The 55,984-nt window shown below is 64.7% G+C and carries 53 protein-coding genes, 1 tRNA gene and 1 other RNA gene (2 of these 55 cut by a window edge); 33 read left to right on the forward strand and 22 right to left on the reverse strand.

Annotation, left to right across the window (positions count from 1 at the left end; genetic code table 11):
• The 4 genes from astD (ACZ2HM_RS00790) to map form a co-directional block, all read right to left on the reverse strand.
• On the reverse strand, positions 1-127 hold the beginning of the coding sequence (gene astD / locus ACZ2HM_RS00790) for a succinylglutamate-semialdehyde dehydrogenase (RefSeq protein ID WP_470425953.1). The gene continues 1,307 nt to the left of window position 1, outside the view; 127 of the gene's 1,434 nt are visible here — the first part of the coding sequence; the start codon lies at positions 125-127; the stop codon falls past the left edge of the window.
• A 155-nt stretch (positions 128-282) separates the two neighbouring features.
• A complete protein-coding gene (gene glnA / locus ACZ2HM_RS00795) occupies positions 283-1,695 on the reverse strand; it encodes a type I glutamate--ammonia ligase (RefSeq protein ID WP_037476854.1) in 1,413 nt (470 codons plus the stop codon).
• Positions 1,696-1,824: 129 nt separating this feature from the next.
• Positions 1,825-2,163 (reverse strand): P-II family nitrogen regulator, encoded by a 339-nt coding sequence (locus tag ACZ2HM_RS00800; RefSeq protein ID WP_037476853.1) that lies wholly within the window; start codon positions 2,161-2,163, stop codon positions 1,825-1,827.
• Between the two features lie 243 nt (positions 2,164-2,406).
• The gene (gene map, locus ACZ2HM_RS00805) at positions 2,407-3,234 is read right to left on the reverse strand and encodes a type I methionyl aminopeptidase (protein ID WP_037476852.1); all 828 of its coding nucleotides are present in this window, start codon (positions 3,232-3,234) and stop codon (positions 2,407-2,409) included.
• 79 nt (positions 3,235-3,313) lie between these two features.
• Between map and ACZ2HM_RS00810 the strand changes: the two genes are divergently transcribed.
• The gene (locus ACZ2HM_RS00810) at positions 3,314-4,075 is read left to right on the forward strand and encodes a competence/damage-inducible protein A (protein WP_470426895.1); all 762 of its coding nucleotides are present in this window, start codon (positions 3,314-3,316) and stop codon (positions 4,073-4,075) included.
• Between the two features lie 16 nt (positions 4,076-4,091).
• On the opposite strand, the gene ACZ2HM_RS00815 is transcribed toward ACZ2HM_RS00810, so the two are convergent.
• The 4 genes from ACZ2HM_RS00815 to rpiB form a co-directional block, all read right to left on the reverse strand.
• Positions 4,092-5,180, reverse strand: coding sequence for a TrmH family RNA methyltransferase (locus ACZ2HM_RS00815; protein WP_470425954.1), 1,089 nt, complete (start codon positions 5,178-5,180; stop codon positions 4,092-4,094).
• Between the two features lie 73 nt (positions 5,181-5,253).
• A complete protein-coding gene (gene nrdR / locus ACZ2HM_RS00820; RefSeq protein WP_037477501.1) occupies positions 5,254-5,712 on the reverse strand; it encodes a transcriptional regulator NrdR in 459 nt (152 codons plus the stop codon).
• A gap of 93 nt (positions 5,713-5,805) precedes the next feature.
• Complete coding sequence (gene glyA / locus ACZ2HM_RS00825; protein WP_037477503.1) at positions 5,806-7,107, reverse strand: serine hydroxymethyltransferase; 1,302 nt, start codon at positions 7,105-7,107, stop codon at positions 5,806-5,808.
• Positions 7,108-7,119: 12 nt separating this feature from the next.
• A complete protein-coding gene (gene rpiB, locus ACZ2HM_RS00830) occupies positions 7,120-7,557 on the reverse strand; it encodes a ribose 5-phosphate isomerase B (RefSeq protein WP_037477504.1) in 438 nt (145 codons plus the stop codon).
• A gap of 102 nt (positions 7,558-7,659) precedes the next feature.
• On the opposite strand from rpiB, the gene ACZ2HM_RS00835 reads away from it, so the two are divergent.
• The gene (locus tag ACZ2HM_RS00835; RefSeq protein WP_037477506.1) at positions 7,660-7,851 is read left to right on the forward strand and encodes a hypothetical protein; all 192 of its coding nucleotides are present in this window, start codon (positions 7,660-7,662) and stop codon (positions 7,849-7,851) included.
• Here the strand turns inward: ACZ2HM_RS00835 and ACZ2HM_RS00840 are convergent.
• Positions 7,805-8,932, reverse strand: coding sequence for an HPP family protein (locus tag ACZ2HM_RS00840; RefSeq protein WP_037477508.1), 1,128 nt, complete (start codon positions 8,930-8,932; stop codon positions 7,805-7,807). The genes ACZ2HM_RS00835 and ACZ2HM_RS00840 overlap by 47 nt on opposite strands.
• A gap of 138 nt (positions 8,933-9,070) precedes the next feature.
• On the reverse strand, positions 9,071-9,727 hold the full coding sequence (locus tag ACZ2HM_RS00845; RefSeq protein WP_017184627.1) for an alpha/beta hydrolase: 657 nt from the start codon (positions 9,725-9,727) through the stop codon (positions 9,071-9,073).
• Positions 9,728-9,876: 149 nt separating this feature from the next.
• Between ACZ2HM_RS00845 and ACZ2HM_RS00850 the strand changes: the two genes are divergently transcribed.
• The 13 genes from ACZ2HM_RS00850 (at position 9,877) to ACZ2HM_RS00910 (ending at position 20,519) form a co-directional block, all read left to right on the forward strand.
• Complete coding sequence (locus tag ACZ2HM_RS00850) at positions 9,877-10,980, forward strand: cysteine desulfurase family protein (RefSeq protein WP_470425955.1); 1,104 nt, start codon at positions 9,877-9,879, stop codon at positions 10,978-10,980.
• Entirely contained in the window at positions 10,977-12,065 is a 1,089-nt protein-coding gene (locus ACZ2HM_RS00855; protein WP_470425956.1) for a cysteine desulfurase family protein, read from the forward strand. The genes ACZ2HM_RS00850 and ACZ2HM_RS00855 overlap by 4 nt, the downstream gene beginning before the upstream one ends.
• A 21-nt stretch (positions 12,066-12,086) precedes the next feature.
• Positions 12,087-12,422, forward strand: a complete 336-nt coding sequence (locus ACZ2HM_RS00860; protein ID WP_037477515.1) for a 2Fe-2S iron-sulfur cluster-binding protein — start codon at positions 12,087-12,089, stop codon at positions 12,420-12,422.
• Positions 12,423-12,427: 5 nt separating this feature from the next.
• Positions 12,428-13,390: an SGM family class A beta-lactamase gene (gene blaSGM, locus ACZ2HM_RS00865; RefSeq protein ID WP_470425957.1), complete on the forward strand. Its 963-nt coding sequence runs from the start codon at positions 12,428-12,430 to the stop codon at positions 13,388-13,390.
• A gap of 134 nt (positions 13,391-13,524) precedes the next feature.
• Positions 13,525-13,622: signal recognition particle sRNA small type (ffs, locus tag ACZ2HM_RS00870), an RNA gene on the forward strand.
• 51 nt (positions 13,623-13,673) lie between these two features.
• Complete coding sequence (locus ACZ2HM_RS00875) at positions 13,674-15,284, forward strand: DNA polymerase III subunit gamma/tau (protein ID WP_470425958.1); 1,611 nt, start codon at positions 13,674-13,676, stop codon at positions 15,282-15,284.
• Positions 15,281-15,604: a YbaB/EbfC family nucleoid-associated protein gene (locus ACZ2HM_RS00880; RefSeq protein ID WP_037477519.1), complete on the forward strand. Its 324-nt coding sequence runs from the start codon at positions 15,281-15,283 to the stop codon at positions 15,602-15,604. The genes ACZ2HM_RS00875 and ACZ2HM_RS00880 overlap by 4 nt, the downstream gene beginning before the upstream one ends.
• 141 nt (positions 15,605-15,745) lie before the next feature.
• The gene (gene lon, locus ACZ2HM_RS00885) at positions 15,746-18,142 is read left to right on the forward strand and encodes an endopeptidase La (protein WP_470425959.1); all 2,397 of its coding nucleotides are present in this window, start codon (positions 15,746-15,748) and stop codon (positions 18,140-18,142) included.
• Between the two features lie 180 nt (positions 18,143-18,322).
• A complete protein-coding gene (locus tag ACZ2HM_RS00890) occupies positions 18,323-18,595 on the forward strand; it encodes an HU family DNA-binding protein (RefSeq protein ID WP_037477523.1) in 273 nt (90 codons plus the stop codon).
• Positions 18,596-18,781: 186 nt separating this feature from the next.
• The gene (locus tag ACZ2HM_RS00895; protein ID WP_069065056.1) at positions 18,782-19,351 is read left to right on the forward strand and encodes a septal ring lytic transglycosylase RlpA family protein; all 570 of its coding nucleotides are present in this window, start codon (positions 18,782-18,784) and stop codon (positions 19,349-19,351) included.
• 93 nt (positions 19,352-19,444) lie between these two features.
• Positions 19,445-19,521, forward strand: a tRNA-His gene (locus ACZ2HM_RS00900).
• Positions 19,522-19,612: 91 nt separating this feature from the next.
• On the forward strand, positions 19,613-19,975 hold the full coding sequence (gene hisI / locus ACZ2HM_RS00905) for a phosphoribosyl-AMP cyclohydrolase (protein ID WP_037477527.1): 363 nt from the start codon (positions 19,613-19,615) through the stop codon (positions 19,973-19,975).
• A gap of 7 nt (positions 19,976-19,982) precedes the next feature.
• On the forward strand, positions 19,983-20,519 hold the full coding sequence (locus tag ACZ2HM_RS00910; RefSeq protein ID WP_037477529.1) for a hypothetical protein: 537 nt from the start codon (positions 19,983-19,985) through the stop codon (positions 20,517-20,519).
• A 10-nt stretch (positions 20,520-20,529) separates the two neighbouring features.
• On the opposite strand, the gene ACZ2HM_RS00915 is transcribed toward ACZ2HM_RS00910, so the two are convergent.
• The 6 genes from ACZ2HM_RS00915 to ACZ2HM_RS00940 form a co-directional block, all read right to left on the reverse strand.
• Positions 20,530-21,150: a YitT family protein gene (locus ACZ2HM_RS00915; RefSeq protein WP_037477531.1), complete on the reverse strand. Its 621-nt coding sequence runs from the start codon at positions 21,148-21,150 to the stop codon at positions 20,530-20,532.
• 88 nt (positions 21,151-21,238) lie between these two features.
• Positions 21,239-22,378 (reverse strand): aspartyl/asparaginyl beta-hydroxylase domain-containing protein, encoded by a 1,140-nt coding sequence (locus ACZ2HM_RS00920; protein ID WP_470425960.1) that lies wholly within the window; start codon positions 22,376-22,378, stop codon positions 21,239-21,241.
• 53 nt (positions 22,379-22,431) lie between these two features.
• Positions 22,432-23,628, reverse strand: a complete 1,197-nt coding sequence (locus ACZ2HM_RS00925; RefSeq protein ID WP_037477535.1) for an MFS transporter — start codon at positions 23,626-23,628, stop codon at positions 22,432-22,434.
• A gap of 153 nt (positions 23,629-23,781) precedes the next feature.
• A complete protein-coding gene (locus tag ACZ2HM_RS00930; protein ID WP_037477537.1) occupies positions 23,782-24,474 on the reverse strand; it encodes a L,D-transpeptidase family protein in 693 nt (230 codons plus the stop codon).
• 144 nt (positions 24,475-24,618) lie between these two features.
• Positions 24,619-26,886, reverse strand: coding sequence for an NADP-dependent malic enzyme (locus tag ACZ2HM_RS00935; RefSeq protein ID WP_037477539.1), 2,268 nt, complete (start codon positions 26,884-26,886; stop codon positions 24,619-24,621).
• 10 nt (positions 26,887-26,896) lie between these two features.
• On the reverse strand, positions 26,897-27,820 hold the full coding sequence (locus ACZ2HM_RS00940; RefSeq protein WP_470425961.1) for a LysR family transcriptional regulator: 924 nt from the start codon (positions 27,818-27,820) through the stop codon (positions 26,897-26,899).
• A 196-nt stretch (positions 27,821-28,016) separates the two neighbouring features.
• Between ACZ2HM_RS00940 and ACZ2HM_RS00945 the strand changes: the two genes are divergently transcribed.
• The 3 genes from ACZ2HM_RS00945 to ACZ2HM_RS00955 all read left to right on the forward strand — a co-directional run bounded on the left by ACZ2HM_RS00945 (position 28,017) and on the right by ACZ2HM_RS00955 (position 32,122).
• Entirely contained in the window at positions 28,017-30,131 is a 2,115-nt protein-coding gene (locus ACZ2HM_RS00945; RefSeq protein ID WP_470425962.1) for a malate synthase G, read from the forward strand.
• Positions 30,132-30,252: 121 nt separating this feature from the next.
• Positions 30,253-30,879 carry a glutathione S-transferase family protein gene (locus ACZ2HM_RS00950; protein ID WP_037476814.1) on the forward strand — a complete coding sequence of 209 codons (627 nt, stop codon included), beginning with the start codon at positions 30,253-30,255 and terminating at the stop codon, positions 30,877-30,879.
• Complete coding sequence (locus tag ACZ2HM_RS00955; RefSeq protein ID WP_470425963.1) at positions 30,866-32,122, forward strand: M24 family metallopeptidase; 1,257 nt, start codon at positions 30,866-30,868, stop codon at positions 32,120-32,122. Before ACZ2HM_RS00950 ends, ACZ2HM_RS00955 begins: the two co-directional genes overlap by 14 nt.
• On the opposite strand, the gene ACZ2HM_RS00960 is transcribed toward ACZ2HM_RS00955, so the two are convergent.
• Positions 32,119-33,516: a protein adenylyltransferase SelO family protein gene (locus ACZ2HM_RS00960; RefSeq protein WP_470425964.1), complete on the reverse strand. Its 1,398-nt coding sequence runs from the start codon at positions 33,514-33,516 to the stop codon at positions 32,119-32,121. The two genes, ACZ2HM_RS00955 and ACZ2HM_RS00960, sit on opposite strands and share 4 nt — an antisense overlap.
• Before the next feature lie 37 nt (positions 33,517-33,553).
• Between ACZ2HM_RS00960 and ACZ2HM_RS00965 the strand changes: the two genes are divergently transcribed.
• The 5 genes from ACZ2HM_RS00965 (at position 33,554) to ACZ2HM_RS00985 (ending at position 38,050) form a co-directional block, all read left to right on the forward strand.
• The gene (locus ACZ2HM_RS00965) at positions 33,554-34,423 is read left to right on the forward strand and encodes an alpha/beta fold hydrolase (protein ID WP_470425965.1); all 870 of its coding nucleotides are present in this window, start codon (positions 33,554-33,556) and stop codon (positions 34,421-34,423) included.
• Positions 34,416-35,546 carry a glycosyltransferase gene (locus tag ACZ2HM_RS00970; protein ID WP_470425966.1) on the forward strand — a complete coding sequence of 377 codons (1,131 nt, stop codon included), beginning with the start codon at positions 34,416-34,418 and terminating at the stop codon, positions 35,544-35,546. The genes ACZ2HM_RS00965 and ACZ2HM_RS00970 overlap by 8 nt, the downstream gene beginning before the upstream one ends.
• Positions 35,547-35,639: 93 nt before the next feature.
• Positions 35,640-37,043, forward strand: a complete 1,404-nt coding sequence (locus ACZ2HM_RS00975; protein WP_037477739.1) for an NAD(P)H-dependent flavin oxidoreductase — start codon at positions 35,640-35,642, stop codon at positions 37,041-37,043.
• Positions 37,043-37,255: a DUF2093 domain-containing protein gene (locus tag ACZ2HM_RS00980; RefSeq protein WP_037473334.1), complete on the forward strand. Its 213-nt coding sequence runs from the start codon at positions 37,043-37,045 to the stop codon at positions 37,253-37,255. The genes ACZ2HM_RS00975 and ACZ2HM_RS00980 overlap by 1 nt, the downstream gene beginning before the upstream one ends.
• Before the next feature lie 414 nt (positions 37,256-37,669).
• Positions 37,670-38,050 carry a VOC family protein gene (locus ACZ2HM_RS00985; protein ID WP_470425967.1) on the forward strand — a complete coding sequence of 127 codons (381 nt, stop codon included), beginning with the start codon at positions 37,670-37,672 and terminating at the stop codon, positions 38,048-38,050.
• A gap of 26 nt (positions 38,051-38,076) precedes the next feature.
• Here ACZ2HM_RS00985 and astD (ACZ2HM_RS00990) read toward each other — a convergent pair whose 3' ends face one another.
• The gene (gene astD / locus ACZ2HM_RS00990; protein ID WP_037479567.1) at positions 38,077-39,483 is read right to left on the reverse strand and encodes a succinylglutamate-semialdehyde dehydrogenase; all 1,407 of its coding nucleotides are present in this window, start codon (positions 39,481-39,483) and stop codon (positions 38,077-38,079) included.
• Positions 39,480-40,496, reverse strand: a complete 1,017-nt coding sequence (locus tag ACZ2HM_RS00995; protein WP_470425968.1) for a 2-oxoadipate dioxygenase/decarboxylase family protein — start codon at positions 40,494-40,496, stop codon at positions 39,480-39,482. The genes astD (ACZ2HM_RS00990) and ACZ2HM_RS00995 overlap by 4 nt, the downstream gene beginning before the upstream one ends.
• An 87-nt stretch (positions 40,497-40,583) precedes the next feature.
• Between ACZ2HM_RS00995 and gcvA the strand changes: the two genes are divergently transcribed.
• Positions 40,584-41,477: a transcriptional regulator GcvA gene (gcvA, locus tag ACZ2HM_RS01000; RefSeq protein ID WP_470425969.1), complete on the forward strand. Its 894-nt coding sequence runs from the start codon at positions 40,584-40,586 to the stop codon at positions 41,475-41,477.
• Between the two features lie 133 nt (positions 41,478-41,610).
• Here gcvA and ACZ2HM_RS01005 read toward each other — a convergent pair whose 3' ends face one another.
• Positions 41,611-42,633 carry an SPOR domain-containing protein gene (locus ACZ2HM_RS01005; protein ID WP_470425970.1) on the reverse strand — a complete coding sequence of 341 codons (1,023 nt, stop codon included), beginning with the start codon at positions 42,631-42,633 and terminating at the stop codon, positions 41,611-41,613.
• Between the two features lie 198 nt (positions 42,634-42,831).
• Between ACZ2HM_RS01005 and ACZ2HM_RS01010 the strand changes: the two genes are divergently transcribed.
• The 4 genes from ACZ2HM_RS01010 to ACZ2HM_RS01025 all read left to right on the forward strand — a co-directional run bounded on the left by ACZ2HM_RS01010 (position 42,832) and on the right by ACZ2HM_RS01025 (position 46,820).
• Complete coding sequence (locus ACZ2HM_RS01010; protein ID WP_096063526.1) at positions 42,832-43,551, forward strand: ParA family protein; 720 nt, start codon at positions 42,832-42,834, stop codon at positions 43,549-43,551.
• A 14-nt stretch (positions 43,552-43,565) separates the two neighbouring features.
• Complete coding sequence (locus ACZ2HM_RS01015; RefSeq protein WP_470425971.1) at positions 43,566-44,093, forward strand: hypothetical protein; 528 nt, start codon at positions 43,566-43,568, stop codon at positions 44,091-44,093.
• Between the two features lie 15 nt (positions 44,094-44,108).
• Positions 44,109-45,446 carry an SPOR domain-containing protein gene (locus tag ACZ2HM_RS01020; RefSeq protein ID WP_470425972.1) on the forward strand — a complete coding sequence of 446 codons (1,338 nt, stop codon included), beginning with the start codon at positions 44,109-44,111 and terminating at the stop codon, positions 45,444-45,446.
• A gap of 342 nt (positions 45,447-45,788) precedes the next feature.
• A complete protein-coding gene (locus tag ACZ2HM_RS01025) occupies positions 45,789-46,820 on the forward strand; it encodes an NADP-dependent oxidoreductase (RefSeq protein ID WP_470425973.1) in 1,032 nt (343 codons plus the stop codon).
• A 150-nt stretch (positions 46,821-46,970) separates the two neighbouring features.
• Here the strand turns inward: ACZ2HM_RS01025 and ACZ2HM_RS01030 are convergent, their stop codons facing one another.
• Positions 46,971-48,149, reverse strand: coding sequence for an aromatic ring-hydroxylating oxygenase subunit alpha (locus tag ACZ2HM_RS01030; RefSeq protein WP_470425974.1), 1,179 nt, complete (start codon positions 48,147-48,149; stop codon positions 46,971-46,973).
• 193 nt (positions 48,150-48,342) lie between these two features.
• On the opposite strand from ACZ2HM_RS01030, the gene ACZ2HM_RS01035 reads away from it, so the two are divergent.
• Both ACZ2HM_RS01035 and ACZ2HM_RS01040 read left to right on the forward strand, forming a co-directional pair.
• Positions 48,343-49,110: an SDR family NAD(P)-dependent oxidoreductase gene (locus tag ACZ2HM_RS01035; RefSeq protein ID WP_470425975.1), complete on the forward strand. Its 768-nt coding sequence runs from the start codon at positions 48,343-48,345 to the stop codon at positions 49,108-49,110.
• Between the two features lie 90 nt (positions 49,111-49,200).
• Positions 49,201-50,619 carry an aromatic ring-hydroxylating oxygenase subunit alpha gene (locus ACZ2HM_RS01040; protein WP_470425976.1) on the forward strand — a complete coding sequence of 473 codons (1,419 nt, stop codon included), beginning with the start codon at positions 49,201-49,203 and terminating at the stop codon, positions 50,617-50,619.
• A gap of 136 nt (positions 50,620-50,755) precedes the next feature.
• On the opposite strand, the gene ACZ2HM_RS01045 is transcribed toward ACZ2HM_RS01040, so the two are convergent.
• Positions 50,756-53,032 carry a TonB-dependent receptor gene (locus ACZ2HM_RS01045; RefSeq protein ID WP_470425977.1) on the reverse strand — a complete coding sequence of 759 codons (2,277 nt, stop codon included), beginning with the start codon at positions 53,030-53,032 and terminating at the stop codon, positions 50,756-50,758.
• 212 nt (positions 53,033-53,244) lie between these two features.
• Between ACZ2HM_RS01045 and ACZ2HM_RS01050 the strand changes: the two genes are divergently transcribed.
• The 3 genes in view from ACZ2HM_RS01050 to ACZ2HM_RS01060 are tightly spaced (at most 18 nt apart) and all read left to right on the forward strand, a layout consistent with a single transcriptional unit that may run on beyond the window.
• On the forward strand, positions 53,245-54,315 hold the full coding sequence (locus ACZ2HM_RS01050) for a phosphotransferase (protein ID WP_470425978.1): 1,071 nt from the start codon (positions 53,245-53,247) through the stop codon (positions 54,313-54,315).
• Positions 54,315-54,842 (forward strand): VOC family protein, encoded by a 528-nt coding sequence (locus ACZ2HM_RS01055; RefSeq protein WP_096063520.1) that lies wholly within the window; start codon positions 54,315-54,317, stop codon positions 54,840-54,842. Before ACZ2HM_RS01050 ends, ACZ2HM_RS01055 begins: the two co-directional genes overlap by 1 nt.
• 18 nt (positions 54,843-54,860) lie before the next feature.
• Positions 54,861-55,984, forward strand: the 5' portion of a protein-coding gene (locus ACZ2HM_RS01060) for an acyl-CoA dehydrogenase family protein (RefSeq protein WP_470425979.1). Its footprint extends 40 nt past the window's final position; only the first 1,124 of its 1,164 coding nucleotides appear in the window; its start codon is at positions 54,861-54,863; its stop codon lies beyond the right edge, outside the window.

Consider the following 55,984-nt stretch of genomic DNA (forward strand, 5'->3'; position numbering starts at 1 on the left):
TGGGCTGCGCCGCCCAGCGCGGCCAGGCGGCACGAGCACGCGCGACCTCCGCCTCCACGTCGCCCGCCTCACCCTGCCAAAGCAGGACGCCGGTGGCGGGTTCATAGGACGTCAGGGGGGTGGTCATATTGCGCTGATATGGGGGAAAAAGGTTAAGGAAGAAAGGGTGGTGGACGGGGGTTGCGATGGGTGGAGTGGCGCTGCCTGCCCTTTTCCACCAAAGCAAAAGGCCCGGCCGCGTGGGAGCGACCGGGCCTTTTGCGTGAGGCAGGACTGAAAGGATCAGCCGCTATAATACATGTCGAATTCGACCGGCGAGGGGGCCATTTCCCAGCGATATACTTCGGGCCACTTCAGTTCCATATAGGCGTCGATCTGGTCCTTGGTGAACACGCCGCCCTTGAGCAGGAAGTCCTGATCCTTTTCCAGGCTTTCGAGCGCTTCACGGAGCGAACCGCAGACGGTTGGCACCTTGGCCAGTTCGACCGGCGGCAGGTCATAGAGATTCTTGTCCATCGCTTCGCCGGGGTGGATCTTGTTCTCGATGCCGTCGATGCCCGCCATCAGCAAAGCGGCGGTGGCGAGGTAGGAGTTGGCGAGCGGATCGGGGAAGCGGAATTCGACGCGCTTCGCCTTGGTACCGGCACCATAAGGGATACGGCACGAGGCCGAGCGGTTGCGGGCCGAATAGGCGAGCAGCACGGGTGCCTCAAAGCCCGGCACCAGACGCTTGTAGCTGTTGGTGGTCGGGTTGGTGAAGGCGTTCAATGCCTTGGCATGCTTGATCACGCCGCCGATGAAGAACAGGCACGTTTCCGACAGGCCGGCATAGCCGTCACCGGCAAAGGTGTTCTGACCCTTGTTCCAGATCGAGATATGCGTGTGCATGCCCGACCCATTGTCCGCCTTGATCGGCTTGGGCATGAAGGTCGCGGTCTTGCCATAGGCCTGGGCGACCATCTTCACGACATATTTGTAGATCTGGATACGGTCGCAGGTTTCCACGAGCTTGCCGAAGGTCAGGCCCAGTTCGTGCTGGCTGCCCGCGACTTCATGATGATGCTTGTCCATGGGCAGGCCCATTTCCATCAGTGTGGTCACCATTTCGGCGCGGATGTCGGTGGTCACATCGACCGGGCCGACCGGGAAATAGCCGCCCTTGGCGCGCGGGCGGTGGCCCATATTGCCGCCATCATAGCTGGTGCCGGTGTTGGTCGGCAGTTCGACATCGTCCAGCTTGTAGAAGGACGAGGCATAGGTGTTGTCGAATTCGACGCTGTCGAACATGAAGAATTCGGGTTCCGGGCCGATATAGACCGTGTCGCCGAGGCCAGTCGACTGCAGGAACATTTCGGCGCGCTTGGCGGTCGAACGGGGGTCGCGCGAATAGAGCGAGCCGTCGAGCGGTTCGACGATGTCGCAGACCAGGATCATCATCGGCGTCGCGCTGAACGGATCGAAGAAGACCGCGTCCAGATCGGGCTTGAGGATCATGTCCGATTCGTTGATTTCCTTCCAGCCCTCGATCGAGGAGCCGTCGAACATCAGGCCGTCGGTCAGTTCATCTTCGCCAATGACGTTGGCGCACATGGTCAGGTGATGCCAGGTGCCCTTGGGATCGGTGAAGCGGACATCGACCCATTCGATCTCCTTTTCTGCGATCATCTTCAGGATGTCTTTTGGCGTATTGGCCATGTGCAGTTGCCCTTCTCTCAAGATACCCCCCCGAAGGGGTAAGGTGGATGCCCATCATGTTCCGGTCTGCGAAGAACCGGGCAGAAATTTACATAGTGCCAGCCTGCAAGTCCGGCTGGCGGAGAACCATCAGATCGCGTCGCTATCCCGCTCGCCGGTACGGATGCGGACGGCGCCCTCGATATTGGAGATGAAGATCTTGCCATCGCCGATGCGGCCGGTCTGCGCAGCGGCGCAGATCGCTTCGACCACACGGTCGGCCAGCGCGTCGTCGACGACGACCTCCAGCTTCACCTTCGGCAGGAAGTCGACGACATATTCAGCGCCGCGATAGAGTTCGGTATGGCCCTTCTGGCGGCCGAAACCCTTGGCTTCGGTCACGGTGATGCCGGACACGCCCACTTCGTGCAGCGCTTCCTTCACCTCGTCCAGCTTGAACGGCTTGATGATCGCTTCGATCTTTTTCATCACTCGTAATCCCAACCCATGACGCCCGACAGGATGCGGTCGATCCGCATCCCTCTCTCCCGTGCGAGAGACGAACATCATGCCCCCCTTGGCCTGCGTCGTCTCTCTTAATCTTCAATTACCGTGCCAATTGGCGAATCGCCTGGATATGCTTTCGGCGATGCCGCAATCTTTGTCCATATTGCCCGGATTCAGGGCAATTTCCTGTGGCTGTGCCCGTTTTTTAAGCAGTAATGTGAACCATCAAAGATAGGGCGGCGCGTCGAGACCGGCGGGGCTTTTGGTGAAAATCTCGCAGCCGGTTTCGGTGATGCCGATACTATGTTCGAACTGGGCCGACAGGGTGCGGTCGCGCGTTACCGCCGTCCAGCCATCGTCCAGCATCTTCACGCCCGCCTTGCCGATGTTGATCATCGGTTCGATGGTGAAGAACATGCCGGGCTTTAATTCGGGGCCAGTGCCGGGGCGACCGACATGGACCACCTCCGGGCTGTCATGAAAGACGCGGCCTAGGCCATGGCCGCAAAAGTCGCGGACCACGCCATAGCGGTGCTTTTCGGCATGGCGCTGGATCACCGCGCCGATGTCGCCGAGATGATTGCCGGGCTTGGCCTGTTCGATGCCCAGCATCAGACATTCATAGGTCACCTCGACCAGGCGGCGCGCCTTGATCGGCGCTTCGCCCGCGATGAACATGCGGCTGGTGTCGCCATGCCAGCCATCGACCAGGGGGGTGACGTCGATATTGACGATGTCACCATCTTTCAGCCGATAGTCGCCGGGGATGCCGTGGCAGATGACATTGTTGATCGATGTGCAGCAACTATGGGTATAGCCGCGATAGCCCAGCGTCGCGGGCACGCCGCCGCCGTCGAGCGTCATGCGCCGGACGATATCGTCCAGTTCGCCGGTCGTGACGCCCGGCACGACATGCGGCACCAGCGCGTCGAGTATCTCGGCGGCGAGCCGTCCGGCCTTGCGCATGCCAGCAAAACCGGCTGCGTCATAGAGTTTGATCGCAGTCGAGCGGGAGATCGGCGCGTCCGCCGTCATCGTCATATATTCGGTCATGGCATGACTATAGGGGCAGATGCGCGATAATGCGAGAGGGCGGCTAGGCAGCGCGACCAGCGCAGGCTATGCAGCCGCCATGGCCGATACCACCCGCATCTGGACCGCAGCGCTGATCGTGATCGGCGACGAGATATTGTCTGGCCGGACCCAGGACAAGAATGTGGCGCAGATCGCCCTGTGGCTCAATGTCCAGGGCATTCGCCTGCGTGAAGTGCGGGTCGTCGCCGACGATCAGGATGCGATCGTCGAGGCGGTCAACATATTGCGGGCACGCAACGACTATCTCTTCACGACCGGCGGCATCGGGCCTACTCATGATGACATCACCGTCGATGCGATCGCAGCGGCGCTGGGCGTGGCGGTGGAAATCCATCCGCAGGCGCGGGCGATGCTGGCGGGCTATTATGAAACGCGCGGCGGGCTGACCGATGCGCGGCTGCGCATGGCGCGGGTGCCCGCGGGTGCGAGCCTGATCGAAAATCGCATGTCCGGCGCGCCCGGCATCCGGCATGGCAATATCTTCATCATGGCGGGCGTCCCGCACATCACCGCCGGGATGCTCGATAAGCTGACGGGTACGCTGGAGGGTGGCGTGCCCGTCCAGTCCGCGACCGTCGGCTGCTGGGTCGCGGAAAGCGAGATTGCCGACCTGTTGGGTGCGACCGAGCGCGCGCATGAGGGCTGCCAGATCGGTAGCTACCCCTTCTTTCGTGAAGGCCGCACCGGCGCGAATTTCGTGGTGCGATCGACCGATAGCGACAAGCTCGACGCCTGCGTTACGGCATTGTCTCAAGGCCTTGAAGCGGGCGGTTGGCCCGTGACGGCCGGGGGCATCTGACACCCCCCGCCGCCGGTCAGCGTTCGCGCGGCCGGTTCAGGTGCGAGATCACCCCGCGCAGCGTCCGCACCTCCAGATGGTTCCAGCCCGGCTTGGTCAGCAGGTTGCGCAGCGTCAGCTTGGTCGCGGGCGCGCGGTCGGGCGGGAAGAAATAGCCGACCTTTTCCAGCAACGTGGTGAACTGGTCGATCATGCCCTCCAATTCCTCCTGCGGCGCGGGGACGCCAAGGTCGGTGATGGTGGGCTGGGCGAGGTTCGCCTGCTTCGACCATTCATAGGCGCACAGGATGACCGCTTGCGCGAGGTTCAGCGAGCCGAATTCGGGGTTGATGGGGACGGTCAGGATTTTGCGGGCTAGGGCGACATCCTCGGTTTCCAGGCCGGAGCGTTCTGGGCCGAAAATATAGGCACAGCGGCCCTGGGCGGCATGGATTTCCCGCGCGGCTTCTTCGGGCGTGACCACCGGCTTGGTGACGCCGCGCTTGCGGACCGTGGTGGCGTAGACATGGGCGCAGTCGGCGACGGCGTCGGCCAGCGTTTCATAGACTTGGGCCTGATCGAGGATGAAATCCGCGCCCGCGGCCGATGGGCCTGCGTCGGGATTGGGCCAGCCATCGCGCGGCGTGACCAGCCGCATCTCGGTCAGCCCGAAATTGAGCATCGCACGCGCGGCCTTGCCGATATTCTCGCCCAGTTGCGGGCGGACGAGGACGATGACGGGGGGTGGGGGTGTAGATTCTATCATGTTACCGTTCGTCCTGAGGTGGGGCTGAGCCTCTTCTAACGCCGTTCGGTTCGAGCCAGGGTCGAGCGTAGTCGAGAACCGTGGTCGAGAACGTGCAGCGTCTGAAACCGCTTCCCAATCCCCTCGAATCAAGGCTTCTTTCTTTTTGCGCGACCAATCCTTCACCTGGCGCTCGCGCTCCAGCGCGTCGATCCGGTCCGTGAAGGTTTCGCTGAACACCAGTTCTACCGGGCGTCGATCATGCGTGTAGCCCGGAATTTCCCCGGACTGATGTTGGCCGATACGCCGTTCCAGATCGTCGGTGTGGCCCGTATAATAGCTGCCATCGGCGCAGCGGAGGATGTAAATCCAGAAACTCATGTTGCGCGTTGTTCTCGACAAGCTCGAACCGAACGGAGGGTGGTGTTCGGGGCGAACGGAGGCAGGAGCGTGTTCACCCACCCACTTCCTTCACCGTGCCGGCGAAATCTTCGAAATCCTTGGCATCAGTGAAGTCCTTATAGACGCTGGCGAAGCGGATATAGGCGACGCTGTCGAGGCGTTTGAGGCCTTCCATCACCATTTCGCCGATGGCGCGGGCGGGGACTTCGGTGTCGCCGCTGGTTTCGAGCTGGCGCTGGATGCCGGAGATCAGCTTTTCGATCCGGCTGGGGTCGATCGGGCGCTTGCGGCAGGCGATGCCGATCGAGCGGGCGAGCTTGTCGCGTTCGAACGCTTCCTTGCGGCCCTCGCTTTTGACCACCCAGATGTCGCGGAGCTGGATGCGCTCGAAGGTGGTGAAGCGCGCGGCGCACGCTTCGCACTGGCGGCGGCGGCGGATGGCGGCACCATCTTCCGTCGGCCGGCTGTCCTTCACCTGGCTGTCTTCATGGGAACAGAAGGGGCAGCGCATGATCTAATCAATCTCCGTTCGTTTCGAGCGTGTCGAGAAACGTCTGTGCGAGCGTGTCTCGACTGCGCTCGACACGAACGGCCTGTTTTGTCCTCAGTAGATCGGGAACCGCCCGGTCAGCGCCAGCACCTTCTCGCGCACATGCGCTTCGACCTGGCCGTCGCCGTCATCGCCATTGCGCTTGAGGCCTTCGACGACCTGCGCGATCAACTCGCCGATCTCGCGGAATTCCGCTTCGCCGAAACCGCGCGTGGTGCCGGCCGGGGTGCCGAGGCGCACGCCCGACGTCACGAACGGGCTGGCGGTGTCGAACGGCACATTATTCTTGTTGCAGGTGATGTAGGCGCGGTCGAGCGCCTTTTCCGCAGCCTTGCCGGTGGTGTTCTTCGCGCGCAGATCGACCAGCATCAGGTGATTGTCGGTGCCGCCCGACACGATCGACAGGCCAGCATCCGCCAGCGTTGCGGCCAGCGTCTTGGCATTGGCGACGATCTGGTGGGCGTAGGCCTTGAACTCAGGCGTCAGTGCTTCCTTGAACGCTACCGCCTTGGCGGCGATGATGTGCATCAGCGGGCCACCCTGCAGGCCGGGGAAGATGGCGCTGTTGAACTTCTTGGCCAGTGCCTCGTCATTGCACAGGATGATGCCCGAACGGGGACCACGCAGCGACTTGTGGGTCGTGGTGGTGGTGACATGGGCGTGAGGGACGGGCGAGGGATGCGCGCCGCCCGCGACCAGGCCGGAGAAATGCGACATGTCGGCGAGCAGATAGGCACCCACTTCGTCGGCGATTTCGCGGAAGCGTTCGAAATCCCAGTGGCGCGAATAGGCGGTGCCGCCGCAGATGATGAGCTTGGGCTTGCTCTCGCGCGCGATGCGGGCGACCTCGTCCATGTCGATCATATGATCGTCAGCACGCACGCCATAGGCGATGGGGTTGAACCACTTGCCCGACATGTTGACCGGCGATCCATGGGTCAGATGGCCGCCCGACGACAGGTCAAGGCCCATGAAGGTGTCGCCCGGCTGGAGCAGGGCGAGGAACACGGCCTGGTTCATCTGGCTGCCGCTATTGGGCTGGACGTTGGCGAATTTCGCGCCGAACAGCTCTTTCGCCCGTTCGATCGCCAGCGTTTCGACGACGTCGGCATATTCGCAGCCGCCATAATAGCGCTTGCCCGGATAGCCTTCGGCATATTTGTTGGTGAAGATCGAGCCTGCGGCCTCCAGCACGGCTTTCGATGCGATATTTTCGGACGCGATCAGTTCGATCTTGTCCTGCTGGCGCTTCAATTCATGTTCGATCGCGCCGAAGATTTCGGGGTCCGCGCTGCTAAGCGATTCGCTGAAAAAGCCGTCCTGACGGATGGCCGGGCTGAGGGTGTCGATGCTCATCGAAATATCCTTTCAGAGCGCGGGCTGGGATAGTTTGTCGACGCGGCCGGCATGGCGGCCTCCGCCAAATTCAGTGGTAAGGAAGGCGATGACGCACGCCTTGGCCATGTCCACGCCAGTCAGGCGCGCGCCCATGGCCAGCACATTGGCGTCATTATGTTCGCGCGAGAGCGCCGCCGACAGCGGCTCGCCGACCAGCGCGCAGCGGCAGGCCGGGTTGCGATTGACCGCGATCGAAATGCCGATGCCCGACCCGCAGAGCGCAATGCCGCGATCCGCCGCGCCGGATGCCACCGCTGTCGCGAGTTTGTAACCATAATCGGGATAATCGACGCGGTCGGCGGTCGCCGGGCCAAGGTCGTTTACCTCATGCCCTTCGTCGCGCAGCCATTGCGCCAGTTCCGCCTTCAATTCGATGGCGGCATGGTCGGATGCGATGGCGATCTTCATCTGCGGTGCGTCCCTTCACCGATGGGGTGATTCGTTCCCGCGCCTCTTAGGGGCAGAAGCGGTAGATTGCCACCTTGGTCCGCCGCCCTTATGGGCAGAGGCATGACAGGCACGATCCTCTCCATCCTTATGCTGGCCGGGCTGCTGCTGACCGGCGGCGGGCTATATGTGATGTTCCGCTTGCGCGACCGCAAGCGCGGCGCGCTGATGATCATCGCGGGGCTGGTGATGTTCGGCAATGTCGCGATCACGGCGATACCGGGGCCGGACTTGCCGGGGCTGGAACGGCGCTGAGCCGCAGCGCCAGCGTCGCCAGCAGATCGGTCTGCGTCACCAGTCCCAGCAGGCGATGATCGGTGTCGACCACCACCGCAGCATGGCGCACACCGCTGCTGAACGGACCTATCAGGCGCGCGACCGGCGTATCGGCATGGACGAAGAGCGGCCGGTGGGCGACGTCGGCGACAAGTACGCCGTCCTGCAACAGGTCGCGGGCATTGATCATCCCCTGCACCCGGCCAGCATCGTCCAGCACCGGCAGCGACAGGAGATGGCGCGCCTGCATCAGCGTGCGGGCCTCTGTCACCGTCTGACTGGCGGCGATATGCAGCACGTCGCGCGCCATGATCTCATCGCACCGCGTCGCGCCATGCGTGCGTTCGGCCGCGCGCAACTGGGCATCGGCCAGCAAGGGGCGCAGGTCCGCCTCGTCCACGTCCAGCCTTGCGCCAAAGCCATGGAGCGCGTCGGCGATATCCTGCGCGCTGGGGGCGGCGCGCAGCAGGGGAGCGGGATCGGTGGTGGCGTGGGGCGACGGTGCCCTGGGCGGTACATGGGGATAGTTTTGGCCGACCATGCGGTGGAACAGCATCGCGACGATCAAGAGCAGCAGCGTGTTCGCGCCCACAGGCGTCAGGGCGAACAGATAGCCGGTGTCGCTTCCGGCCAGCACGGCAGACAGCGCGACAGCGCCGCCGGGCGGGTGGAGGCAGCGCAGCAGCGACATGATCGCGATCGCCCCGCCGACCGCTACGGCCGCGGCCATGGTCGGGTTGGGGATGATGTGGGCGATGGCGATGCCGACCAGCGCGGAGATGATGTTGCCGCCCAGCACCGGCCAGGGTTGCGCCAGCGGACTGGCGGGCACGGCGAACAGCAGCACCGCCGAGGCACCCATGGGGGCCACCAGCAGCGGATGGGCTAGGCCATTGCCGAGCATCAAGCCGCATAGCAGCCCGGTGATCGCGATCCCGCCGATCGCGCCGCTGGCGGCCTTGATCCGGTCGAGCAAGCCGGGACCGGGCGGGGCGGGTATGAAGCTGCTATAATAGCGGCTCCAGACCATGCGGGGCTTGGGTTCGGGCGTGTCGGACATGATCGCTGCGCTAACGGGCGGAAGCGAAGGATGCCACGCCGAATAATCAGGCCCGTTGAAAGTCTGGCTTTGCCTTTGCCCAAAGAAAAAGGGGCCACCTTGCGGCAGCCCCTTTTTCTGTTTCGCGGGCGTTGCCCCTCAACGGATCGGCGAGTCCGGGGACAGGCGCATGTCGAGATAATTGTCGACCGACTTCATCAGCTGGTCGAGTTCATGTTCGAAGAAGTGGTTGGCACCCCGGATTTCGTCATGATGGATGGTGATGCCCTTTTGCGTGCGCAGCTTGTCGACCAGTTTCTGGACGGCGCTGGCGGTCACGACTTCATCGGACGTGCCCTGCACGATGATGCCCGACGAGGGGCAGGGGGCGAGGAAGGAGAAGTCGTACATGTTGGCAGGCGGCGCGACCGAGATGAAGCCACGGATTTCCGGGCGGCGCATCAGCAATTGCATGCCGATCCAGGCGCCGAAGGAGAAGCCCGCAATCCAGGTGGTCTGCGCTTCGGGATGGAAGCTCTGGACCCAGTCGAGCGCGGCGGCGGCATCGGACAATTCGCCGATGCCGTTGTCGAACGTCCCCTGGCTGCGGCCGACGCCCCGGAAGTTGAAGCGCAGCACGGCAAAGCCACGCTTCACGAAGGTCTTGTAGAGCGCCTGGGTGATGCGGTCGTTCATGGTGCCGCCGCCCTGCGGATGCGGGTGCAGGATCATGGCGACCGGCGCACGCGGGCGGGGCGGGGGGCTGAAACGGCCTTCGAGACGGCCTTCGGGTCCGGTAAAGATTACGTCTGGCATGGCACCTGTTATCGTTCTGGGCCACTCGGCCCGGATGGGCAGGGCGGCAAATGGAGTCGCGACGGGCGCGCCAAGGGATGTGCTGGCGCAGCGCGGCAGACCGCCTATATAGAAGCCGCCGCCATTTCCGCAATCAATGAGTAGCCCCCTTGGCCGCCGACCGTCTCTATCTCGATCATGCCGCGACGACACCGATGCTGGCCCAGGCGCAGGCGGCGATGGTCGCCGCCATGGGCCATTGGGCCAACCCGTCCAGCGCCCATGCCGACGGCCGCGCCGCGCGCGCCGCGCTGGAGGATGCCCGCGCCCGGATCGCGGCGGCGCTGGGCTGGCAGGGCCATGTGATTTTCACGTCCGGGGCGAGCGAGGCGATCGCGATCGGGCTGGGCCGGACGAAGGCGCGGCGGGTCGTGACGTCTGCGGTGGAGCATGACGCGGTGCTGCGGGTGACGAAGGGGGCCGAGCGGCTGGCGGTGGATGGGGATGGCATAGTTAGAACACCCGTTCGGGCTGAGCCTGTCGAAGCCCCTTTCTGGCCTGAGGAAAAGGAAAGCCCTTCGACAAGCTCAAGGCGAACGGATCACAATATATTGTTCGCCATCCAGCATGTGAATAACGAGACTGGCGTGATCCAGCCGTTGGGTGAGCTTGATCGTTCCGGCGCGATCCTCTTCGCGGATTGCGCGCAGAGCGCGGGCAAGCTCCCGCTGCCCGATGCCGACATGATCGCGATCAGTGGGCATAAATTTGGGGGTCCGCCGGGTATTGGCGCGCTGCTGATCCGCGATCTGGCGCTCATTGAGGCGAGCGGCGGGCAGGAGCAGGGCTATCGCGCGGGGACCGAGAATCTGCCTGCGATCCTGGCGATGGCGGCGGCGCTGGAGGCGCGGGCGGACTGGTTGCCGGGTGCCGCCGCCCTGCGCGCACGGCTCGATGCGGGGATCGTGGCGGCAGGCGGGGTGATCGTCGCGCGCGATGCGCCGCGTATCGCGGCGATCGCCAGCTACCGGATGCCGGGCCTATCGGCGCGCGCGCAACTCATTCAGTTCGATATGGCGGGCATTTCGGTGTCGGCGGGTAGTGCCTGTTCGTCCGGTTCGCTCAAGACCAGCCATGTGCTGCACGCCATGGGCTGGGACGAGGCGGTGGCGAGCGAGGTGGTGCGGGTGAGCTTCGGGCCGCAGACGCACGAGGGCGATGTCGATCGCTTCCTGGCCGCCTGGACGGCGATGGCCGCGCGGGCGCGACGATGATCTATCTCGATTATCAGGCGACGACGCCGCTGGCTCCGCAAGCGTTCGACGCGATGGTGCCGTTGCTGCGCGACCAGTTCGCCAACCCACACAGCGCGCATCGGCTGGGGCGGATGGCGGCGGCGCAGGTCGAGGTGGCGCGCGACGCGGTCGGCGCGCTGTTGCCATCCGGCGGGCGGCTGCTCTTCACGTCGGGCGCGACGGAGGCGCTCAACATCGCCATTCAGGGCGCGCCCAAAGGCCATATCGTGACGATCGCGACCGAACATGCGGCGGTGTTGGATACGGTGGAGGTCTTGGCACGCGCGGGGCGGACGGTGACGGTGCTGCCGGTCGGCGCGGATGGTGTCGTGGACCTGGATGTGGCCGCGCAAGCAATCCGGCCTGGCGTCGCGCTGGTGGCGGTGATGCTGGTCAATAATGAGATCGGCGTGATCCAGCCTGTCGCAGCGCTGGCGCAGTTGGCGCATCAGGCGGGCGCGCTGCTGCTGTGCGACGCGGTGCAGGGCTATGGCCGGGTGCCGATCCCCGACACCTGCGACATGGTCGCGATCAGCGCGCACAAGATCCATGGGCCAAAGGGGGTAGGGGCTTTGTGGCTGCGTGACGGGGTCAGTCCCGCGCCGCTCATCCATGGCGGCGGGCAGGAGGGTGGATTGCGCTCCGGCACGCTGTCGCCTGCGCTGTGCGCCGGATTCGGGGTTGCCGCGCGATTGATGCGCGAACGGGCGGAGGCCGACCGCGACCATGTCGAATCGCTGTCTGCCCTTGCCCGCACGCTGTTCGCCGACTGGACGGTCAATGGCAGCATGACGGCGCGCTATCCGGGCAATCTCAACCTGCGCCGCGCCGGAATCGATGGCGCGCGATTGTTGTCGGATTGCCGCAATATCGCTTTTTCGCTCGGCAGCGCTTGCGCAAGCGGGTCCGGCAGGCCTAGCCATGTGCTGCGCGCACTGGGCCTGACAGACGCACAGGCGCGTGGATCGGTGCGGATCGGCTTTGGCCGCTACACGACACCGGCCGAACTGGAGAGCGCTGCGGAGGCATTGAACAAGGCGGCAGCCGCACAAGCGGCGCTGTAAAAAAGGGAGCGTCGCACCATCATGACCAGGGTTACCTTCATCAGCGCTGACGGGGAACGGCGACAGGAGGTCGATGCCCCGGCGGGATCGGTGCTGCTCGACATCGCACAGGCGGCGGGCCAGCCGCTGGAAGGGACGTGCGAGGGGCAGATGGCCTGTTCGACGTGCCATGTCATCGTCGAAGCCACCGATTTTCCGCGCCTGGGTCGCGCCAGCGAGGATGAGGAGGATATGCTCGACCTCGCCGCGTCCGCCACGCGCACCAGCCGCCTGTCGTGCCAGATCATCCTCGCCGATGGGCTGGACCAGTTGACGGTGCGCATTCCGCCCGAATCCTATAATATGCAGGGTATGTGAAGCCGATGAAACGCCTGTCCGCGCTCGCCATGCTGCTGCTGATCGCCGCGCCGTCCAGCGCCGCCGACAAGCAGAAAAAGACCAAGGAACCGGTGCCGACCGGGCAGCTTGATTCGCTGCTGCCGCCTGCGCCGCGCTATCTGGTGCCGCAATCGGCGCTGGCGCAGGTGCGCAATCCCAAGGAAATCGAGCAGGAAACCGGCGGGCGGTTGGGCGTTGCGCTGGTGGATAAGCAGGGCGCGCTGCTGCTGGGCTTCAACCGCGATGAGCCGTTCGCGATGTGCTCGACATTCAAGGCGCCATTGGCGGCGGCGGTGCTGATCGGCGCGGAAGGCGGCAAGTTCGGGCTGGAGGGGGAGATATCCTTCAGCAAGGACGATATTCTCGATTATGCGCCGGTCGTGAAGGCGAACCGCAAGCGCGGCCGGATGAGCATGGCCGAACTGGCGCAGGCGGCGGTCGAGGTGAGCGACAATAGTGCGGCGAACCTGCTGCTGCCGATGCTGGGCGGGCCGCAGGGGCTGACAGCCTTCATGCGCGCGCATGGCGACAGCGTGACCCGGCTGGATCGCAACGAGCCGGAGTTGAACGAAAACGCCGACGGGGATCCGCGTGACACGACCACGCCCGCCGCGATGGCCGGGCTGATGGGGCGGCTGCTGTTCCGCGACATGCAGGGCGAGAGCGCCGAGCGGTTGCGCGGCTGGCTCAACGCCAGCAGCACGGGCGACAAGCGGATCAAGGCGGGCCTGCCCGAAGGCTGGACGTCTGGCAGCAAGACCGGCAGCTGCGGCACCGCTTATAATGACGTGGCGCTGGTCAAATCGCCGGCGGGCGATGAATATATATTGGCGGTCTATCTCGATCGGCCGACGGTCGATGCCAAGAAGGCCGAGGCGGCGATTGCGGAAACGGCGCGGGCTGCGTTGGAATTTGTCGGGCAGGCGCAAAAGAGCGGGCTGGAATAGACACATTTCACCATTCCGTTCGTGTCGAGCGAAGTCGAGACACGCTTGCGCCAAGTTCGCCGCTTCTCGACTTCGCTCGAAGCGCACGGCTTTGGTTGCCCCTTGCCATTATGTCACCCTTTCGCCATATGCGCCGCGGGAGTCGGGCGGACGTGATCGTCGCGAACCGGGTCAGGTCCTGACGGAAGCAGCCACAGTGATTTCGTCACGGGTCGTTCCGGCTCCCACCTTCCAGCCATCATCCCGCTTCGACAATGGCGGCCCGAACGGCTAGACCAGACCGATGTCCGATTCCCAGCAGCCCTATCGCGTCCTCGCGCGCAAATATCGACCGCGCAGCTTTCATGAGCTGATCGGGCAGGATGCGATGGTCCAAACGCTGGGCAATGCGATCCGGCGCGGGCGGCTGGCCCATGCCTTTTTGATGACGGGCGTGCGCGGGGTCGGCAAGACATCGACCGCGCGGCTGATCGCCAAAGCGCTCAACTGCATCGGCGCGGATGGGCAGGGCGGGCCGACGATCGACCCATGCGGTGTCTGCGAACCCTGCACCGCGATCGCCGAGGGGCGGCATATCGACGTGGTCGAGATGGACGCGGCCAGCCATACCGGCGTCGATGATGTGCGCGAGATTATCGAGGCGGTGCGCTATGCCGCCGTCTCCGCGCGCTACAAGATCTACATTATCGACGAAGTCCATATGCTCTCCAAAAACGCCTTCAACGCGCTGTTGAAGACGTTGGAGGAGCCGCCTGCCCATGTGAAATTCCTGTTCGCGACGACCGAAGTGAACAAGGTGCCGGTCACCGTCCTGTCGCGTTGCCAGCGGTTCGACCTGCGGCGCATTCCGGCCGAATTGCTGGCCAGCCATTTCGCCTATGTGGTGGAGGCCGAAAAGGTCGCGGCCGAGCCAGATGCCTTGTCGCTGATCGCGCAAGCGGCCGAAGGGTCGGCGCGCGATGGACTCTCTATCCTCGACCAGGCGATTGCCCATGCGGAGATGGGGGAGGGGGAGCCGGTCGTCACGGCGGCGCAGGTGCGCGATATGCTGGGCCTGTCGGATCGCGGGGCGGTGCGCCGTTTGTTGGGACTGTTGCTGGCGGGCGATACCGCCGCGCTGCTGGTCGCCGTGCGTGACCAATATGCGCTGGGCGTCGAGCCGCTGGCGCTGATGCGCGGGCTGATGGAACTGGTTCATGCGGTGACGCTGGTGAAGGCGGGGCGTGATATCGCCAGCCCCGGCCAGTCCGCCGAGGAACGCGATGCGCTGGCCGACTGGGCGTCGCAGATCGGCTTCGCGCCCTTGCATCGGCTGTGGCAATTGCTGGTCAAGGGCCATGACGAGGTGGCGAGCGCCATCCTGCCGATCGAAAGCTGTGAAATGGCGCTGCTGCGCGTGATGCACGCCGCGACCATGCCCGATCCGGGCGAGATTGCGCGGATGCTGCGCGAGGGCGGGCCTGTCGCTGCGACGGCACCGGGCGCGGTGGCCGCGACGCCAGGCGCTGGTACTGCCGCGCAATTGCCGGCGACTTTCCCTGATCTGATCGAGGCCTTTTGGCAGCGCGGCAAGGGGCAGTTGGCGCAGGAACTGCATGATAGCGTCGCGCTGGTGCGCTATGCGCCGCCTGAGATGGACTATTGCGCGGTACCGTCGCTATCGGCGGATTTTGCCGCGCGGATCGCGCCGGCGCTCAAGGAGGTGACGGGTGTTGCCTGGCGCGTGGCGCAGAGCGATGGCGAGGCGCAGCCGACCCTCTTGGCGCAGGAGCAGGCCGCGCAGGCCAATGCCCGCGCCACTATTCTCGAAACCCCGGTGGTGAAGGCAGCGATGGCGGCCTTTCCCGATGCGGAGCTGGACGACCGGCTCGAACAATGGAGTGTAGGACAATGAAGGATCTGAACGAAATCCTGGGCATGGCGAGCCGTGTGCAGGAAGAATTGCAGCGCGCGCAGGATAATCTCGACAAGCTGGAAGTCGAAGGCGCGGCGGGCGGTGGCCTCGTCAAGGTCAAGGCATCGGCCAAGGGCCGCATTCTGGGCGTGTCGATCGACGACAGCCTGCTCGCCCCGTCGGAAAAGCAGATGCTCGAAGACCTGGTGACCGCTGCGTTCAACGACGCGCGCAAGAAGGCGGACGAGGTCAGCAATGCCGAAATGGGCAAGATGACGGCAGGCCTGCCCTTGCCCCCCGGCTTCAAACTGCCGTTCTGAGCGCGGATGTGCGCGAAGAGCCCTATAATAACCCTGGGTTCATCGTGACCGCATTATGACATCCCCTGATTGATTGACGCGATAGGCATCCCCATAAAGGCGATGAACCGTAGGACAGGCCCCATTTGGCCCGGAGTGTGAATGACTGTGCAATATCCCCTTCTGCCGCTGCGTGACATCGTCGTCTTTCCGCAGATGATCGTCCCGCTCTTTGTCGGTCGCGACAAGAGCGTCTCCGCGCTGGAAGCGGCGATGGAAGGCAATAAGGAAATCTTCCTGGTGTCGCAGCTCGACCCGGCCGAGGATGATCCGGGCCAGGATTCGCTCTACGATACGGGCGTCGTCGCGGTGGTGCTGCAATTGCTCAAGCTGCCTGACGGCACGGTGCGCGTGCTGGTCGAGGGCAAGCATCGTGCGCGGCTGACGACGATGGCGGAGACCGGCACGCATCTGGTCGCCGATGTCGAAGCGATCGAGGATATTGCTGCCGAAGGGCCGGAAGCTGCCGCGCTGATGCGCTCGGTCGCCGAACAGTTCGAGAATTACGCCAAGCTCAACAAGAAGCTGCCCGCCGAAACGCCGGTGCAGCTGCGCGAGATCGAGGATGCCGGGCGGCTGGCCGATGCCGTGTCCGCCAACATCAACGTCAAGGTGTCCGACAAGCAATCGCTGCTGGTCGAGGCTGATCCGGTCAAGCGGCTGGAGATGGTGTTCGCTTTCATGGAAGGCGAACTGGGCGTGCTGCAGGTCGAAAAGAAGATCCGTGGCCGCGTGAAGCGCCAGATGGAAAAGACCCAGCGCGAATATTATCTCAACGAGCAGTTGAAGGCGATCCAGCGCGAGCTGGGCAATGGCGAGGGCGAGGAAGGCGATGAACTGGCCGAACTGGCCGAGAAGATCGCCAAGACCAAGCTTTCCAAGGAAGCACGGGCGAAGGCCACTGCGGAGTTGAAGAAGCTCAAGGGCATGCAGCCCATGTCGGCCGAAGCGACCGTGGTGCGCAACTATCTCGACGTGCTGTTGGGCTTGCCCTGGGGCAAGAAGGGCAAGGTCAAGAATGACCTCAAGCGCGCGCAGGATGTCCTCGATGAGGATCATTTCGCGCTCGACAAGGTCAAGGACCGGATCATCGAATATCTGGCGGTGCAGGCGCGTACCAACAAGCTGAAAGGCCCGATCCTGTGCCTCGTCGGCCCGCCGGGCGTGGGCAAGACCTCGCTTGGCCGTTCGATCGCCAAGGCGACCGGGCGTGAGTTCGTGCGCCAGTCGCTGGGCGGCGTGCGCGACGAGGCCGAAATTCGCGGTCACCGCCGCACTTATATCGGATCGCTGCCGGGCAAGATCGTGACGAACCTGAAAAAGGCGGGGACGATGAACCCGCTGTTCCTGCTCGACGAGATCGACAAGCTGGGCCAGGATTTCCGGGGTGATCCGGCGTCCGCGCTGCTTGAAGTGCTGGACCCCGAACAGAATAGCAAGTTCCAGGACCATTATCTGGAGATCGACGTCGATCTTTCGGACATCATGTTCGTGACGACCGCTAACTCCTTGAATTTGCCGCAGGCCTTGCTGGACCGGATGGAGATCATCCGGCTGGAAGGCTATACCGAGGACGAGAAGGTCGAGATCGCGCAGCGACATCTGATCGCCAAGCAGATCGACGCCCATGGCCTCAAGGAAGGCGAGTTTGAGGTGACCGAGGCGGCCGTTCGCGACCTCATCCGTTACTATACCCGCGAGGCGGGCGTCCGCACGCTGGAGCGCGAAGTCGCGCGGCTGGCGCGCAAGGCGCTGCGCAAGATCCTTGAAGGCGTCTATGACAAGGTCGTCATCACGCCGGACACGCTCGCCGACTATGCCGGTGTGCGGAAGTTCCGCCATGGCGTGGGCGAGGAAGAGCATCAGATCGGCGCGGTGACGGGCTTGGCCTGGACCGAGGTCGGCGGTGAATTGCTGACGATCGAAGCGGTGACGGTGCCCGGCAAGGGCATGATCAAGACGACCGGCAAGCTCGGCGACGTGATGACCGAATCGATCCAGGCCGCCTTCTCCTATGTGAAGGCGCGCTCGCCGGGCTATGGCATCAAGCCCAGCATCTTCAATCGCAAGGACATCCACATCCATCTGCCCGAAGGCGCCGTGCCCAAGGATGGGCCATCGGCGGGCATCGGCATGGTGACCTGCATCGTGTCGACGCTGACCGGCATTCCGGTCCACAAGGACGTCGCGATGACCGGCGAGGTGACTTTGCGCGGTCGCGTCCTGCCGATCGGCGGCTTGAAGGAAAAGCTGTTGGCGGCGCTGCGCGGTGGCATCAAGACAGTGCTGATCCCGCAGGAAAATGAGAAAGACCTAGCGGAAATTCCGGCAAACATCCGTGACGGGCTGGAAATCGTGCCGGTGAGCCATGTGGACGAAGTGCTGGCGCGCGCCTTGATGTCGGTGCCCGAAGCGATCGCCTGGACCGAAGAGGATGACCTGGCCGCGCAGCCGAGCAATGGCCAGGGGCGCGACGGGGACGCTACGCTGCGGCATTGATCGACGGGCCGATAGAGCAAAAGCGACGGGTTTCCGGCATTTTCATGCTGCATTGCGAAATTGCATGTGATCCCGGAACTTCGTCGCTTTCTCTTTGACAGCCACTCAAAGCTGCGCCTTATTGCCGCCTTTACGCCGCGATTCCTAAACTAACCAACAGCATCAGGGGGTTCCCAAGGCATGAACAAGCAGGATCTGATCAGCGCGGTTGCCGAGAGCAGCGGCCTTACCAAGAATGACGCGACCAAGGCTGTGGAAGGCGTGTTCGATGCCATCACCGGCGCGCTGAAGAAGGGCGACGAAGTGCGCCTGGTCGGCTTTGGCACTTTCTCCGTCACCCAGCGCAAGGCATCGACCGGCCGCAACCCGCGCACCGGCGAAACGATGACCATCAAGGCATCGACCCAACCCAAGTTCAAGGCCGGCAAGGGCCTCAAGGATTCGGTCAACTGACGGTCCGGGCATCGGCACAAGAGGCAGATGCCCGCGTCGCACGACCGTAAAGGCGTCGCGGCCTGAAAAAATCGAGAGTGCGTGATAACGGGAACTGAGCCGCACGCATGGGCGCAAGACAATAGGGTGGGTGCTGGATCAGCACTCACCCTTCTGCTTTTGGGCCAGGCGGGTTAGGGAAGCGGCATGAGGATGAGACGATTTGCCGCGCTGTGCGGCGCGGGCGCGATGGCGCTGCTGCTGTCGGCCTGTGGTGGCGGTCAATACCGGCCGGTGCGGGATGTGCCGGTCAAGATCGGCCCGCCCTATGTGGTGCGTGGCGTCACCTACACGCCTGCGGCTGATCCGGGTTATGACATGCTGGGCTATGCCAGCTGGTATGGATCGGAATCGGGCAATCGCACCGCCAATGGCGAACGCTTCCGTCCCGGCTGGGTGACCGCCGCGCATACCAGCCTGCCGCTGCCGAGCTACATCGAGGTGACGGCGCTGGACACCGGACGCACCATCGTCGTGCGGGTCAATGATCGCGGGCCTTTTTCCGGGCGCGGGCGGGTGATCGACCTGTCGCGCGGCGCGGCCGAGCAATTGGGCGTGCGGGCGCAGGGGCATGTGCCGGTGCGGGTGCGGCTGGTCGATCCGCCCGAAAAGGATCGCGCCCGGCTGCGCAAGGGCAAGGCGGCACCGGCGCGCCCCTCCGTGCCCGAAGCTACCCTGCGCAAATTGCGCGCGCAGTTGCGCGCGGCGGGGCTGTAAGCGGCGGAAAGCGCCGATCGCGGCATTTGCCTGCTTGACGGGGCGGGATGAGCCGCATATGTGCCCACATCTCGCGGGCCTTCTGGCCCCATGGCGATCGTAGCTCAGTTGGTTAGAGCGCCGGTTTGTGGTACCGGAGGTCGGGGGTTCAAGACCCCTCGATCGCCCCATTTTCTTCCTTCCGCCCTGATGCCGCGCATATTTGCCGGTCAGGCGGGAAGGGGCTTCGCAGCATCGCGATTGCGCCCTATAGCGCCCGGCATGACCGATGCGCGCGACAAGGGGCTGACCCTCAATCCCAAATATGACGATCATGGCCTGATCACGGCGGTGGTGACCGATGTGGACAGCGGCGACGTGCTGATGGTCGCGCATATGAATGCGCGGGCGCTGGCGCTGACGGTCGAGACGGGCCTCGCGCATTTCTGGTCGCGCAGCCGACACGCGCTGTGGAAGAAGGGCGAGACGTCGGGCAACATGCTGGCGGTGCGCGACATTCGCATCGATTGCGATCAGGATGCGGTTTGGGTGAAGGCGGTGCCTGCCGGGCCGACCTGCCACACTGGCGCGCGCTCCTGTTTCTTCCGCCGGGTCGGCCCCGATGGCCTGAGCGCAGTCGATTAGGGCGTCGATGCGGCGACCTGGCCTTGCCCTATCCTGCCTGATGCTGGCGGCGTGCCAGCCTGCCGCCGTTTCCAACGACATGGCGGCCGAGACGGGTGGTGGCCTGCCTGCGTCGGGGCTGGAGCGCGCCGCGATCGAAAGTGGCGTCATTACCGATGCGGCCAAGATTTCGCCGGTCGGGCTATTTCAGCGCCGCCATGAGGCGGGGCGCGATGCGTTGTGCGTGGTTCCCGGTGCCAAGGGGGCGCTGCGCTTCGGCCTGGAAGCCAATTTCGGCGAGCAACTCGCCTGCCGGGGGCAGGGGACCGCACGGCGTGCGGGCGACAAGCTGATCCTGCGCTTTGCTGGCGGCGATCGCTGCATCATCGTCGCCCAATATGATGGCGATCAGGTTGCGCTGCCGGGTGTCGTGGATCTCGCCTGTGCGCGGCTATGCGATGGGCGCGCCACGTTGGAAGGGGTCAGCTTCCCCCGGATCGCGGGTGATGCGGGCACGGCTTTGCGTGCGCAGGGGACAGGCGGCGACCCGCTCTGCAAAAGCTGAACGCGCCGGATCAATGGCCGATATAGCGTCCCGGCCGGTGGTTGACGATCAGCACGGCATTGATCGCCGCCGCCGACAGGACCGACAGCGCGAAGCGATCGGCGCTTAGCAGCGGTAGCGATGCCGCCAGGATGATGGCGTCACCGATCATCTGGGTGCGGCCCGCATTCCATCCCCGCGTCTTTTGCAGCGTGAGCGCGATGACGCCCAGCCCGCCGACGCCCGCGCCATGGCGCGCGATGGCGAGGATCCCGAAACCGATGATCGATCCGCCGAACAGCGCGGCAAAGAGCGGGCTGACCCGTGCCAGTTCCAGCGCCAGCGGCATCATCGTGCCCAGCCCCATGATCGCGATATTGGCGAACAGCGTTTTCAGGCCGAAGGCCGCGCCCATCGCCCGCCCGGCGAACAGGAAGAAGGGGATGTTGATCAGCAGGAACAGCGTCGCTGGCGACCAGTGGATCAGATAGGACAGCAGCAGCGCAATGCCCGCCATGCCGCCCGTCACCAGATTGGCCTGTTTCAGCAGCATCAGCCCCATGGCGATGAAGGCGCAGCCAAGCGCAATGGCATAGCCATCTTCGGCGAGATTGTGCGGGCGGGCGGCTGGGAAGGCGTGCGTGGGAGTCATGGCGTGTCCGTCAAGCGTTACGCCCCGGTCATCCTCTTGCCCTGCCGCTGCTCATACAGCGGACGCGCGCCACTGCAAGAGGCTGCGCTTATCCGCCGGTGTCGATCTGCGCCGGGCCATATTGGTCGATCGCTTGGAACAACAGGGTCAGCGCCGCGCGTTCCTCTGCCACGATCTCCGGCCGCCACACTTCGAACAACAGGATGACGCGGGTGTCGGCGCTGCGGTTCCAGGCCTCATGTTCGATACTGTCGTCGAAGATCAGCATCTCGCCCCGGTGCCAGGGCCGCGTTTCCGCGCCGACGCGCAGCGCGCAATCGGGGGGCGTCAGCAGTGGCAGGTGGCAGATGAGCCGCGTGTTGAGCAGGCCATGATGGGGTGCGATATGGGTGCCGGGCTTGAGCAGCGACCAGAGCGCCGTCGGCGATCGCCCTTCGATCACCGGCATCGGCGCATGGTCGAGCGCGGCCATGACGGCTGGGCAGCGCGTCGCATGGTCCGCCACCGGCGCGCCGCTCTGCCAGAAATAATAGGCGCCCCAACTGGGATCGTCGCGCAACTTGTTGTTGGGGGCCGGGCGCTCCTTCGATGTCTGGACATAGGGCGCGAAGTCCGGCGCGCCCGCGCGCACCGCCGCCAGTTCGGCGACGATCGCGTCGGTCATCGCCTCCATTGGCGCGACCCAGTCGAAATCGCTGCGCTCGTAAAAGGCGCGCTGGGGCAGGCCGGGGAAATAGAACATACTGGGCTGCTGCAGATATATCTCGCGCTTGCCGAGCAGCAGGTCGGTGGCGAGCGCGATGCGGGGCAGCGGTGGCAAGTCGCGGATCGCGGCGGTCAGATGATCCTCGAACTGCTGGCTCGATTGCGCGATGGAGTCCTGCGCCTGTTGCAGCAGCGGTTGCAGTTGCGGCGGCGCGCCATGGGCGGCCGCCTGCGCCAGCGCGGTGCGCCGCCAGCTGATCGCGCCACGATCGTCACCGCGCGCCTGCGCATTATGACCCATGGCGAGCAAAGCGGGCAGGTTGCGCGGATCGCCCGCCAGGATCGCGCGCAGGGCCTCCGCCTCGCCATCCCGATCGCCGAGCCGATTGCAGACCTGCGCCAGCAGCATCGGCGGCGGCGCGGCCATCTGCGCCAGTGTCGCGCGCGCCTTGGCCGCGTTACCGCCGCGCAGCGCCACCAATGCGGCCTGGGCCAGCGCCTCTTCTCTTGCCTGATCGCTCATGCCCCTGCCTTATCGGGGAGCCTGATCTGGGACAAGCGCTGCGGCAAAGCGGCCTATTCGGCCGGAACCGCGATCATCCGCGTGGTCCGCTGTTGCAAAGCGATCGACAGGAGGAAGACGACGAGGCCGCCCAGCGCCAGCGCGGCACCGATCCAGCCGGTCGAGGTTAGGCCATAGCCCGCCGCGATCGCCATGCCGCCGAGCCACGGGCCAAGCGCATTGGCGACGTTGAAGGCGCTATGGTGCAGTGCCGCCGCGAGCGTCTGCGCATCGCCCGACACGTCCATCAACCGCGCCTGCAACGGCGTGCCAAGCCCGCCGCCCGCGCCGATCAGGAAGATGATGAGGCTGAGCGTCCAGATATTGCCCGCCATCAGGGGGAACAGCGCCAGCGCGCCCGCGCTCCACAACAGCACGAGGATGACGGTGCGGTTGAGCGCCCGGTCGGCCATCCATGCGGCGACAAGGTTGCCGATCGTCATGCCGACGCCAAAGATCATCAGGATCAGCGGCACCCAGACTTCGGATACCCCGGTCACCTCGATCATGGTCGAGGCGACATAGGTATAGACCGCGAACAGCCCGCCAAAACCGATTGCGCCGGTCAGCAGCGTCAGCCAGACCTGTGGCTTGGCGAGCGCGGTCAGTTCCCGCGCGGCGCTCGCCTTGGGGTCCCCCGCATCGCGCGGGGCGTAGAGCGCCACCAGCGTCATCGTCGCGATGGCAAGCGCGGTGACCACGAAGAAGCCTGAGCGCCAGCCCAGCGCCTGCCCCATCCAGTTGGCGACGGGGACACCCAGCACCGTGGCGATGGTCAGGCCCGACATCACCCGCGCAATCGCCTGCGCCCGCTTTTCGATCGGCACCAGCTTGGCGGCCACCAGCGCGGCGACGCCGAAATAGGCCCCATGCGGCACGCCGCTCAGGAAGCGGAAGACAAGCATCCAGCCATAGCTGGGCGACAGCGCCGACAAGCCATTGCCGATCGCGAACAAGGCCATCAGGCCGATCAACAAATGACGGCGCGGCAGGCGCGCGCCAAAGGCGGCGATCACCGGTGCGCCTGCCACCACGCCCAAAGCATAGGCGCTGATCGCATGGCCAGCGGTCGGCACGTCGATGCCAAGGTCGCGCGCGAAGAAGGGCAGCAGGCTCATCGCCGCAAATTCAGTGGTCCCGATCGCGAATGCGCCGACGGCGAGCGCGAAAAGGACGAGCGCGGGTTGCGCCTGGTGGGGGCGGGTGCCCATGGCTTTGCTCCATGCTGCAATGCAAAATAGCGGAAGCGCGGCAGATGGTCCCGCTGACAGCGCTGGTCAAGGGCGGCCGCGCTTGAGTTTATTGCAAGTGCTGCGGCGTGTTACGCAACACACGCCATCGTCGCAGGATAATGTCGCGGTGCGTTACGTCCCGACCTGCGCCTTGCTGACGTCGAGCCGCTTGCCGTTGGTGATGACCACGACATCACCCAATTTGGTCACGCCGAACAATTTTTGCGCGAAGGCGACGGGGACGCCGATGCAGCCATGGGTTGCCTTGCCCCATTGGACGTCGCTGCCATGGATGGCCACGCCGTCGCTGGTCAGGCGCAGCATATAGGGCATCGGCGCATTGTCGTAGAGGTTGGAATAATGGTCGGCGTCCTTCTGCGTGATCGGGAAGGCGCCCAGGGGGCTGGGCTTGTCGGTCGCGCCATAGAGGATGACGGCCGCGCCGATTTCATAGCCTGCGCGGAACACAGATAGCGTCTGCGCGCGCAGGTCGACGGTGATGATGACGGGGCCGGATGTCGGCGCGCCGCTTTCGTCCCAGGCATAGTCGCCATGGCGGAACGGGCCGTCGATCTTGAGGACGCGCTTGACCGTCAGCGCGCGCGGATCGATCGTCATCGGCTGATCGCTGCGCCGTTCGGCGGGTTTTGCCGGGGCAGGGGCGGGGGCAGGTGGTGCCTTTGCTATGGGCGCGGGCGGCGCGGGTTCTTCCGCTGCGGGGCGGTCGATCCAGCCGGACACAAGCAGGGCGACGCCCGCCAGCCCTGCGCCGATCGCCAGCTTGGGACCAGCGCTTTTCGCCAATGCTTTGAGCAGACCTGCCATATCATCCTCATATAAGATCCTCCCTTTTTTAGGGGGAGGGGCGCGCGCTATCGAGAGGGGGACACCCCTCCGTCTGGCTTCGCCAGCCACCTCCCCTGCCAGGGGAGGATCACTTCAGTCCGTCATAGCGGCAAAAGGTTAAGTTCAGCCTTCGCGCGCGACTTCCGCCGCTGCGATGGCGGTGAGGTTGAGGATGCCGCGCGAGGTGACGCCGGGGGTCAGGACATGAATGGGCTTGGTCAGGCCCATCAGCATCGGGCCAACGGTCGGCGAACTGGACGAGGCGGAGAGTGCTGTGAGCGTGATGTTCGCCGCATCGAGATTGGGCATGACCAGCAGATTGGCCGGCCCTTCGAAGCGCGAATCGGGGATCAGCTTCTCGCGCAGCGCCTGGCTCAAGGCCGCGTCGGCATGCATTTCGCCATCGACCGCGAGGTCGGGCGCGGCCTGCCGCACCAGTTTGAGCGCAGCGCGCATCTTGCGCGCGCTGTCGCTGTGCGAGGCACCGAAATTGGAGTGCGACAGCAGGGCGACGCGCGGGACCAGGCCGAAATGCTCCAGCTCGGTCGCCGCCAGCAAGGTCATTTCCGCAACCTGTTCGGGCGTCGGATTGGGCACCATATGGGTGTCGGTGATGAACAGCGCGCCCGCGTCGAGGATCAGCCCCGACAGCGCATAGACGCGGTTGCGACCCGGCACCCGGTCGATGATGCGCAGCGCATGTTCGACCTGGCCCCAATATTCCGAATTGCCGCCGATCAGCGCGGCGTCGACATGGCCCAAGCGCAGCAGCATAGCGGCGGTGACGCTGGGGCGGCGATAGACATGGCGCAGCACTTCGGCGGCGGGCACGCCCCGGCGCGAGGCGACGGCGCGATAGCCCTCGACCAGTTGCGCCATGATCTCATGATCGGTTTCGGGGTCGATCACCTCGACATCGCGGCCGAGTTCGAAACGCAGGCCAAGGTCGGGCAGCTTCTTGTTCAGGATGCGGCGGCGCGCGACGATGGTCGGGCGGACGATGCCTTCGTCCAGCGCGTCCTGAATGGCGCGCAGCACGCGCTCATCCTCGCCCTCGCCATAGACGATGCGGCGTGCGCCGCCACGTGCAGCCTCGAACACCGGCAGCATCAGCTGACCCGACCGAGTGTTCTGCCGCGTCAGGCGACGGCGATAGTCGTCCAGGTCGATCGGGCGGCGGGCGACGCCGCTGTCCATCGCCGCACGCGCCACGGCCACCGCAATCTCGCCGATCAGGCGCGGGTCGAAGGGGGTGGGGATGATATAGTCGGGGCCGAATACCAGCCTGCGCCCGCCATAGGCCTGCGCCACGCTGTCATGCGCGGGCATGCGGGCGAGGCTGGCGATCGCATCGGCGGCGGCGACCTTCATCGCTTCGTTGATCTGCGTCGCGCCGACATCCAGCGCGCCCCGGAAGATATAGGGGAAGCAAAGGACGTTGTTGACCTGGTTGGGATAGTCTGAACGGCCGGTGGCGATGATCGCATCGGGGCGCACTTCGCGCGCGGCTTCGGGGCGGATTTCGGGTTCCGGGTTGGCGAGCGCGAAGATCAGCGGGTTGGGGGCCATCAATGGCAACCATTCGGGCTTCAGGACGCCGGGGGCGGATAACCCCAGGAACAGATTGGCCCCCGGCAGCACGTCGGGCAGGGTGCGCGCATTGGTGACGCGAGCATAGCGCGCCATATTGGGCAACATGCCCTCGCGGCCCGAATGGATGACGCCATCCTTGTCGGTCATGGTGACATTGTCGACCGGCAGGCCCATCGACACGAGCAGATCGACGCAGGCGAGCGCCGCCGCGCCCGCGCCCGACGTCACCAGCTTGGCATCGGCCAGCGTCTTGCCCTGAATCACCAGCGCGTTGCGCACGGCGGCGGCGACGACGATGGCGGTGCCATGCTGATCGTCATGAAAGACCGGAATATTCATCCGTTCCTTCAACCGCGCCTCGATCGCGAAACATTCGGGCGCCTTGATATCCTCAAGGTTGATGCCGCCGAAAGTCGGCTCCATCAGGGCGACGGCTTCGATGAATTTTTCGGGGTCGGTGGTGTCGAGTTCGATGTCGAACACGTCGATATCGGCGAATTTCTTGAAGAGGACCGCCTTGCCCTCCATCACCGGCTTGGACGCCAGCGCGCCGATCGCGCCCAGGCCAAGGACGGCGGTTCCGTTGGAGATGACCGCGACCAGATTGCCGCGCGCGGTATAGTCGAGCGCCTTGTCGGGATCGGCGGCGATCTCCATGCAGGGGGCGGCGACGCCGGGCGAATAGGCCAGCGCGAGATCGCGCTGGTTGACCATGCGTTTGGTCGGCTCGATCCGCAGCTTCCCCGGCTGGGGAAAGCGGTGATAGTCGAGGGCGGCGCGGCGGGTATTATCGTCCATGCGATGGGCCTTAAGGGCTGCGTTCCGCCAGGGCAATGGTGGAACGCGCCCAGGGGGGCGTTGGGGCATATAGTCCGACAAGAAAATCGACAAAGGCGGTGATGGCGGCGGGCGGATTATGCTGTGGCAGTTGCACCGCGAACAAGCCGACATCGGCGGACCCTTCATGGTCCGGCACGATCTGCCGAACATCGCCGCGCGCCAGCGCGTCGCTGATATCCCAGAGCGAGCGCAGGGCGATGCCGCCGCCCGCCAGTGCGAGTTCGCGCACCACTTCGCTGCTGTTGGTGCGGACATGGCTGCGCCCCTCGACCGTCACCGCGCCGTTCGGGCCGACGAGGCGCCAGGGCATCTGGCCATCGGCGGCGAGCAGGCGGTGGGACTTGAGGTCGGTGAGGGTGGCGGGTGTGCCATAGCGGTTGAGATAGGCAGGCGCGGCGCACAGGATGCGGCGGTTGGTCGCCAGCCGTCGCGCGGCCAGGCCTGGCCCCGGATCGGCGGTGATGCGGATGGCGAGGTCCGCGCGGGTGTCGATCAGGTCGGCGAAATCGTCCGACAAGTTGATGGCGAGATCGACACGGGGATGGGCCTCCATGAAGCGCGGCAGCCAGGGGGCGAGATGCATCCGGCCAAAGGAGGTAGGCGCGGTGATGCGCAGTGGCCCCGCGACGATCGCTGACGTGCCAGACACGCGCCGCTCGGCTTCGTCCAGCGCCGCCAATATGCCGCGCAGATCGGCATGGAGCCGCTCGCCCGCCGGGGTCAGCGCCAGCCGCCGCGTGGTGCGATGAACGAGGCGCGTGCCCAGCCGCTCCTCCAGCCGCGCAAGCCGTTTGGACATCATGGCGGGCGAGATGTGGAGGCGCCGACCGGCAGCGGCGAGGCCGCCTTCGTCCACGATCGCGACGAACAGTTCATGGTCTGGGTCCATCATATTCGTTCACCATGGGAATGACTATGTTCGTATAATAGTGAATATACGACATAATGGGAATGGGGTAGATGTTTCTGCACTAGCACCGTCATTCCCGCGAAGGCGGGAACCCATCTCCGGCGCTGTCCCCCGTCGCTACGGTGGGAGATGGGTCCCCGCTTTCGCGGGGATGACGACAGGATTTAGGAGCTGATTGATGACCGACCGCATGATCAACAAATCCGGGCTGAAGGTCGCGGCATCGCTCGCCGACTTCATCGACAATCAGGCCTTGCCCGGCACCGGGATCGAACCCGCCGCTTTCTGGGCGGATGCGGCTGCCATCTTCGCGCGCTTCACCCCGGACAACATCGCGCTGTTGGAAACCCGCGATGCGATGCAGGCGCAGATCGATGATTGGCATGAGGAGCGGGCTGGCCGGCCGCATGATGCGCAGGCCTATCAGGCCTTCCTGCGCGAGATCGGCTATCTGGTTCCCGAACCCGCGCCCTTCACCATCGGCAGCGAGAATGTCGATGATGAAGTCGCGCGCCTCGCCGGGCCGCAACTGGTCGTGCCCATCCTCAACGCCCGCTTCCTGCTCAACGCCGCCAATGCGCGTTGGGGAAGTCTGTACGACTCGCTGTACGGCACCGACGCGATCCCCGGCGCGGCGTCGGGTAAGGGCTATGACGCGGCGCGCGGCGCGCAGGTCATCGCCTGGGCCAAGGCGTTTCTGGACGATGCCATCCCGCTCGCCAGCGGGAATTGGGCCGACCTTGCGAGCGACGAGATCGTCCTTGCCGATCCCCGCCAGTATCTGGGCCACAGCGAGAAGGGGCGTCTGTTCCGCCACCATGGCCTGCATATCGAGGTCGTTTTCGACAAGTCGCATCCCATCGGTGCGACCGACCCGGCGAGCATATCCGATGTCATCCTCGAATCGGCGCTGACCGCCATTTGCGACCTGGAGGATTCGGTCGCGGCGGTCGATGCGGCGGACAAGGTGGCAGCCTATGTCAATTGGCTGGGCCTGATGAAGGGCGACCTGACCGAGACGTTCGAGAAGGCGGGCAGGATGATGACCCGCGCGCTCAACCCCGACCGCGCTTATACCGCGCCGGATGGCAGCGCCTTCACCTTGCCCGGCCGCAGCCTGTTGTTCGTCCGCAATGTCGGCCATTTGATGACGACGCCCGCCATCCTGCTGCCCGATGGTGCGCAAGCCCCCGAAGGCATTCTCGACGGCATCGTCACCAGCCTGATCGCGCTGCACGACCTGGCCCGCGAGGGCGGCAACAGCCGTGCGGGCAGCGTCTATATCGTCAAGCCCAAGATGCACGGCCCACAGGAGGCAGCGTTTACCAACGCTCTGTTCGACGGGATCGAGGACATGCTGGGCATGGCGCGCCACACGCTCAAGGTTGGCGTCATGGATGAGGAGCGCCGCACCTCGGCCAATCTCGCCGCCTGCATCCATGCCGTGCGCGACCGCATCGTCTTCATCAACACCGGCTTCCTCGACCGCACCGGGGACGAGATGCATACGTCGATGCAGGCCGGGCCGATGATCCGCAAGGGCGAGATGAAGAGCAGCGACTGGATCACCGCCTATGAGGATCGCAACGTCCAGATCGGCCTCGCCTGTGGCCTGTCGGGTCGCGCGCAGATCGGCAAGGGCATGTGGGCTGCGCCCGATCGCATGGCCGACATGCTGGAGCAGAAGATCGGTCATCCCAAGAGCGGGGCCAATACCGCCTGGGTACCATCGCCCACCGCCGCGACGCTGCACGCGACCCATTATCACCGCTTCGACGTGTTCGCGCGGCAGGCCGAACGGGCAGCGGAGGGCATCGCTCCCCTCGAAAAGCTGCTGACTATCCCGGTCGCCACCGGGCGCAACTGGTCGGAAGAGGAGATCGCGCAGGAGCTGGACAATAATGCGCAGGGCATATTGGGCTATGTCGTCCGCTGGATTGACCAGGGGGTCGGCTGTTCCAAGGTGCCCGACATCCACGACATCGGCCTGATGGAAGACCGCGCGACGCTGCGCATTTCCTCGCAGCATATGGCCAATTGGCTGCTGCATGGGGTCTGCACCGGCGAGCAGGTCGATGCCGCGCTCCGGCGCATGGCGGCCAAGGTCGACGCGCAGAATGCGGGCGATCCGCTCTACCAGCCGATGAGTGGGCGCGAGGATGAGAGCCTGGCGTTCCAGGCGGCCCGCGCGCTGGTGTTCGAAGGGGTTGCCCAGCCCAATGGCTATACCGAACCGCTGCTGCACGCCTATCGTGCGAGGCAGAAGGCGGGGGCAGAGTTGGAAGCGGTTTAACCAACGCCCGTTCGTTTCGAGCGAAGTCGAGAAACGCTTCTCGACACGCTCGAAGCGAACGGATGTTGTCGCGCGTTCCCGGCTGCGTTAGCCCTGACCGCCACGCAGCATCGGAGCCGTCATGACCATCATCGTCCACCATCTCAACAACAGCCGCTCGCAACGCATCCTGTGGATGCTGGAGGAATTGGGCGAGGCTTATGAGGTGCGCCGCTATGAACGCGACCGCAAGACCATGCGCGCGCCCGCGTCGCTGCGTGCGATTCATCCGCTCGGCCGGTCGCCGGTGGTGGAGGTGGATGGCCATCGCCTGATCGAGACAGGCGCGATCATGGACTATCTGGTCGGGCGCGCCGCCAATCGCTTTGGCCCGCCCGCCGATGCGGACGGCGCGATCCGTTACCGCCAGTTCCTCCATTATGCCGAAGGATCGCTGATGCCACCGCTGCTCGCGCTGCTCATCATCGGCAAGCTCGGCCTGCTGGGTCGCCCCGCGCGGCCGACGGTGCAGGGGATGCTGGACGATCATCTCGACTGGATCGAAAGCGAATTGGCGAGCCGCCCCTATTTTGCGGGCGATGCCTTCACGGCGGCTGACATGATGATGAGCTTTCCGCTGGAAGCCGCTTGCTCGCGCGGCGGCCTCAACGACAGTCGGCCGCATATCCTGCGCTGGCTCAGCGAGATGCACGCCCGTCCCGCCTATCAGGCCGCATTGCAGGCGGGTGGCCCCTATGCTTACGCCTGACCGGCGCGGCCTGCTCGGCTATGCCGCCGCTGGCATCGCCGCCGCCGTCACCCCGCGCCTGTTCGCGCAGGAGCGGGCGGTCGAAGCGCTGACGTCCCTCACTGGCGGCATCACGCAGATCGGCCGGGCCGAACGCGCCGATCGCCTGTCCCGCGCGCAGGCGATGATGCAGGCTCAGGGTATCGACGCGCTGCTGATCGAGCCGGGTGCCAGCCTTATCTATTATAGCGGCGTGCGCTGGTGGCGCAGCGAGCGGCTGACCGCGATGGTCATTCCGGCGTCGGGCGCGCCGCTCATCCTCTGCCCCTTTTTCGAAAAGCCTTCGATCGACGAATCGCTCGGCATCCCGGCGGAAGTGCGGGTGTGGCAGGAGCATGAAAGTCCCCATGCGCTGGTCGCCGCCTTCCTCACCGAGAAGGGACTGGCGAAAGGGCGGATCGGCATCGAGGAAACAGTGCGCTATTTCGCGGTCGACGGCCTAAAGGCCGCCCTCCCGCAAGCGCAGTTGACCACCGACCCCGTCACCCGCGCGCTGCGGATGCGCAAGACGCCTGCCGAAATCGCGCTGATGCAGACGGCCGCCGACGTCACCATGGCCGCCTATCGCTGGACTTATCGCCAAGTGAAGGCAGGCATGACCCCGGCCGATATCGGCGCGCTGATGACCGCCGCGACTACCGCGCTGGGCGGCAAGACCGAGTTCAACCTTGTGCTGCTGGGCGAAGCAGCCGCCTATCCGCATGGCTCCGGTAAGCCGCAGGCGGTGCGGGCCGGGGAGGTCGTGCTGATGGACTGCGGTTGCACCGTGGCGGACTATCAATCGGATATTAGCCGGACGTTCGTTTATGGCGCGACGCCCAGCGCGCAACAGCGCACCGTCTGGACCGACGTGGCACAGGGGCAGGCGATCGCCTTCGCCGCCGCGAAATTGGGCACGCCAGCGGGGGCGGTCGATGACGCCGTACGGGCGCATTATGAAGGCCGTGGCTATGGCCCCGGCTATGCGCTTCCGGGGCTCTCGCATCGCACGGGCCATGGCATCGGCATGGAGGGGCATGAGCCGGTCAACCTGGTCCATGGCGAAACCACCCGGCTGGACGTCGGCATGTGTTTCTCCAACGAACCGGGGCTGTATCTGCCCGGCACCATGGGCGTGCGGATGGAGGATTGTTTCCACATGACGGCGCAGGGTCCCGCGTGGTTTTCAAAGCCGCCGCTATCGATCGAGGAACCCATCGGCTAGTCCATTGTAGGGCCTGCACCATGCGCCTCGCCCATGCGGCGGATTGCCGCGACCTTCGCGTGGAGCGGTGTCCAGTCGTCGTCCTCGGCGATGGCGCGCCAGATCGCTTCGACCTCTTCGATATGCATGGAGCAGGGTTGTGGGTCGGCCCAATAGGCGTGGTCCTTTGCGCCGGGCACCGCACCGAAGCCGTTGATGGCGGCGCGGAACTCGCCCCAGGCGGCGTCGCTATAATCGGTTCCGACCCGCGCCGTGCCGCCGCGCCAGTCGTGGAAGAAGCGGTCGATGGGAGTGGCGGTGGTGACCATGGCGCGGACGGCGGACTGGATCATGGCGTCGCTGCCTTCGCCGGGGATGACGCCGAGGCGCCAGCAGAAGCGGCGGGCCATGGCCTGGCCATAGAGGGCGGGGAAGCGCTCAAGCTGCGCGATCAGCGGTTCCGCCTCCACCAGCGCGCGGAGCGAGACGGCGAGTTGGGCGACGTCCCAGTGGATCGCCTCGGCTTGCCGCCCGAACGCATACAACCCCTGATGGTCGAAATAGGCGGCGGTGAAGCCTGCGTCCCACAAGGGGGTGAAGCGCCAGGGACCATAGTCGAAACTTTCGCCGGTGACGTTGATATTGTCGCTGTTGAGGACGCCATGGACGAAGCCCGCGATCATATAGCTGGCGGCGAGATCGGCGGTGCGTTCGACCACGCGGCCAAGCAGTTGCGCGGGCGGATTGTCGCCGGGCGTTTCGCCGTACAGATGCGTCAGCGCATAGTCGGTCAGGCGGGTGAGCAGTTGCTGGTCTTCGTGGAAGGCGGCGCGCTGGAACGTGCCGATGCGGATATGCGAATGGGATAGGCGCACCATCGCCGCGCCGCGCGTGGGTGAAGGTTCGTCGTTGCGCTCCAGCGCTTCGCCAGTTTCGATGATCGAGAAAGTGCGCGAGGTGGAGACGCCCAGCGCTTCGAGCATTTCGGTCGCCAAAATCTCGCGCACCCCGCCCTTGAGGGTCAGCCGCCCGTCGCCCGACCGGCTATGGGGCGTCCGCCCGGTGCCTTTGGTGCCAAGGTCCATGAGCCGGTCGGTATCGTCGCGCATTTGCGCGAACAGGAAGCCGCGGCCATCGCCGATGTCGGGGTTGTAATGGCGGAACTGGTGGCCGTGATAACGCAGCGCCAGGGGTTGGGGGAGCGATCCTTCCAGCGGTTCGAAACGGCCGAAATGGGCGATCCATTGCTCGTCGGTCAGACCATCGAGGCCCACCGATGCGGCCGCCCTGTCGTTGCGATAGCGCAGGATGGTCTGGGGGAAGTCCGCTGCCCCGACGGGATCGGCGATGTCGGGCATCAGCGTGTCGATTTGGCGCGCGGGGCGAAATTTGGCGGGTTGCGGCGTCTGGCTCATAAGGTGATATGGGGGTGGCAAGGCGGAAGGATCAAGTTTGAGCGTGTATAACGACGGATATTGGTGGTCCCCCGACGGCCTGCGGCTGCATTATCGCGATTATGCCGGGGGCAGCGATGGACGGCCGCCCTTGCTGTGCCTGCCGGGGCTGACCCGCAATGCGCGCGATTTCGAGCCACTTGCCGCGCGGCTTGCAGGCGAATGGCGGCTCATCTGTCCCGACATGCGCGGGCGCGCCGAAAGCGCCTATGCCAAGGATGCGATGACCTATGTGCCGCTGACCTATATGCAGGATATCAGCCGCTTGCTCGCGGACCTCGCCATCACCCGGTTCGTGGCGGTCGGCACGTCGCTGGGCGGCATCATCACCATGTTGATGGCCGCGACCCATCGCGAATGGCTGGCGGGCGCGCTGCTCAACGATGTCGGGCCAGCGCTGGAGGAAGAGGGGCTGGCGCGCATCCGCACCTATGTCGGGGTCAACCAGTCGCATCCGACCTGGGTCCATGCCGCGCGCGCGCTGGCCGACGCCAATGGCGATGTCTATCCCGGCTATGACCTGCAAGCCTGGCTGGCGATGGCCAAGCGGCTCTATCGCCTCAACAGCGGCGGTCGGATCGTGCTGGATTATGACATGAAAGTCGCCGAGCCGATCCGCGCCATGGGCAGCGAGGCGGGGGTCGATATGTGGCCGGTGATGAAGGCGTTTTCCGGTCTGCCGACGCTGTTGTTGCGCGGCGAACGGTCGGACTTGCTGGGCGCGGCGACGGCGCAGCGGATGGCGGCGGAGATCGGGCCGGGGGCGGAACTGGTGACCGTGCCGGGCGTCGGCCATGCGCCGGTGCTGGACGAGCCGGAGAGCGTCGCCGCGATCGACCGGCTGCTGGCGCGGGTGCTGCATGGCTGATCGACCTCACATCCTGCACGTCCATGGCAGTTTCAATCTGGGCGGCAAGGAGGCGCGCGCCGTCCAGCTCATGAACATCTGGGGCGACAAGGCGCGGCACAGTATCGTCAGCGCCGATCCCGACGCGATGGGCGCGCGGGCGGCGATCGACCCCGGTGTTGCGGTCGATTACCCCGATGGGCCATCCTTTGCGGGGAAGCCGGGGCTGGCGCGCTACAAGGTCATTACCGCTTTTCTCAAGCGGTTCGACCTGATCCTCACCTATAATTGGGGGTCGATGGACGCGGTGATGGCGCATCGGCTTGCCGGGGCGTCGGCGGGCCTGCCGCCGCTGATCCACCACGAAGACGGCTTCAACGCCGACGAAGCCGTGCGGCTCAAGACCAAGCGCAACCTGTTTCGCCGCCTCGCGCTGCAGCGGTCGCATGGGATGGTGGTGCCTTCGGTGCGGTTGGAGACGCTCGCGCGCACGGTCTGGAAACAGCCCGCGCATAAAGTGCATCTGATCCGCAACGGCATCGATGTCGCGCGCTATGCGCCACCGCCTGCGCCGGATGCGATTCCCGGTCTGCGCCGGTCGCCGGGCAAATTGCTGGTGGGGACGCTGGCGGGGCTGCGACCGGTCAAGAATATCCCCCGGCTGGTGCGCGCCGTCGCCGCGCACAAGGACCGGTTGCAACTGGTGGTGGTGGGCGAAGGCCCGGAACATGACGCTATCCTGGCGGAAGCGGCGCGGCAGGGGATGGGCGACATCCATATGGCGGGCTTCATGGACCGGCCCTGGCGCTTCGTCGGCTTGTTCGACATTTTCGCTTTGTCGTCGGACAGTGAGCAATTTCCGATCTCGCTGGTGGAGGCGATGGCGGCGGGCGTGCCGGTTGCGTCGATGGATGTGGGCGATGTCGCCAATATGGTCGCGACCGCGAACCAGCCTTATGTCGTGGCCGACGAAGTCGGGCTGGCCGATGCGCTGGGCGCGCTGGCGGCGGATGCGGATCTGCGGGCTACCCTGGGGGCGGCCAATCGCGACCGCGCAACCCGCGACTATGCCGAAAAAACAATGGTTGCCGCCTATGCTGCATTATATGGAGAGGCTCTGGCCAGCCCCCGGATTTTGCTTTAAGGGCCGCGCCTATTCGTCAAGAGCCGTCAGGGCTGTGTTGGGATCGCATATTCCCGGTCGACCGGCCGGGCCTTTTTGTCGCAGGAGATTTTGGTGTTCAAGGGGTTGAAGCCTATCGTCTATGGTGGCCGCGAAGTCTGGCCGCTGGTCGAAGGCGGCAAGGGCGTTGCGGTGTCCAACCATGCGAGTTCCGGTGCCTGGGCGGCGGCTGGCGGCATCGGCACGGTGTCCGCCGTCAATGCCGACAGCTATGACAGTTTCGGCAATGTCATCCCCCAAATCTATCACGGCCGCACCCGCCGCGACCGCCATGAGGAACTGGTCGCCTATGCGATCGACGGCGCGGTCGAGCAGGTCAAGCGCGCCTATGAGATTGCCGATGGCCGGGGCGCGATCAACATCAACGTGTTGTGGGAAATGGGCGGCGCGCAACGCATCCTGCATGGCGTGCTGGAAAAGACCAAGGGGATGGTCGCGGGTGTGACCTGCGGCGCGGGCATGCCCTATAAGCTGTCCGAAATCGCCGCGTCCTACGGTGTGAGCTATCTGCCGATCGTCTCGTCCGGCCGCGCGTTCCGCGCGCTGTGGAAGCGGTCCTATTCCAAGGCGTCGGAATGGCTGGCGGCGGTGGTCTATGAAGATCCCTGGCTGGCGGGTGGTCATAACGGCCTGTCCAACGCCGAAGATCCCAAAGTGCCGCAAGACCCCTATCCCCGCGTCAAGGCGCTGCGCGACACGATGCGCGAGGGCGGCATTTCGGATGAGGTGCCGATCGTGATGGCGGGCGGCGTCTGGGCGCTCAAGGACTGGAACGACTGGATCGACAATCCTGAATTGGGGACGATCGCTTTCCAGTTTGGCACGCGCCCGCTGCTGACGCAGGAAAGCCCGATCCCGCAGGATTGGAAGGATCTTCTGACCCAGCTAAACCCCGGCGATATCTTGTTGCACAAATTCTCGCCGACCGGCTTTTACAGTTCAGCGGTACGCAACCCGTTCTTGCGCGAGCTGGAAGCCCGGTCGGAACGGCAAATCCCGTTCAGCACCGAACAGGCGGGCGACCATACCCATCAGTTGGACGTGGGCGTCAAAGGCAAGAATTTCTGGGTGACGCTGGGCGACCTTAATCGCGCGCGCGAATGGGTGGGGCAGGGCTTTACCGCTGCGCTCAAGACGCCGGACAATACGCTGGTGTTCGTCGGCGACACGGAAAAGTCGATGATCCGCAAGGATCAGACCGATTGCATGGGGTGCCTGAGCCATTGTTCCTTCTCGTCCTGGATGGACAGCGAGACCAATTCGACCGGGCGGCTGGCCGACCCGCGCAGCTTCTGCATCCAGAAGGCGTTGCAGGAAGCGGTGCATGGCGGCGACCTGGACAAGAATCTCGTCTTCGCCGGCCATGGCGCCTATAAGTTCAAGCAGGATCCCTTCTACTCCAATGGCTTCGTGCCGACCGTCAAGCAGCTGGTCGACCGTATCCTGACGGGCGATTGATGGCGGATATTCAGGGCCTGGCCGTGCTGCGTTACGACACGCCGCATTTCGACGTCGAACGGCCGGGCCAGTTCGTGGTCTGCGCCGTGTCGGGCGCGCGGATCGACCTGGACGAGCTGAAATATTGGAGCGCGGAGTTTCAGGAAGCCTATCGCGGGCCGGAGGAAGCGACTCGCGCTTTCCTGAAACATCGCGGGCCGGATTTCCGCTAGATTTCCGCAAGCTGGCGTCTGCGGCCGGATGGGACCGCTACCAAATGACGTCAAGAGGGGTGGAATGTTGGTTCACCCTGCCGATAGGGCGATTGGCCGCAACTTTCCTGTTCCGATACGGTAAAAACTGATGTAATCTTTCCTCAGAGGCGACGCAGAGCGCCCGGCAAGTGGAAGGATGTGTTTCGATGTCTCGTATTGACGTCTTCGGTGATCGTATCTGTATCGTATCCAGCCTGCTCATCATGGGCTGGTTCCTCTACAACACGATCTTCTGATCCGGCGGACCGCGGCTTTATCGGTCATGCCTAGTTACCGATGCAGCGCCTGTGTCTGCCTGCCCTTTCGGGTAAGTCGGATCGAGAGCGTCGCGCGCCTATATAGCAGCACACGCCAAATAGGACAGGAGACGCAATGTTCAGCCACATCATGGTCGGTGCCAATGATATCGAGGCATCGAAAGCCTTTTACGATGCGACCTTGGCAGTGCTGGAGGCAAAGCCGGGGATGATCGATCCAAAGGGTCGTGTCATATATATGCATGATGGCGCATTATTCATGGTGACAAAGCCGATCGACGGTGCCCCGGCCTGTTCGGCCAATGGCGGCACGATCGGTTTCACCATGGCTTCGCCCGAACAGGCGGACGAATGGCATGCGGCGGGCATTGCGGCGGGCGGCACGGCCTGCGAGGATCCGCCGGGCGTCCGTGAGAGCCCTTTTGGCAAATTATACCTTGCCTATCTGCGCGATCCCGCCGGTAATAAATTATGCGGGCTGCACCGCATCGGCTGATTGCGCTTGGGGCTTGTCGTGGCGGTTCAGGACAGGCCGGTCACTGGGACGGCCTGCACTGCCTCTGCCTCGAAACTGGCGATGGGATAGGCGCAATAATCGGCGGCATAATAGGCGCTCGGGCGGTGATTGCCCGACGCGCCCAGGCCGCCAAAGGGCATGTTGCCTGCCGCGCCGGTCGTCGGGCGATTGCGGTTGAGGACGCCCGCCCGGCTTTCCTCCACCATCCGCTGCCATAGCTGGTCATCCTGCGCAATCAGCCCCGCCGACAGGCCGAAGCTGGTCGCGTTGGCGGCGCGGATGGCGGCATCGAAGTCGGGCACCCGGACGATCGACAGGACGGGCGCGAAAATTTCCGCATCGGGCGTGTCCACGCCGGTCACGTCGAGCAAGGCGGGCGTGACGAAGGCGGCGCTGCGGCCCTCCACCCCGCCGAACGGACGGATGACCCGCGCGCCACGCGCGATCAGGTCGCTAACGGCGCGATGGGCACCAGCGGCGGCCGCGTCCGACACCAGCGGCCCCATGAACGCGTCGCCCGCTTCGTTCCAGGCGGCGATGGGCAAACGTGCGGCCATGGCATCGACCGCCTCGACGATCGCGTCGCCGGTCGCGCCTTCGGGCACGATCAGGCGGCGGGCGCAGGAGCAGCGCTGGCCGGTGGTGATGAAAGCGGAATTGACGATGATCGACGCGGCGGCCTCCGGGCTGTCCCAGGCGATCAGCGGATTGTTGCCGCCCAGTTCCAGCGCCATGATGACATGGGGCCGATCGACCAGCGCGCGGCGCAGGGCTGCGCCAGCGCCTGCCGATCCGGTGAACAGCAATCCGTCAATGTCGCCCGCGACCAATGCCTCGCCAGTGGCGCGTCCGCCCTGAACGACGGTCAGCAAGCCGTCCGGCAAGCCAGCAGCGGCCCAGGCATCGGCCATCGCCGCGCCGGTGGCAGGGGTGATTTCCGATGGCTTGAAGACGATGGCGTTGCCCGCGATCAGGGCGGGGACGATATGGCCGTTGGGCAAATGGCCGGGGAAATTATAGGGGCCAAGCACCGCCATCACGCCATGGCCGCGATGGCGCAGGACCGCGCGACCGAAAGGCATGGCGGCGGCGCGTTCGCCGGTGCGTTCGGCATGGGCGGCGATCGAGACATCGACCTTGGCGATCATCGACCCGATTTCAGCGTCGCTTTCCCACAATAGCTTGCCGGTTTCGCGCGAGATGAGTTCAGCCAGCGCAGCGCGCCGTTCGGCTAGAATGGCGGCATAGCGGCGCACGACGGCGACGCGATCCTCCACGGGCAGCGCGCGCCATTGGGGCAGGGCGGCGCGGGCGGTGGCGATCGCGCCATGGCAGGCGGCGGCATCGGCGACCGGGCCTTCCCAGACGAGGGCGCGCGAGGCGGGATCGAAGGATTGCAACATGGCGGTCATGCTCCTGCGCGCGTCATGGCGAAAATGCCGGTGGCGTTTCCGGTGTCGAAGGCGAGGTCGAGCTGACCTGTTGCCGGATCGATGTCGCGGCTGATGAACTCGAAGAAGGAGCCAGGGACGGCGCGGACCTGCCCATCGGCAAAGCTCCGCTCGACGCTGTCGGCGCGCAAGGCGGTCTGGCGCACGCGGCCGGTAGCGGAAATTTCCAGCCGGTCCTTGATCGGGTGGTCAGCGGCGCGCAGTCGATCGGCCAAGGCGGCGACATCGGCGACCCGGTCGGTGGCGTGGTTGAAGGCATTGCCCTCGGTCGCGATCCAGGCGGCTTCGTTGGAGCGGGAGAGCAGCAATTGATAGTCGGCAAAATCGGGCGCATCATGCTGACGGTCGAAGGCCGAGAGGATGGTGGGCAGCGCCGCCACGGCGTCGGCGAAGGAGACGGACCGGTCCGCCGCAAAATCGTCCAGCACCGCCAGCGCCTGCGCATCGAGCGGATCGCGCGAGGTGCCGAACAGGCGCGCGGCGGCATCGGCAAAGTCGGCATCGAAGCGGTCGACATGCAGTTCGGACAGGAAGAATTGCGGAATCGCGTCGGGATGGTCGGCATGGGTGTAGGCGCGGCCGGTCATTTTCAGCCGGTCGAGCGGATAGACGGTGGCCATGCGATAGCCGAGCGGCACGAAGATACGGGTGAAGGCGTCTTCGCCGCCGGGCAGCGCGCGGGTGGGGCCATCGGGCAGGCGGATGGTGCGGAGCGCGCCATGATCGAAGTTTACCCGGCGGCCCTGCGCCAGCGTGTCGGCGACATAAGCCGCACCGCTCGGCACGCGCCGCAACAGATTATCGAACAGCGAAACGTTCATAGCCATCGCGAAGGCGGCGCGCGTCACGGTGGGGCCGCGCTCGGCCAGCAGGGCAGGGGCGATGTGCAGCGCATCGAGCGCCTTTTGGCCGTCCATATCGCCCAGCACGGCTTTGGTCAGGGCGGCAATGACAGGTATATTCTCATTCGACATGGATAGGCTCCCGGTGACACAGCCAGTATCGCAGGATAGGATGGGTGATGCAAACGGGGAGCCTTCATCAGTTGATGCGATTTTGGAATGAGTGAGGGGCGCAAATGGCTGCCGTCGATGACGGCGCTCGCCAGTTTCGAGGCGGCGGCGCGGCATGAAAGCTTCTCGCGCGCAGGCGACGAGATCGGCCTGACCCAGAGCGCGGTCAGTCGGCAGATCGCCTTGCTGGAGGAGCGGGTTCAGCGGCCGTTGTTCGACCGGATCGGGCGGCGGGTGCAACTCAATGAGGCCGGGCGCGCCTATGCCGTACAACTTGCGCCCGCGCTTGATGGCATCCGGCGCGCGACCCGCGCGGCGGCGCAGCGGCGGGCGGGATCGGCGCTGCGGATCGCGACGCTGCCGAGTTTCGGGATGCGCTGGCTCGCGCCGCGCCTGCCGCATCTGAGCGCGCGGCATCCGCAACTGGTGGTGGATTTCGCGGCGCGCTCCGAGCCATTCGATTTTGCGCAGGAGGATTTCGACGCCGCGATCCATTTCGGCCTGCCGCAGGAATGGCCGGGCGTCGCGATGGATTTCCTGTTTCGCGAGGATGTCGTGCCGGTGTGCGCGCCGGGCTGGCTGGCGGCGCATCCGTTGCGTGCGCCCGTCGACCTTCTGAATGCGCCGCTGCTCAGCCAAAGTTCGCGGCGCGATGCCTGGCCGCGCTGGTTCGTCGCGGCGGGGGTGGACGCGGACGCGCTGCACCCCGGCCCGACGTTCGAACATTTCCTGATGCTGGCGCAGGCGGCGGCGGCAGGCGCGGGGGTGGCGCTGATCCCCAGCTTCCTGATCCAGCCGGAACTGGAAGCGGGCACGCTGGTCATCCCCTTTGCCCGCCCCTTGTCGAGCGAGCGGGCCTATTATCTGGCCTATCCCGCCGATGCGCTGGCCAACCCCGCCGTCGCGCAGTTTCGGGCGTGGATGCTGGAACAGGTCGGGTAAGGCGCGGGGTTATAGCAAAGATGCAAAGAGGATGACCCATGGATGCTGTTCCCCGGCGAAGGCCGGGGTCCACTTCCACGCTCTGGACTGGACCCCGGCCTTCGCCGGGGAACAGGTCGAGTAAGGCGCGGCCTTACATCTTCTTGGGCATGCAGTCTGCACCGGCGGCCTTGATCTTGGCGCACAGACGCGCGGCGTCGTTGCTGCTGGCGATGGGGCCGGCTTGCAGGCGGGTGACGGTGCCGGCCTTGACCAGATAGGGCTGATAGGCGGACAGGCCGCTGACCTTGCCGGTCATCTGGTTCCACAGCGCGCGGGCGCGACCATCTTCGCTGAACGCGCCCAATTGGACACGCCAGCCGCCCGATGCGGCGGGGGCGGGGATGGCCGGTGCCGGGCGCGGCGCGGGTTTGGCAACTGCAACCTGCGGCGCAGGCTTGGGCGCAGGCCGGGGCGCTGGCGGCGTGGCAACCGGGGCAGGCTGGTTGATGGTCGAGGGCGGCAGTTCCGTCGTCCGCACCGCTGAGGTGGCGGACCGTATCGGCGCGGGCTTTGCCGGGGCAGGACTCGCTGCGGCGAGCGCACCCGTCTTTTCCGACTTCTCCAGGCTGGCGGCCAGTGCCAGGCCTTGCTTGCGCTGATCTTCGGGGATGAACTTGTCCATCTCGGTCAGGCTGGTCGCCGCCTGCGGCAGGCCCGATGCCGACGCGCGGGTCATCAATGCATAGGCGCGCACCCAATCCTTGCCGATCAGGTCGCCGTTGAACAGGGTCGTGCCGACAATATATTGCGCGCGCGGTTCGCCGCGCATCGACGCGCGCTGGAGGAAGGGCATGGCGTTCGCGCGGTCGCCCTGCTGGAACATCAGCAGGCCCAGATTATCCTCGGCGCGCAAATGACCTTGGGCACTGGCCTTGCGATACCAGTCGAGCGCGGCCGTCAGGTCGGGCTGGACGCCGCGACCCAGCTTATAGGCCTGGCCCATGTTGAACTGCGCATCGGGATCGCCCGCGAGCGCCAGCGGCCGCCACTCAGCGATCGCCTTGGCATAGTCGCCTTGCTGCCAGGCATCGACGCCCGCCTTGACGTCGGCCATCGCTGGCGCGGCCAAGCCGATCAGGCACCCCAGCGCCATGCTCTTCCAAAGATACGTCATAGTCCCATGCTCCTGCGCGAACAGCTTTGCGCTGGTGATGCGCAAACAAGGTTAAATTCACGTTAGCATAAGACCCGATCGGAAGAGGCGTTTAACTGGCCGGACCTGTGTCGCTGCAAAGTCGCGCGTGGGTTAACCAATTTTTAGGTGCAGTTGTGGCAGTCCCGACCGGAACTGGATTTTCTGGGGGGATATTCGTTGCGGATTTTGGCATTGGCGTCGCAGAAAGGCGGATCGGGCAAGACCACCTTGTCGGGTCATCTGGCCGTGCAGGCGCAGATGGCAGGCGCCGGTCCCGTCGTGCTGATCGACATCGACCCGCAGGGTTCGCTCGCCGACTGGTGGAACGAGCGCGAGGCGGAATATCCGGCCTTTGCCCAGACCACGGTCGCGCGGCTGGCCGCAGACCTGGAGACATTGCGGCAACAGGGGTTCAAACTGGCCGTCATCGACACGCCGCCTGCCATCACCATGGCCATCCAGAGCGTGATTTCCGTCGCCGAACTGATCGTGGTGCCGACGCGGCCCAGCCCGCATGACCTGCGCGCCGTGGGCGCGACCGTCGATCTGTGCGAACGGGCGGGCAAGCCGCTGCTCTTCGTCGTCAATGCCGCGACGCCCAGGGCGCGCATCACATCGGAAGCCGCCGTCGCTCTGTCGCAGCATGGCACGGTCGCGCCGGTGACATTGCACCACCGCACCGATTTCGCCGCGTCGATGATCGATGGACGCACGGTGATGGAGGTCGACCCCAAGGGGCGCTCCGCCGCCGAGGTCGTCCAGCTATGGTCCTATGTGTCGGACCGGCTGGAAAAGAATTTCCGCCGCACGGTCTTTTCCGTGCCCCAGGGCAGCGTCGGCACCGTCGCGGCTCGCCCGACCGGCGGGGGCTTCGGCCGCCGCGTGATCGGCCAGTAAGGGAGGCAGGCGTCATGGCCGAACCCAAACCGCTCGCATCGCTGACGTCGGGCTTGCTCGCGCGCAAGGGCGCGGCGCAACCGGCAATGCGCCGCCCGATGATGGGCTTTGGCCGCGCCGTCGGCAATGCGGTGCCGCAGGATGATCTGGGCTGGAACGACATGGGTTTCGATGTGGAGCCGGTGCCGAGCCCGGTCGAAGAGCCGCCGGTCGCGATCGGCCTGACGCCGATGACGACGCCCGTGGCTGTGCCGCCGGTCGTGCTGGCGCGCGAGGAACTGGCCGAACGGATCAAATCCGCGCCTGCGCCACGCAAGAAGGCCGCGCCGACACCGGCACGGGCTCCGGCACCGGGCCGCAAGGCCGCCTTCACGCTGCGGCTGGAGGCCGAACGCCATTTGAAACTGCGCCTTGCCTGCGCCGTCACAGGACGGTCGGCGCAACAGATTGTTACGCAGGCGCTCGATGACTTCATCGACACGTTGCCGGAAATCGACCGGCTGACTCAGCAGCTGCCGCAGATGCGCGGCGACAAGGCATAGAAGGTGGGTAGGCATATGAAGCGCACGACATTCGGCAAGGCGGCGATCGCATCGCTGCTCGTCGCCACGACGATGGTGGGCTGTACCGGGGCGGCATTCCGTCCCTCGGCTTCGGTCGGTTTGCCCAAGGGCGATCCCGCCAAGCAGGCCGCCATCGCGGAAAAGGCGCTGGCATCACGCGACGCGACCAAGGCGGTTGCCGCCGCCGAAGCCGCCGTGCAACTCGCGCCCGACAATGGCGCCTATCGCCAGCTATTGGGCCGCGCCTATGTGCAGGCGGGGCGCTTTGCCTCGGCGGAAGCGGCACTGAGCGATGCCATGACGCTGGGCAATGGCGACGTCGGCACGATCGTCAGCCTGGCGCTGGTACAGGTGGCGCAGGGTCGGTCGGACGCCGCGCGCAACTTGCTGGTGACGAACGCCTCTACGGTTCCGGCCGGTGACTATGGTCTCGCCATGGCGATGGCCGGCGACCCGCAGGAAGGCGTGCGGATATTGTCGCAAGCCATCCATGATCCATCCGCTACAGCGCGGACGCGGCAGAACTTGGCCTATGCCTATGCGCTGGCCGGGCGCTGGAAGGACGCGCGGATGGTCGCGGGCATGGACATGGAGCCATTGGCCGCGAACAAGCGGATTTCCGACTGGGCGCAGATTGCGGAGCCTTCGCTGGCGCCGATGCGTGTCGCGGCGCTGATGGGCGTGACGATCGATCCCAATGATATGGGCCAACCGGTGGCGCTGGCATTGTCGGCACCCTCCGCCGTTGCTGCGCCGATCGAGATGGCGCAAGCCGATCCGATGCCGGTCGTCGAGACGCAGGCACCGGTGCAGGTCGCCGAGGCTGCGCCCGCGCCTGTAGTCGAGGCGGCACCGGTCATCAAAGCCAGCCCCAAGCCTGTACGGGTCGCTGTCCGCGACTTCATCGTTGAGGATCGATCGGGCAAGCGGATCGCGCCCAAGTCCCGCGCCAAGGCGCAGCCCGCCGCCGCCCCTGCCGCGCGGATGCAGCAGGTCGCCTTCATCAAGCCGGTCGCCAATGGTGCCAGCAATTGGGTGGTCCAGCTGGGTGCCTATGACAGCGCGGGCATCGCCAAGGAAAAATGGATGCAGATGGCGGGCGGCAATATGATGTTGTCGGCCTTCCCCGTGCTGACCAGCCAGGCGACCGTCAAGGGCAAGACCTTCCATCGCCTCGCGATCAGCGGCTTTGCCAACCGCGCCGACGCCATGAGCGCCTGCCGCATCGTGCAGTCGCGCCGCGGCCAGTGCTTCGTGCGCGAAGCTGCGCCGGGTGCGACACCACAACGCTGGGCCGTCGCCAGCAAGGGTCGTCAATACGCTTCGCGCTGATCTCCCCCTCTCCCATAGCGCGACTTCCTGGAGCGCGCGGAGCCACCCGGCTTCGCGCGCTTTCTTTTAAGGATCGGGTTTGCAATTTGAGCAGCGTGTAGGCGTCGCACACGTCAAAATCCTCCCCTGTAAGGGGAGGGGGACCGGCAAAGCCGGTGGAGGGGTGTCACCCTATCGATGGGGCGACACCCCTCCGTCTGGCCTGCGGCCAGCCACCTCCCCTTCCAGGGGAGGATTTTGCCGCAGGGCAGCTGTGCATTTCGCCAGTGTCGCGTGGGGGGTGGGGCAGGGCATAGCCGGATCAAAGACGCGCCCAACGCGCGCCCAAGCTGGAGAACTGCCTTGTTGAACCGCCAGATCGTCCTTGCCTCGCGCCCGCATGGCGTGCCCGTGCCGGAGAATTTTCGCCTTGTCGAAGCGCAGGTGCGCAAACTGGAAGAGGGCGAAATCCTGATCCAGAACGAGGTGTTCGCCATCGATCCGGCGGTGCGCGGGATGCTGGACGATCGCGACGACAGCTATCTGCCCGCAACGCCGATCGGCGGGATCATCCCGACCATGGTGCTGGGCCGGGTGATCCAGTCGCGCAATGCGGGTTTCAAGGAAGGCGATTATGGCCGGGGCTTTGTCGGGTGGGAGGAATATTCGATCCTGAACCCCGGCAATTTCGCGATCGAAAATGTCCATGTCGACCCCGGCGTGCCGCTGACCGCCTATATGGGCGCGCTGGGCTGGTCGGGCATCACCGCCTATGTCGGATTGAAGCGGATCGGCGAGATGCAGGCGGGCGACACGGTCGTCATGAGCGCGGCGGCTGGCGCGGTCGGCAGCGTGGGATGCCAGGTCGCCAAGCTGTCGGGCTGTCGGTCGGTCGGCATCGTCGGGTCGAAGGACAAGGCGGAGCTGGTCACTGGCACCTTCGGGATCGACGCGGCGATCGACTATCGCGCCGAGCCGGACCTGGACGCCGCGATCAAGGCGGCTTGTCCCGACGGGGCGAATGTCTATTTCGACAATGTCGGCGGGCTGATCCTCGACACGATGCTGCCCAACATGGCGGCGTTCGGGCGGATCGTGACCTGCGGCATGATGGCCAATTATAATAATCATGACGAACCCTATCCGATCCGTAACCTGTGGCAGGTGCTGGTCAACCGGGTGACGATGCGCGGGTTCCTGGCCTATGAACATCTCGACATGCTGGAAGAGGCCGAGGCGCAGTTGGGCGAATGGATAAGGTCGGGCGCGCTGATCGCGCAGGAGAATGTGACGACGGGCATCGAAAATGCGCCGAGTGCCTTCATCAACCTGATGTCGGGCGTGACCACGGGCAAGACGGTGGTGCGGCTGAATGAGGGTGTGACGACGCTGTAGGGGCGGAAGGCACAAGGCCCGAACGGACTTACCTCAAGTCCGTTCGGGCTGAGCTTGTCGAAGCCCTATACTCATTTTCAAGAAGAAGAGCCCTTCGACAGGCTCAGGGCGAACGGGGAGGGAATGCTGTCCTACCGCTCCCCCTCCGCCTCACAATTCCGGCGGACTTTCTTCCGGGTCGGCGCGCTGGAGATAGTCGACATAGTTGTGGAAATATTGGTTGCCGCGCTCGTTGCGGCCGAAGATGACCGACTTGATCGCGCCCGATTCCAAGCCCTTCTGCACTTGCAGGCCGACGCCATAATCCTCGTCATTCACGACATCGCGCAGCCAGTCCATCATGCCTTCGATCGCTGCCGCGTCGGCATCGTCCTTGGGCGGCTCACGGCGGATGAACATCAGGTTGGTGATGTTGCTGCCGGGCGTATCGCCGGGAATAAGCTGGGCGACCTGGGTTATTTCGGGCGCGAAGAAGATGGAGATGTTGGGGAAGATGGTGCGGACGAAGTCATAGCCTTCATTCTCATGCTCGCCCCAATCGGCGCGCGGGATCGCGCCCAGCGCTTCCTTGATCCGCACCTGGGGATAGCCCACGCGCATATGCGGGCCGAAGGCGGTGAAGTGCATGATGTTGCTGAAGGTGCGCGGATGGATGGTGGTGGGGTGCGCGGCGGCGAAATGATAGCCCTCCAGATAGCCGTCATAGGCGATCTTCCAATTGGGGCCATAGATGCGGCGTGACCCGCAATAATGCCAGTCGCCAAGGCCATAGGCATTCAGGTCGTCCAGCATGCCGCCCAGATGCGCAGCAATGTCGAACTCCAGCCCCGGCGTCAGGCAGATCCAGATGATCCCGCCCGCTTCGGCCACGGGCAAGGCGGTGAGGTTGCGTTCCTCCTTGCAGAGGGGGCCGAACTTCTGCGGTTCGGCAACGCCGATCAGCTTGCCGTCATTGCTGTAGGTCCAGGCATGATAGGGACAGGAAAAGCGCTTGGCATTGCCATGGCCTTCGGGCTTGAGGATCATGCCGCGATGGGTGCAGACGTTGAGCATTGCCGCGACCGTGCCGTCGCTCTTGCGCGTGATGAGGACGGGTTTGCCGAGCAGTTCCATCGCCTTGTAATCGCCCGGATTGGGCATTTCGGCGGTCAGCGCGGCGAGCAGCGGCAGTTTCATGAAGATTTCCGCCTTCTCCCGCTCGAAATAGGCGGGGTCGGTATAGACGGCGGCGGGCACTTCCATCGTGTCTGTGGCGCTGTGGGTGGTGCCGGTCTCGACATATTCGAGCATCTTTTCGGCTTCCTGGCCGATGACGTCATGATAGCCCATTGCAAACCCTCTCTCATGGCATAGCCGATTGGCTTTATCGGGCAACATAGCGCGTGCGCCGTCCTGCCGGAACTCGGTAAGGTGATAGGTAGGGCGGCACGGCCCGGCGGGGACTCTGACTAGCGCTAGTTGCACGGTGCGCCATAATGGCCAGTCTGCGCCCCAAACAGTTCGACAAGAGGATAGCTGGCGCATGATGATCGATCTTCAAGGCAAAGTGGCATTGGTGACCGGGGCGGCATCCGCCAATGGGTTGGGCTTTGCGGCCGCGCTCAAGATGGCGGGCCAGGGGGCGAACCTGTTCCTGACCGACCTGGACGGCGCGGCAGTCGATGCGCGGGCCGAGGAATTGCGGGCGCAGGGCTTTGCCGCGCAGGCGATGGCGCAGGACGTGACCGACGAAGCGGTCTGGACCAAAGTGATCGAGGCGGTGATCGCTGCCTTTGGCAAGATCGACATATTGGTCAATAATGCCGGCATCGCCGTGTTGCGGCCGATGAGCGAGATGACGTCGGCGGACTGGCACAAGCAGATTTCGGTCAATCTCGACAGTGTGTATCTGGGCACCAAGGTCGCCGTCGACCAGATGCGGGTGCAGGGGCATGGCGGGTCGATCGTCAACCTGTCGTCGATTGCGGGCCTAGTGGGCGTGCAGGGCACCGCGGCCTATGCCGCGAGTAAAGGCGGGGTGCGGCTGTTTTCCAAGTCGGTCGCGCTGGAAACCGCGCGCGACAATATTCGCGTGAACACGGTGCATCCCGGCATGATCTGGACCGATATGCAGCAGGTGGCGATCGCCGATAATAAGGAGATATTCGACCAGATCGTCGCGACCATCCCGATGGGCCGCATGGGCGAACCCGCCGACATCGGGTCGATGGTCGCGTTCCTGGCGTCGGATGATGCGCGCTACATCACCGGATGCGAATTTGTCGTTGATGGGGGGATGGTCGCGCAGTGATAGCGTCGCTATGTTTGAACAAGCGACCAAGGATTCGGCGCGCCGCATTTGCGGCGCAGCTGGGCAGGCGAGAATTTAGGAGAGAGAGTGATGGCTGAAAGCGATCCCCGGATCAAAGGCGCACCGCTGCCGCGCTGCCCCGGTACGAGTGTCCGCGATCTGATGCTGGCGGACACCAATCCGGTGCCGGAATATCTCTACACCGACGAATATGAAAATCTGGGGTCGGACCCGATCCCGGCCAGCCGCTATACCAGCGCCGAATTTTTCGAGCTGGAAAAGCAGAAGATGTGGCCGCGCACCTGGCAGTTCGCGGCGCGCGAAGAGGAATTGCCGGAGCCGGGCGATCATGTCGTCTATGAGAATGTCGGCAAATCCTTCCTGCTGATCCGGCAGGAGGATGGTTCGGTTCGGGCCTTCGCCAATGTCTGCCTGCATCGCGGGCGCAAGCTCAAGACCGGCGATGGCTGGTCGGCCGAACTGCAATGCCCCTTCCATGGCTTTACCTGGAATAATGATGGGTCGATCAAGCAGATTCCGTGCCGCTGGGACTTCTCGCACCTGAAAGACGAGGAGATGTCCCTGCCGGAAATCAGCGTCGGGCGCTGGGCGGGCTATATCTTCATTCGCGAGGCAGCGGACGGGCCGACGCTCGACGCGTTTCTTGCGCCCATGCCGGAGCATTTCAAGCGCTGGCGGCAGGAGGAATGCGCAACCGCCATGTGGGTGGGCAAGGTGGTGCCTGCCAACTGGAAGGTGGTGATGGAGGCTTTCATGGAAAGCTGGCACACCGTCGTCACCCATCCACAATTGCTGCCGTTCACCGGCGACGCCAATTCGATGTACAATATCTATGGCGACTATGTGAACCTGACGGTGACGCCGTTCGGCACCATGTCGCCCCATGTCGACCCGACGGACAAGGCGGAGCAGTGGATCGTGGATGAGTTCGTCAAATATAATGGCCGGTCGTCCGACAATTATGAGGATAAGGAAGCGGCGGCGGGCGGCTATAATGTCAAGGTGCCAGAGGGCGTTTCGGCGCGGGCGGCGCTGGGCGCTTCGCTGCGCGATACCACCACCGCCATGTTCGGCCATGATGTCAGCTTCGCGTCCGATGCGGAGATGATGGATGCGTTGCTCTACAACGTCTTTCCTAATTTCAGCCCCTGGGCCGGGTTCCAGCCCAATATCGTCTATCGCTGGCGGCCCTGGCACGATGTCGACCATTGCCTGATGGAAGTGCGCGTGCTGACCCGCGTTCCGCCGGGGCAGGCGCATCCCAAGGCGCCGCCGATGAAATTCCTGTCGGTCGATCAGAAATGGACCGAAGCACCGGAGCTGGGCATTTTGGGCGACGTGTTCGAACAGGATATGGAAAATCTGCCGCATGTGCAGACGGGCCTGAAGGCGTCGCTGAACGATAAGGTGCAACTGGCCAATTATCAGGAAATCCAGATCCGTCAGTTCCAGAATACGATCATGAAATATATCAACGGCGATCTGTAACGTCGGGTTGATCGGTTGATGGGGCGTCGGGGCTATGGCTCCAACGCCCCTTTTTTGTGCCTGGGGGCGAGAGGCTGCCAAAAAGAAAGGCCGGGGATTGCGCCCCGGCCTTTGGCTTTTCAGACTGTTTCGGCGATCAGAATTTGACGCCCAGCGTCGCGCCATAGGTGCGGGGTTCGCGCGCCGTGCCGAAGGACCACAGGCCGCCGACGGTGAAGCCGTGGGTTGGACCACGATCATTGGCGAGGTTGCGGCCGAACAGGGTCAGGCGCGCTTCGGTGCCGCCCAGTTCGAACTTGGTGGTCACGCTCGCATCCACCAGTCCCTGCTTGTCGGTCCGCACGCGCGGATCGTTGCCGTTGACGATGATCGGCCCGTTGGTGAGGTCGCCGGAGATTGGCCCCAATGAAATTTGCTGATCATAGCGGCCGATATAGCGATAGCTCAAATTCGCGATGATTTCGCCAAAGCTGGTGGGCATGGTGTAGTCGGCCGCTAACGACGCGGTCATGTTCGGATTGTAGATGAGGTCGTTGCGCGAATAGTCATAGGGTACGACGGCGCCCGACACGGGCGAGATACCGCCGACGATGAAGCCCTTGAACTTGGAATCGAGCAGGCCCATCGAGCCGGTGATCGTCAGTTGCGACGTCGGACGGGCAGTGAAGTCGAACTCCAGGCCCTTGATCTTGGCCGACCCGACATTCGATGTGATCGTCTCGTTTCCGGTGGCGCAGCTTGGGCAATTGAGCGTGTTGTTCTGGTGCAGATCCTTGTAGCTGGAATAGAAGGCCGCGACGTTGAACTGCAGCTTGCGGTCGAACAGGTCGAACTTGCCGCCGACTTCGAAGCTGTCGACCACTTCGGGTTGATAGGCGATACCGGCGCTGGCGGCCGTTCCCGCGCGGGGCGAAAAGCCGCCGGACCGGTAGCCTTGCGACCAGCTACCATAAAACATGACATCGTCGTTCGGGCGGAAATCGACGCCGACCTTGGGCGTGAATTTCTTGAACGTGTCGGTGCCACGGCCGATTTCGATGCCGCCGAAACTATTGTCGAGCGACTTCTTGTCGCGGGTGAAGCGACCGCCGAAGGACAGGCGCCATTGGTCGGCAAAGGCCCAGTTGAAATCGCCGAAGACGGCGACGGATTTGGTCTTGCCGTTCACGACCTGGGGGTTGGTGTCGAAGATTTCAGGAGGGACAGTCGGGGCGAAGCCGAAGACGCGGCTATACTGGGTCAAGCGATATTCGGAGCTGAAATAGAAGAGGCCCACGACATAGTCGAAACTGTCGCTGAACTTGCCGGCGGCGCGCAATTCCTGGCTCCACTGCTCATAATCCTGCAAGCGCCGGACATAATAGAGGTCGGTCGAGGAACCGTCGAAATCCTGCGTCTGGTTCTCACGCGAATCGCGCCAGCCAGTGACGGAGGTCAGTTTGACGTCGCCTGCATCATAATTCATTTCCAGCGTCGCGGCGGGCGCGGAATAGTTGGTTTCGTTGGGCAGGCCGAACACGGTGTACAGGTCGGTCGTGTTGTTGCGGTTGCATTCATTGGCCGGGATCAGGCCGCAAAAGACTTCGCCGGTCTGGGTCAGGCTGGCGACAACGGGATCGGCCTTCTGCACCTGCTTTTCGAGCGTGAAGAGGGCATCGAAACCGCTATCCTTCGGCGCGAACAGGATTGATCCGCCGAAATTCTCATTATTGCCGAAACCCCGCCGTTCACCGGTCTGACCCTGACGATACCAGCCGTCGGTTTCATTATGGAAGTAGAAGAGCTTGGCACCGATGCTGCCGTCACTGGACAAGGGCGCGTTGACCACGGCGCGGGTCGCAAGCGTGTTGAACTTGCCGTAGGAGACTTCCATTTTGGCACCGAACTCGCCGGTCGGGCGGGTGCGACGGATGTTGATGACGCCGCCGATCGTGTTGCGGCCGAACAGCGTGCCCTGCGGGCCGCGCAGCACTTCGATCTGCTCAATGTCGAAAAAGTCGAAGAATTGCCCGGTGCTGGTGCCGATGAAGACGCCATCGACAACGACGCCGACGGTCGGTTCCTGCGATTTTTCGACGTCGGCATAGGTCAGGCCACGGATGGCGAGGTTCGCGGCGGCCGCGCCCGAATTTTGGTTGGTGATCAGCAGGTTGGGGACGCCGCCTGTCAGGTCGCCGATATTCACCGCCGCCTTGTTTTCCAGCATGGCGGCGTTGACCGCGGTGATCGCGACCGGCGTGTCCTGCAGGCTTTCTTCGCGGCGACGGGCGGTGACGATGATGGCGTTGGGGTCGATCGCCTGGGCATCGGCCTGGGGCTGCGCGGTCTGATCCTGCGCCATGGCGGGCATGGCCCATAGCAGCGTGCTGCCCAATGCCAGCATGACTGGACGGACCAAAGGCTTCCTTTGCATATACTCTCCCCTATTGTGCGTTCTTTAAGGCGCTTGACGAATGGCCTGCTTGGTGCGGCTTCGTTTCATCGTTCGGGATGCGCTATTTCCTGGGTCTTGCTAACTGCGATTTTAGAGAGGTCGGGCGCGCACCTGAAACAAAGGAGAGGGGACAAGCCCGGCCCGACGCCCCATGGAATCAGGGAAGAGGCAGCGCAGGAGAGGATGAGGCCGTGAGCGAGGACCGGCAGGAGCGATTCGGAGGGACCGGCGCGGTGCGCGCGGGCCATGGGTTCGACGTCGCGGCGCTCGATGCGTGGATGCACGCCCATGTCGCTGGCTATGCCGGGCCGCTGTCGGTCGAACAGTTTAAGGGCGGCCAGTCCAACCCGACCTATCGGCTGGTGACTCCGACCCGCGCCTATGTGCTGCGGCGCAAGCCACCGGGCACATTGTTGCCCGGCGCGCATGCGGTAGAGCGGGAATATCGGGTGCTGGCGGCACTGGGGCAGGCGGGCTTTCCGGTCGCCCCGGTCCATGGCCTGTGCGAGGATGCCGGGGTCATCGGCACGCCCTTCTATGTCATGGACATGGTGGAGGGGCGCATCTTCTGGGATTCGACCCTGCCTGCGCTGACGCCGCAGGAACGGCCTGCCTATTTCGACGCGATGAACGCCGCGATCGCGCAGTTACACGGGATCGATCCTCAGGCGATCGGCCTTGGCGACTATGGCAAGCCAGGTAGCTATTTCGCGCGGCAGATCGCGCGCTGGTCGCGGCAATATCGCGAGGATGAGGCGGCGGGGCGGAACGAGGATATGGACTGGCTGGCCGACTGGTTGCCGGGGCAGATTCCCGCAGGCGATGAGACGACTATCGTCCATGGCGATTTCCGCGCCGACAATATGATCTGGCATCCCACCGAGCCGCGCATCCTGGCGGTGCTGGATTGGGAGCTATCGACGCTCGGCCATCCGCTGGCGGACTTCACCTATAATCTGATGATGTATCACCTGCCGCCGCACATCATCGGCGGGTTCAAGGGTGCGGACTTGGTGGCGCTGAATATTCCGTCTCAGGCGGACTATGTCGCGGCCTATTGCGCGCGCACCGGGCGGGACGGGATCGACAATCTGCCCTTCTACCTCGCCTTCAACATGTTTCGGTTCGCGGCGATCATTCATGGCATCAAGGGGCGGATGACGCGGGGCACGGCATCCTCGCCCGAAGCGCAGTCACTGGTCGATACGCTGCCCGAACTGGCGGCGATCGGGCGGCGGACGGCGCAGGGACAAGGCCGTTGATGAACCGGCTGGCGATCCGGCAATTGGCCTATTTCGTGCCGGACGTGCGCCTTGCCGCATTGGCGCATCATCGGCTCCATGGGTCCGGCCCTTATTTCATTGCCGATCATATCCCGCTGCGGCGCTGCGTCCATCGCGGGATGGAGCGGCCGCTCGACCATAGCTCCGCCTATGGCCAGTGGGGCGATATCATGATCGAGTTCGTCCAGCAAAATGGGGAAGGGCCATCCGCCTTTCGCGACATGTTCGCGCAGCCCGGCGCGCAGGGGCTGCACCATGTCGCGCTGTTCGTCGATGATGTGGATGTCGCGATCAAGGACTTCGCGGCGGCGGGCCATGATCTCGCCTGCCGGGCGGAGATGAATGACGGTTTCGTCTTCGCCTTTGTCGATACGGTCGCGGCGCAGGGGCATATGACCGAACTCTATGCGCCGGTGCCGCAGCTGACCGATTTTTACGCCATGGTGGCGCGGGCTGCGCAGGATTTCGACGGGACCGACCCGCTGCGCCCGATCCAGTTCAACTGATCCAGAAGGATAGAAGCCATGTTCAGTACGCCGCGCGCGCAGGAAATAGCCGATCGGGTCGAAGCGTTCGTCCGTACCGTCGTTGTGCCCTATGAAGGCGATCCGCGTTGCGGCTTTCACGGGCCGAGCGATGAGCTGGTGATGGAATTGCGCGAGAAAGCCCGGGCGGCGGGCGTGCTGACGCCCCATGTCCTGCCCGACGGATCGCACTTGACCCAGCGCGAGACGGCAACCGTGCTGATCAAATCGGGCCTGTCGCCGCTGGGGCCGCTGGCCTGCAACACCATGGCCCCGGACGAGGGCAATATGTATCTGCTGGGCAAGGTCGGCACGGCGGAGCAGAAGGCGCATTTCCTTGCCCCCTTGCTTGACGGGCGTGGTCGTTCCGCTTTTTTCATGACCGAACCAGCGGCCGATGGCGGGGCGGGGTCGGACCCGTCGATGATGCAGACGACCTGCGTGCCCGATGGCAATCATTGGGTGATCAACGGGCGCAAGGCGTTCATCACCGGGGCGCAGGGGGCGATGGTCGGGATCGTCATGGCGAAGTCCGATGACGGCGCCTGCATGTTCCTGGTGGACCTGCCCGATCCCGCGATCCGTATCGAGCGGGTGCTGGACACGATCGACAGTTCGATGCCAGGCGGCCATGCGATCGTGACGATCGACAATCTGCGCGTGCCCGCCGACCAGATGCTGGGGCAGAGCGGCGAGGGGTTCAAATATGCGCAGATCCGCCTGTCGCCCGCGCGGCTTTCGCATTGCATGCGCTGGCTGGGCGGGTGCATCCGCGCGCAGGAGATTGCGGCCGACTATGCCTGCCGCCGTATGGCGTTCGGCAAGCCATTGGTCGATCATGAGGGTGTCGGCTTCATGCTGGCGGAAAATCTGATCGACATTCAGCAAAGCGAATTGATGATCGATTGGTGCGCCAGCGTGCTGGATGGCGGATCGCTTGGTACCGTCGAAAGCTCGATGGCGAAGGTGGCAGTGTCCGAGGCGCTGATGCGGATCGCCGACAAATGCGTGCAGGTGATGGGCGGGACGGGGGTGACCGGCGACACGATCGTCGAGCAAATCTTCCGCGAGGTCCGCGCCTTCCGCATTTATGACGGGCCGACCGAAGTCCATAAATGGAGCCT

The sequence above is a fragment of the Sphingobium sp. KKT206 genome, from assembly GCF_055640555.1.

Coding starts and splice junctions, on each gene's coding strand:
- ACZ2HM_RS01015 (WP_470425971.1), top strand. CDS start 43,566: ATGGCCGAACCCAAACCGCTCGCATCGCTGACGTCGGGCTTGCTCGCG.
- ACZ2HM_RS01030 (WP_470425974.1), bottom strand. CDS start 48,149: ATGGGCTATCATGACGTCATCGGCCAGGAAGCCGAAAAGATGCTCGAA.
- ACZ2HM_RS00895 (WP_069065056.1), top strand. CDS start 18,782: ATGAGGATGAGACGATTTGCCGCGCTGTGCGGCGCGGGCGCGATGGCG.
- ACZ2HM_RS01040 (WP_470425976.1), top strand. CDS start 49,201: ATGGCTGAAAGCGATCCCCGGATCAAAGGCGCACCGCTGCCGCGCTGC.
- gcvA (WP_470425969.1), top strand. CDS start 40,584: ATGAGTGAGGGGCGCAAATGGCTGCCGTCGATGACGGCGCTCGCCAGT.
- ACZ2HM_RS00840 (WP_037477508.1), bottom strand. CDS start 8,932: ATGTCCGACACGCCCGAACCCAAGCCCCGCATGGTCTGGAGCCGCTAT.
- ACZ2HM_RS01020 (WP_470425972.1), top strand. CDS start 44,109: ATGAAGCGCACGACATTCGGCAAGGCGGCGATCGCATCGCTGCTCGTC.
- nrdR (WP_037477501.1), bottom strand. CDS start 5,712: ATGCGCTGCCCCTTCTGTTCCCATGAAGACAGCCAGGTGAAGGACAGC.
- ACZ2HM_RS00855 (WP_470425956.1), top strand. CDS start 10,977: ATGATCTATCTCGATTATCAGGCGACGACGCCGCTGGCTCCGCAAGCG.
- ACZ2HM_RS00890 (WP_037477523.1), top strand. CDS start 18,323: ATGAACAAGCAGGATCTGATCAGCGCGGTTGCCGAGAGCAGCGGCCTT.
- ACZ2HM_RS00985 (WP_470425967.1), top strand. CDS start 37,670: ATGTTCAGCCACATCATGGTCGGTGCCAATGATATCGAGGCATCGAAA.
- ACZ2HM_RS00915 (WP_037477531.1), bottom strand. CDS start 21,150: ATGACTCCCACGCACGCCTTCCCAGCCGCCCGCCCGCACAATCTCGCC.
- ACZ2HM_RS00995 (WP_470425968.1), bottom strand. CDS start 40,496: ATGTCGAATGAGAATATACCTGTCATTGCCGCCCTGACCAAAGCCGTG.
- ACZ2HM_RS00800 (WP_037476853.1), bottom strand. CDS start 2,163: ATGAAAAAGATCGAAGCGATCATCAAGCCGTTCAAGCTGGACGAGGTG.
- ACZ2HM_RS00920 (WP_470425960.1), bottom strand. CDS start 22,378: ATGAGCGATCAGGCAAGAGAAGAGGCGCTGGCCCAGGCCGCATTGGTG.
- blaSGM (WP_470425957.1), top strand. CDS start 12,428: ATGAAACGCCTGTCCGCGCTCGCCATGCTGCTGCTGATCGCCGCGCCG.
- ACZ2HM_RS00910 (WP_037477529.1), top strand. CDS start 19,983: ATGCGGCGACCTGGCCTTGCCCTATCCTGCCTGATGCTGGCGGCGTGC.
- ACZ2HM_RS00815 (WP_470425954.1), bottom strand. CDS start 5,180: ATGAGTTTCTGGATTTACATCCTCCGCTGCGCCGATGGCAGCTATTAT.
- ACZ2HM_RS00925 (WP_037477535.1), bottom strand. CDS start 23,628: ATGGGCACCCGCCCCCACCAGGCGCAACCCGCGCTCGTCCTTTTCGCG.
- ACZ2HM_RS00880 (WP_037477519.1), top strand. CDS start 15,281: ATGAAGGATCTGAACGAAATCCTGGGCATGGCGAGCCGTGTGCAGGAA.
- ACZ2HM_RS00935 (WP_037477539.1), bottom strand. CDS start 26,886: ATGGACGATAATACCCGCCGCGCCGCCCTCGACTATCACCGCTTTCCC.
- rpiB (WP_037477504.1), bottom strand. CDS start 7,557: ATGAAGATCGCCATCGCATCCGACCATGCCGCCATCGAATTGAAGGCG.
- ACZ2HM_RS01055 (WP_096063520.1), top strand. CDS start 54,315: ATGAACCGGCTGGCGATCCGGCAATTGGCCTATTTCGTGCCGGACGTG.
- glnA (WP_037476854.1), bottom strand. CDS start 1,695: ATGGCCAATACGCCAAAAGACATCCTGAAGATGATCGCAGAAAAGGAG.
- ACZ2HM_RS00950 (WP_037476814.1), top strand. CDS start 30,253: ATGACCATCATCGTCCACCATCTCAACAACAGCCGCTCGCAACGCATC.
- ACZ2HM_RS00945 (WP_470425962.1), top strand. CDS start 28,017: ATGACCGACCGCATGATCAACAAATCCGGGCTGAAGGTCGCGGCATCG.
- ACZ2HM_RS00810 (WP_470426895.1), top strand. CDS start 3,314: ATGGCCGATACCACCCGCATCTGGACCGCAGCGCTGATCGTGATCGGC.
- ACZ2HM_RS00970 (WP_470425966.1), top strand. CDS start 34,416: ATGGCTGATCGACCTCACATCCTGCACGTCCATGGCAGTTTCAATCTG.
- ACZ2HM_RS00940 (WP_470425961.1), bottom strand. CDS start 27,820: ATGATGGACCCAGACCATGAACTGTTCGTCGCGATCGTGGACGAAGGC.
- ACZ2HM_RS00860 (WP_037477515.1), top strand. CDS start 12,087: ATGACCAGGGTTACCTTCATCAGCGCTGACGGGGAACGGCGACAGGAG.
- map (WP_037476852.1), bottom strand. CDS start 3,234: ATGACCGAATATATGACGATGACGGCGGACGCGCCGATCTCCCGCTCG.
- lon (WP_470425959.1), top strand. CDS start 15,746: ATGACTGTGCAATATCCCCTTCTGCCGCTGCGTGACATCGTCGTCTTT.
- astD (WP_037479567.1), bottom strand. CDS start 39,483: ATGACCGCCATGTTGCAATCCTTCGATCCCGCCTCGCGCGCCCTCGTC.
- ACZ2HM_RS01045 (WP_470425977.1), bottom strand. CDS start 53,032: ATGCAAAGGAAGCCTTTGGTCCGTCCAGTCATGCTGGCATTGGGCAGC.
- ACZ2HM_RS00960 (WP_470425964.1), bottom strand. CDS start 33,516: ATGAGCCAGACGCCGCAACCCGCCAAATTTCGCCCCGCGCGCCAAATC.
- ACZ2HM_RS00845 (WP_017184627.1), bottom strand. CDS start 9,727: ATGCCAGACGTAATCTTTACCGGACCCGAAGGCCGTCTCGAAGGCCGT.
- ACZ2HM_RS01035 (WP_470425975.1), top strand. CDS start 48,343: ATGATGATCGATCTTCAAGGCAAAGTGGCATTGGTGACCGGGGCGGCA.
- hisI (WP_037477527.1), top strand. CDS start 19,613: ATGACCGATGCGCGCGACAAGGGGCTGACCCTCAATCCCAAATATGAC.
- ACZ2HM_RS00875 (WP_470425958.1), top strand. CDS start 13,674: ATGTCCGATTCCCAGCAGCCCTATCGCGTCCTCGCGCGCAAATATCGA.
- ACZ2HM_RS00930 (WP_037477537.1), bottom strand. CDS start 24,474: ATGGCAGGTCTGCTCAAAGCATTGGCGAAAAGCGCTGGTCCCAAGCTG.
- ACZ2HM_RS01005 (WP_470425970.1), bottom strand. CDS start 42,633: ATGACGTATCTTTGGAAGAGCATGGCGCTGGGGTGCCTGATCGGCTTG.
- ACZ2HM_RS00835 (WP_037477506.1), top strand. CDS start 7,660: ATGACAGGCACGATCCTCTCCATCCTTATGCTGGCCGGGCTGCTGCTG.
- ACZ2HM_RS00955 (WP_470425963.1), top strand. CDS start 30,866: ATGCTTACGCCTGACCGGCGCGGCCTGCTCGGCTATGCCGCCGCTGGC.
- ACZ2HM_RS00980 (WP_037473334.1), top strand. CDS start 37,043: ATGGCGGATATTCAGGGCCTGGCCGTGCTGCGTTACGACACGCCGCAT.
- glyA (WP_037477503.1), bottom strand. CDS start 7,107: ATGAGCATCGACACCCTCAGCCCGGCCATCCGTCAGGACGGCTTTTTC.